Source organism: Pseudoalteromonas sp. SWXJ133, from assembly GCF_015864365.1.
Classification (GTDB): Bacteria; Pseudomonadota; Gammaproteobacteria; order Enterobacterales; family Alteromonadaceae; genus Pseudoalteromonas; species Pseudoalteromonas arctica.
The window spans coordinates 1-57671 of record NZ_JADYXJ010000017.1 but is presented as its reverse complement, the minus strand read 5'-3'; the positions used below and the strand labels follow the sequence as shown (position 1 = coordinate 57671).

Below are 57671 nucleotides of genomic sequence, written 5' to 3'. Positions count from 1 at the left end.
GGGTATATATTACGTGGGCTTTATGACAAACATGTGAAATCGAAAGTGGGATATAAAAAAACCCATTACAAATTTGCAATGGGTTTAATGTAACTCACAAATAACTTAACAAGCTATTGATGTAGTTTTTAATGCTTAAAATTTGTAGCTTATACCAATTTTAGCCTGCCAAGCGGATGACGATGAACTGATTTGCGAATAATTTCGCACATCAGCGCCATCATATGCTGTATCGATAATATAGCGTCCTTCATCATCTAAACCACCAAAGTCATAAATAGTTTGGTTTGCATAGCTTAAACGCTTTTCGATTCCCCAGTCACTGTTAAGTAAATTGGCAAAGTTATCAATCATGAAGTAAATTTCACCACTGTGGCCTTGTGCAAAACCAGGGATTTCTTGCTTGATACTTACATCCATGGTTGTTACCCAAGGCTGAGTCGCTGTGTTTTTACCAAGTATTTGGCCTCGTTCAGATATACCTGCTTTATTTAACAGCTGCTCTAACTGATTCCAATTCATTCCTGATTCACTCCAGTTTACGAGAGAATCATCAGCTCCTGTTGGAATGTAAGGTAAGTATGCGCCGTTAGTGTATAACGTACTTGTATCGCCTAAATCACTATCTTGGTACATATTCATCGTGTAGCTAAATGGACGACCTGAGCGACGTTCAAAGTAAACATTAAATTTGGTTGCGTAGCCTGAGAAAAATTCAGTATTGTAACCTAAATTAATTTTAAAACTGTGTTCCACTTCGTAAGAGCCTCGTGCAGCAAGGTCCTCGTTACGGTTAACAGTAACATTATGTTTGTAGTTACCTTCAGCTTGCGATGCTGAACCAATAGAAGATTCAGTTACGTCTTGATGTGCATAACTAAAAGAGGTAAATAAACCGTTGTCCCATTCTTTAGCAAGGCCTGTTGAGATAATAATTGAACGACCATCTTCAGATGAGTTAGTCATTACGATATCAGCATTATCAAAATTGTTGTAAATAGTTTGGTTTATAACACGCTCACCATCGGCTGCTAATCCAACTGGTTGAATTGAAGCATTGTGCCATACCGCTTCATTTTCTTTTTTATGGTAAGCGATTTCTGCTTGCCACTTAAAACCATTACCTAATAGTTCAGAGTCGAATTCATATTCAAAACCAATTTGAGTACGAATACTTGAAGGCAATTTAAAATTAGGGTCTATAAAAGCAACGCTGCCGCTGCCTTTTTCTAATGAGTTTTTAATTTCATTAGGTACCTGCGTAATATCAGCTTGGTTATTCGCGAAGTATTCGTTGATCACGCTAGAAGGAGCGGTTACCTCTGTAATACCGTCAGCTTGGAATGAGTTGTTATACCATACGTTTGGTATCCCACCTTGGAAGCGACCAATACCACCACTTATTGTAAGTGCTTCTGTAGCATAATATTTGAAGCCAATACGCGGTAAAATAATATCTAGTCCGTCAAGGTTCTCTTGATTAGTAAAGCCATAGGTATTAGCAAAGTTTTCATTAAGCGTTGGTTTGTCATCTGATGATAAGCGCTCGTAACGAATGCCAGCAGTCATTTCTAAGTCATCGCCAATGTAAAACTTATCTTCAATATAAAGCGCAAGTTGGTTACGCGTTACATCATAAGCTTTATCAGATGAATTATTAGTATAGGCATTTTTGTACTCAAAAGCGTATGGGTAGTTACCATTTTCATCTTTTTTCGAATCTTTAGCTTCAAAACTTACCATGCGGTTTTCAAAATCATCTAAGCTTTTAAACTGCCACGACCCTAATGAATCTTCGGCAAATAGGTTATAAAGTTTTAATGACTCGTACTGCGCACCAAAGTTAATTTCATGCTCATCCATTAAATAGGTTGCATCAAACGTAAGCGTTAGGTTTTTAGTTTCAGATACGTTAGCGTGGCGGGTGCTGTCTGTACCAAAAGCAAATTGAGCGCCTGTACCACGACCATTTATTTCTTCTTCATAGACACTAACACTGCCTATATTTGAACGTGTATTGCTGTTTGAAGTTACGTCTTTATATGCAATGCCGACCTCAGTAGAGAAGTTGTCACTCCAATCTGAGTATAATTTAGTTGAAAAATTATTAAACTTAGTAACATAAGCGTAAGTGTTAGATCGCATAACAACAGAGTTACCACCGCTACTGCTATTGCGCTCGTCTTGATCGTCTTGCCACTGATACGTGAAATCTAGGCGATGTTCATCGCTAGCATTCCAGCTTAGTTTTACTAATAAGCTTTCGTTGGTATCTTCAGGCGCGCCGGCTAATGAATCGGTCAAGCCGTATTCATTATTTAAAATAGAAATAAAACGGTTATAGTTAGCTTTAGTAGTATTAAATTCGTTAGCCGCACCAGAGCCGTCAAAGCCGTAATCTAGGTCTTGTTCGCTTGACCATTTAGAATAGTTTACAAAATAAAACAGCTCATCTTCAAGGATAGCGCCACCTACGTTAAAACCATATCGTTTTTCTGACTGGATAGGCTCGACATCATAAAAAGAATAAGTTTTATGACCTGTTAATGGATCTAATTCATCTTCTTCACGAATACTTTTTACGTCACCAGCTATCTCAGGAGTAGATATTTCATAAAAGCCAGAGAACTTAAACTCATTTGTACCAGATTTTGTTACTGCGTTAATAGTACCGCCACCAAAGTTACCTTTAGAAGCCGAAAATGGAGATACATCAACAGAAACTTGCTCAATAGCATCAAGTGCTACAGGAGGCTGAGAAGTAGGGTAGCCACCGAAGTTCAAGCCAAAGTCGTCATTTTGACCGATGCCATCAACAGTTAAACCATTCGAGCGAGGGTTACTACCTGCAAAAGTTAGCTCGCCATTACCGTTAATACTGGCAAGTGGGTTTAAACGCGCAATATCTTTAATATCACGATTAAAGCTTGGCATATTTTCAATCGTGTCAGAGCCAAATGTACTGCTAGAGCCACCTGATTGTTGAACGATTTTATAACCAGATACTTCAATCTTTTCGATATTTCGCGGAGCAAGCTGCGAGCTTAAACGGTAAGTTTCACCAAGGTTCAAGTAGATATTTTCAACAGTGGTATCGTTAAACGTATCAGAATCGATGATAACCATGTAAGGACCACCTACACGTAAGCCATTAGCGATAAACGTACCACTTTCGTTTGTAGTTAGTTCGCTAATAGTTCCCGTTGGTTGGTGAACTACTTTGATTTTAACGTTTGCAGCACTGCCACCTGAAGGCGTTGTAATTTTACCACGCATTGCAGATGAAGTATCAGCAGCCATTGCGCTTGTAGAAACACCTAGAGCTAAAATTACCGCTCTAGTTAATTTCGAAAGGCGAAGCTTAGTCATAATGTTGATTTCCCGTGTGTAGGTTATATAAATTTAATACAGTTTATTTATCAGTCGTCATTTTCAGTGCCGTTTCTAACTCTTTTGCAGAAGGGTCAAATAAGGCATTTAGTAATCCAGCTAATCGAATACCCGCTTGTTGTAAGCGCGTTTTTATAATTGGAGTATTGTTATATATGTAGCTATAACCAATTTCGTTGTTGGTATATTTATAAATTTTTGTGGCTAAATTATGAGATTCTTCAACCCATGTCATAGGTGAGCTTTGTAAATACTGTGCAATTAACTCGCTGTTATTTGTATCAATAAATTGTGCGTACTCAGTGAACGACAAGTTTTCGTTTTCAACTAGTTTTGTATCCCAAAGGCTATGAAGATTTGTTTCTTCGTTAAAAAATGAAACCTTAATACGGTTACCACCTCTGTCTTCACCTCTACCAGCATGAAATGGTTGATGACTATCGCCTACCAAATGTACTAAAAAACGCAAACTGAACTGTTTGGCATCTAAGGTGCTATTTTTATCAGTGAGTGTTTGCATTGAATAGTGGATGCCTTCAAGAATATTACTTACAGACTCTTTATTTTTAGTGTGATCGTGATTGAAGCTGAAAGATTTTCCTGGTGCTGCATTAATATAATGCCAACGAGATGATTTCTTTTGCCAAAACTCGCCAGGGGCAGAGCGCATTTCATCAGGCCACGTTGATATTTGTGCAAGTGATTCGCCATCAAGGTAGGGTTGTATTGCCGCTTTAGTTGTTTCACTTATATGAGATTCTGCAATCTTCCCGACAATACGGTGGCCATTTTGACCCCAAGCATGTGAGTCAGTGCTTGTAAATATTGCACTAATCAAAAGCGCAGAAGATATCGAGTACTTTATATTGTTATGCATTAGAACTTCCTAAATGAATGTTTCATGGCGTTGCTATAGGCTAATGCGGTCAATTGTCCTCACTTTTCGCGTTGATAGGAAGGACTCATTAAAATTCATAGTTTCTTATTCACATTACTTTTAAATCAATAGGTTATGCTTAACAGGTAAAATTACTTGTTGTAATAAGTAAGTAAAATTGTTCAAATACACTCTATCGTCTATTTTTGAGTGGCATTGCTTTGAATTTTAAGAATATCGTGTTACACAAAATGTTAATTGTTACATTTTTGTTTCTATTATTGGTCGTTACGTGGGTTTGCGGTCAAGTTAGTGTATACAACGATGATTTACATTTTCCAGTTATGATTGAAACCTCAACAGAGTGTCAAACAACTGCAACAAGTAACAAAGGGCAATTAATTGTTTTTACACAATCAAAAAAAATAGCCAAGTTATTAACAAAAAAGTTATGCTTTGACAACGTAGTGACTAAGCAATATGGCTCTGTAAAAGGGTATTGGGGATATAGAACGGCAGACAGCTTTGAGTTTGTTGGTAAAGGAATTGCTGACTTAATTTTGGCTAAAAATAATATTATGGCAGCCTTTAAAGCAGAGTCTACATATAACTACCAGCCCGTTGTTGGTTTTTCTGACTACACGGCTTTTTTTATATCTTCTAAAGAAAAACCACGGATCACCAAACAATACTTTTTAGATAAGCGCATAGGTTTACTTGATTATCCGACCAGCCGATCAGGGCATATTTTACCAAAGCAAACGTTTAAAGAGTTGGATATTAATTTAGCCAATTTAAAAATCACTTATGCTAGCTCTCATAACGAATTACGTGATTTACTCGCCGACGGAAAAGTAGATATTATTGCCTCTTTTTGGAAAGAGAGCGACGAAAAACGTTTTTCAAAAAACTATATTACGCCATTGAGTAATAATATTTCTGGAACAAGATGGTATTTAAAAATGCGGCAAAACAATACTGATTTGTTGTGTGCAGTTCAGGAAAACTTACTTGATATGTCTAAAGATCAAAGTTTGCATTACTATCAAAACGTCCAGCCATTTTGGCGCTGTGGCGCCAGCTTAGTAGGCTTAAAAGAGGAGGTTGGTGATGAGTAAGTATAAGCAATTACTTGTTATTATAAGTTTGTTTTTTATTTTATCGTCTGTCTTTTATGTTTCTGTAACTCAAAAAAGCCAGCAAGTAGCTAAACAAAAAATTACGCAGATAGAAAGGCAAATAGCACTAGATTTACCCTTACTTGATTTATCAAATGAGCTGCTTAAACACTCAGGTAATAAAGACGCGGTTAACAGCTACATTAAAACCTTAAATAGCCACATTAATACGAATGATCTTAGGGTTGTTACTATTGCACCCAAGAGCGAAATGGTAACACCTCTAAAGCCCAGCCAAATAATACGTAGTTTGAGTACAAACAGCGGGTTTGTACTAGTTGTATTTAGCGTTAAGCACACCCACTTTTCATTGAGCCATTTTATTTACTATTTTATATTTTTAGTATTAAGTGTGTTGATTAGTTTTTGGGTGAAATTTGCGTTTATTAAACAAAGCAATAAGCAGTTTAATAATGCACAGCATCAATCAATTGCAGAGCCTACGCCGCTGATACTTATTGTTAACCTTAACGATAAAACATTATCAAGTAGTTGTAATACAGAACAAAAAATGTGTTTAGCCAATAAACCATTGTGCTTTTATTTAGCACTTGTAGAGTATTGTACAAATAACGATGATGTAGCGCTTAGTCATAATAAAGATGTTCCAGGGGAACTGCTAGAACTTGCTAACAAGTATTTTTATAGGTTGATCGAACTCGGCCATACGGTTAGAAAAAGGCCTAACTTTAATAATAGCCTAGAAAAAACCCTGAGCGAAATACGTGCGGCATTAGATGAAGTACTCAGCGAGTATCCTGAAGAAAAAGAGTTATATTACCCACCTAAAGCATACGGGGAGGGTTCTCGCTCTCGTCTGCATAGTTATGGGCTGGCAAATATTAAAAAGGGCAGTATTGAAATAATAGGAAAGTAACAAGGTTACTTTCCTATTATTAGAGGCTATTTAGGAGTAAATTCAGCCGTTTTAAGAGGGCTGTTTTTTGATATAAAGTCTTGAAGTGCTTGAGCATCTGTTTCGTCTGTACTAACAAAGCCTTTTTTATTTGTAAGCGTAGGATAGCCATCGCCGCCTGATGCGTTATAGCTATTTAGACTCATACGGTACGTTTTATTTTTATTCAAAGGTTGCCCATTAATAACCACATTAACTAGCTGGCCATTTTTACGTTCAAACGATAGTTTATGATACTGCAAATAAGCACCTGCATCCGGTGGGAAGCTCGTTACTGTATTTAAATAGTCCCATAAATCACTCCCTTGCCAATCCATATAAGTAATACGATTTTTGAAAGGATGTACTTTTAAAATATCTTTATAGCTTACTTTACCTGCCTCTATTGAGCTGCGAATACCACCGCCACTTATTAATCCAAAGTCTGCATTTACTACATCCATTTGAGCTTGAATAATTACACGTGCAAGGTTTGTTTGTTGGTAACGAACTTTGTTTCTGTCACCTTCTAAGCGAGCATCTACTTCACCAATGGTACCTTCAATTTGTTTAGCGCCTTTAGCTTGGTATACCGCTAAATAAGATTCAAGTTTAGAGTCTGGTTTAATGTACTCGTTTGCTAATACTTCTTTAGTAGAGCCATCAGCTTGTACTTTATCTACATACAAATTAACAGGCATAAGTTTGTAGTCTAGTAACGTCAATTTTCCGTCTTCAAGCTTAAACTCAGCTTTACCAACATACTTACCCCATTCATGGGCTTGCATAATGTAAGTACCGTTTTGCTGGTCTGGTTTACAGGCAAGGCCAGGTTTAAAGTTATCATCATTTACATTTGTATCACTCATACACACAGGTTCTTGTGAATGACCGCCAATGATCATATCAAGCGTGTTTGCAGGAAGTGAGCGAGCAAGTGTTACATCACCGGGTGCGTTAATACCAAAGCTAGCATCAACATAATGACCCATATGAGTCAGCGCAATGGTAATGTCTGGGTTATATTTAGCTTTTATTTCTTTAGCTAGCTTTGCGGTAACGTCAACAGGGTCTTTAAACTCTAAATGCCCAATATATTGAGGATTACCAATTTTAGCTGTGTCGGTTGTTGTTAAACCAATAACAGCAATAGTTAATTCATTTTTTTTGAATATTTTGTAACTATCAAACGCATGCTCGCCTGACTCTTTTTCAAATATATTGGCTGATAGGAAAGGGAAATTCACCCATTTTTGCTGTTGCTTTAAAACATCAATAGGGTTGTCGAATTCGTGATTACCTAATGCCATTGCATCGTAACCAATCAAAGACATACCTTTAAAGTCAGGCTCTGCTTTTTGTAAATCTGACTCAGGAATGCCAGTATTAATATCACCACCAGAGAGTAGTAGTACTGCATGACCTTGCTTTTGAGCTTTATTGCGTAAAGAGTCAATTAACGTTTTGCGAGCGGCCATACCGTATTCGCCTTTTTCGTTTTGCCAAAAACGCCCGTGGTTATCGTTAGTGTGAAGTACAGTAAGATATTGAGTTGCAGGAGAGTTACTTACACTTGAGTCGGTTGTAGCCGATGTACACCCAAGTACGCTTAAAAAAACTGAAAATAAAATAATTATTCGCATAAAATACCTGTCTATTAAGGCCCACTTAATTTATTGAGTGGCTAGTTTAAACTAGTTTTATGCGAAAAAAACATACTTATTTACATTTCATCTTAATTACGGCTTGTCGCAGCAGTTTCTCTGCGCTTTAACTCTTTACTCGCATATTCAGATTTTTCATGATTTGCTGCAATCATCCACGTTAAAAAGCTGGCGGGTAGCTTTGTGTAAGCTTCGCCTCTGTGTAAACCAAAGTCACAAATAGTGTGTTGTGTGTTTGACATTATTATTACCAGTGTTTTTTATTTTGTTTGATAGTACCAAAAGTACACACAGGGGAAAGATGATTTAGCTTTAGCTGTTTTGATTTATATAACTTAAAAGAATATAGCTAAAACAGCGAAAACAATGTAATTAAAATGTTATCGATGCGGTCTGATTTGTATCAATATGCAATTTGCTCTCGATTTATTCAGTGAGTAATAATAACCTATCTTTATATTAACAAAGCATTTAAACAATTATAACAACAGGAGTTAAATATGAAGAAGCTTTTCCTTGGTTCACTATTGGCAGCTGCTAGCTTTAGTAGCACTGCAACTATCGTTGAAATGAAAACTAGCCAAGGTATTATTGTGATTAATTTATTTGATCAAGACACGCCTAAAACAGTTGAAAACTTTTTAAGTTACGTTGATGATGAGTCTTATAATCAAACCGTGATCCACCGTTCACTGAGTGACTTTGTTATTCAAGGTGGGGGTTTTACTTTTTCTGACGACTTTGATCCAATTACTACTAAGCCTGCCATTATTAATGAACCTGTATTTTCAAATGTTAAAGGTACTATTGCAATGGCGAAAGTAGATGGCGATCCTAATAGTGCCACAAGCCAATGGTTTTTTAATATTGTGGATAACAGTGTTGGCAGTGCTCAATTAGACACCCAAAATGGGGGTTTTACTGTATTTGGACAAATAACAGAGGCAAGCCAAGCCACGCTAGATAATATTGCAGCGTTAGTTCATTGTGGTGATAGACCCGTTGTAGGTATTAGTTCTGAGCAGTGTTCAAGCAGTGATGTAACAATTAGCAGCACCAATCTAGTTTCTATAGAAAGTGTAGTTGTATTGGATGACGATCCACGCTCGTCAAAAGGCTTAACGGTTACGCTTAATACGTTGATTGATGAAGAGGATACAACTACACCAATTGAATCTGATAGCAGTTCGGGTGGTAGTATGGCTTGGATTTTAGCAGGGGTTTTATTCGTATTACCGCGTTTAAAACGTACTAAATAAAATGTTGTGAGCGGCGTAACTCGCGTCGCTCATCGTTTAATTACAATGACTAAGAAAGTAGAAACGTTAATTTAAAAAGCAAGTACCCGCCAAACCATCGCAAGCCAAATTGAAAACACACAAACACAACCCAGTAAAAACACTTTAAAACGTGCGCGTACGTTGTTTTCACCTAAATGAATAACACTGTGCACAATACGTGTTGCTACAAATAAACAGGCCAGTATTGCCACAAGTGTACTGGCGCTATTTAGTTGCAGTGCAAGTAAACAACCCACGTAAAAAAGCACAGGTATTTCAAACTGATTCGAAAAATTTCTATCTGCAACCCTAACAGTATCGCCAGCTTTATCTAATTGCATTGTTTTAAAATCGCTTAAATTTAACTGTTTGTTTTTAGCTGCAGCAAAGCGCCTTTTCCCCATTATAATCATTACGATAAGTGAGAGAGTTACTTGAACGAACATTGTTAAAATTATTACTTTTTCCATTGATCTTCCTTATTTATTTGAGTTTACAATTGAGTATGAAGATGTTTTTCACAATGTGTTACACAATTAAGCGTTATTTTGTGGCATATCATTAATTTAAAATGTTAGTTTAGCTTTACTATATTGCTTTCAACTGGCGCACTCTATATTTTGCGCGATGATTTTTAATGGAAAATAAAATGAAAAAAATAATTGGTTTTAGTGCTATCGCATTAGCCGTATTAAGTGGTTGTTCTAACATATCATCTGTTTCTGTGGCGCCTCAGGCCTCTTTACTATCAGACACGTTAGTTGTTAGCCCTAACGATAACCGCGAATATAAAACACTTAAGTTGGCAAACGACATTGAAGTTATTTTAGTGTCGGATCCTGGTGCTGAAAAGTCAGCAGCGGCACTAAGTGTAGGTGTTGGTTTACTACACGACCCAATGTCGCAACAGGGTATGGCGCATTATTTAGAACACATGCTGTTTTTAGGCACCGATCGTTACCCAGACACAAAAGGGTATTCTGATTTTATGACCAAAAATGGTGGCGCGCATAATGCCTACACTTGGCTCGATATTACTAATTACATGTTTAAAATTAATAACGACGCGTTTGATGAAGGGCTAGACCGCTTTGCCGACTTTTTCAAAGCACCTAAGTTATACCCTGAATACACAGACAAAGAAAAAAATGCAGTAAACGCAGAGTGGTCAATGCGCCGCGAAATGGACTTTTTTGGTCAATTTAAACTCGCGCGTAAAATGATGGGCGATCATCCTGCTAACCGTTTTTTAATTGGTAACCTAGAAACACTTGGCGACAAAGAAGGTAGCTCACTTCATAAAGAAACAGTTGATTTTTATAATAAATATTACTCTTCAAATATTATGAAAGTAGCGCTTATTTCAAATCTATCTATTGCTGAAATGGAGCAAAAAGCGCAAAAATACTTTGCTGATATAAAAAATAAAAATATCGAAAAGCCAACAGTGACTGCAAAAGTTGATTTTGATAACGCTGGCGGAAAACGCGTGTTTTATGCACCAAATGAAGATGTAAAACAGCTACAACTTGATTTCACCATTGCTAATAATAATAGCGAATTTGCACTTAAACCAAACCGATTTGTAGCGTATTTACTAAGTAATGAAATGCCGGGTAGCCCAGCGCAACTTCTTCGCGACAAAGGGTGGGTGTCTCAGCTTTCAGCTTCAGCTGCACCAAATCAATATGGCAACTACGGTTCGTTAAATGTAAATGTAGAACTTACCGATGAAGGCATGAAAAATCGTGATGAAATAGTTGCAACTATCATGCAGTACATCGATTTAATTAAAAAAGAAGGCGTTGATAGCAAGTACTTCAACGAAATTCGTACATCACTAAATAACCAATTTAAGTTTTTAGAAAAAGGTGATGAATTTAATTATGTAAGCTCACTTACACAAAGTATGCAAGATTACCCGTTAAATCACGCCATTAATGCACCTTATTATTATGCAAAGTTTGATGCTAATGCGGTAAATAAAGTACTTGAGCAGTTAAATGCCGATACTCTTCGTATTTGGTATGTATCGCAGCAAGAAGAGACAGACTCACAACTACACTTTTACGACGGTAAATACCGCATTAGTGATATTAGCGAACAAGAGATTGCAAGCTGGAAAAAACCAAGCGAATTTAAGTTAGCACTACCGACTGTAAACAATTTATTGCCTGAAAATTTTGCAATAAAAACTCAAGCATTTAAAGAGCAAAAACACCCAGAACTTGCTTACGATAAAAATGGCGTAAAAGTATGGCGCCAAGCAAGTCAAAAATTTGCAGAGCAGCCAAAAGGGCTTGTTGAAGTTTATATAAATACTCAACCAGGGTTGAACGATATTAAAGCAGAAGTCCTTTATTCTGTTTGGGCTGATTTATATAATATTCAACAAAGTCAGTTAAGTACCGAAGCAGCAATCGCCGGTATGAGTGTAAGCCTTGCGCCGAGTAATGGTCTTGTTTTATCTATGAGTGGTTTTACAGATAAGCAAGATGTATTGCTTAAACAAGCTTTAACCGGATTAAAAGCCGATGAAACAGCACAAGCATTTAGCCAAGCTGTTGATCGCTTTAAACGTAATTTACTAAACCAACAAAAGCAGTTTCCGTATGCACAAGCATTTGGCGAGTATTCAAAACTAACGCGTACAGGTGGCTTTGATACGGATGCGCTTATTAAAGCCGCTGACTCACTGAGTGTTGCCGACTTAGCACAACTAAAAACAGCTACGTTTGCACAAAACGATTTACGCGTATTTAGTTACGGTAACTACAATCAGCAAGATATAGACGCGATTGCAGAAGAATTAAGTGCAACATTACCAAGTAACCATAAGCGCAGTGAATTTGCACGAAGCAAAGCGTGGTTGCCACAACCGGGCGAAACGCTGGTACTGCAAAAAGATATTGATGTAGCCGATGTAGCGGTGGTTGATATGACCGTTCATCCTGTTGCGGGTTACAAACAAAAAGCAGAAGCGGCTGTATTACAAAGCCACTTTAGAACAGTTGGGTTTGATAAAATGCGTACTGAGGAGCAGCTTGCATACGCAGTAGGTGCATTAGCTCGCCCAATCGAGGATTACTCAGCAATTGGTTTGTATATTCAAACACCAGTTAAAGGACCAAAAGAAATACAAGCTCGTTTTGATAAGTTTAAAAAAGAATACGCAGTTGAACTTGATAACATGAGCGAAGAGACTTTTGAGCAGCTTAAAAATTCAACCCTAGTATCGCTTAAAGAGCAGCCTAAAAATTTAAGTGACGAAATGAGCCCACTTATAAACGATTGGTACCGTGAAAACTTTACCTTTGATTCTAAGCAAAAGCTGATTGATGAAGTTGAAAAAGTAACGCTTGCAGATATAAAAGACTACTACAAGCAAACAATGCTTAATCCTAATGCGGCACGTTTAAATGTGCAATTACGTGGTACTAAGTTTATAGAAAGTGACTTTGCCGATTTACCAAATCAAACTAAAATCACAACGCTTGATGCCTATTACAATGGTATTAAACTACAAAAATAAGCTTTATTTATACAGCTAAAAATAAACCCCAATGTATTGCTACATTGGGGTTTTTATTTATTCAGCTAATTTAAGCCATTATTAAAAAGCCTATAACAGCTAATGCCGCAGCAATTAGCGTGTAAGGCAATTGTGTAACGGCATGGCTCATTAAATTACAACCAGAGCCTTGCGCTGCTAGCACTGTTGAATCTGAGTAAAAACACGCTTGGCTACCAAAAGAAGAAGCCGATAATAGCGCTCCAATGACCAGTGGTATGTTTGCATCAACCGCATTTGCCAGTGGCATAACAATCGGAATTGATACAGCAAAAATACCCCAACTCGACCCTGTTGCAAACGCTAAAATAGCCATTGAAATAAATACCACGGCTGGTAAATATGCTGCGGTCATATAAGGGCTTAAGCTGCCAATAACAAACTGAGGTAAACCAATTAAGTCGCATACGTCTTTGAATATAAACGCCGCTATAACAGTACCAATAGCGGGGATCATACTTTTAAAGCCATCAAGCATGCGCTCAATCATTTCACTTACGCTCATTAATTTTTGTAGCGCATAAAACGGGAGAGTGACCGCCATTGTTGCTAGTAAGCCTTTGTATACGTCTATTTCAAAGTAAACAGTAAATGCGATTAGTAAAATAATCGGCACTAAAAAGTTACGTAATTTACCTTTAGGGTCGGCATCTTCAAAGTTTTCTTCAGCTGCTTTTACTGCGTATTCATCTGCTGTTTGAACGTTATTGTATTGAGCTGGATCGACTTGAGCTTGCTCAATTTGCGCCATTTGTTCTGCTTTTTTCATTGGACCAATCGCAGGAATAACACCCAACACAACAAGTAAAACAACAAGCACTGCAAACCACGCGTAAAACATGTACGGAATAGCTTGAATATAAACAGCAATACCTTTGCCTTCTTCAGCAATACCGTTATCTACCAATAAGCCACTAAAAAATACCGCCCAGGTAGATAAAGGGACAAGCACACAAATTGGTGCAGCAGTTGAGTCAACAACGTAAGCAAGCATCTCACGGCTAACTTTAAATTTATCGGTAATGCGTTTCATGGTTTCACCCACAGTAAGCGCATTTAAGTAGTCATCAATAAAAATAACCACACCTAAGCAAAAGGTCATAAACAAAGATGAGCGTTTACCTTTGGTGTATTTAAGAGCTAGCTTGCCAAAAGCCGATGCGCCACCTGTACGTACTAATAGCGCGATAAGTGCACCAAAGCCACCACATACAAGTATTAGCCAGCCGATAGTTTCGTCTGTCATCACTTTTAGCGATGTACTTGCAAAGTTAGTAAGTACCTGTGCAGGGTCGGCTATAACTAAACCAACTAAAGCACCAATAAGTAAAGATAAAATAGGGCGGCGTAATACAACAGCCAATACAACCACCACTAACGGTGGTAATAAACTCAACGCAGAAGGTTCAAGCATTTAAGTATTCACAAAATTAAAAGCATGCATAAAAATTAAAAATATAATTTTTAAACTGCTTATACAAAAACAAAGAAGATGATAAATTTGTTGTTAAATCATATTCCAAGTCACTGCTTTTGTACGCGCGGGAGGGTCACTAAATGGTTATGTTAAATAGCCATTTTAATGAAACGCGTTGGCTTTGGCGCCAGACGGTGCAAGGAGTGCAAACCGCTATTGTTGTGCCTGTAAAAACATCAGCGCAAAAATAATCTGCTTTTTAATTTCAGTCAATAAATAAATGCATTAAATAACATTTATTTTAATGCTGTGATTAAAAGCTATTTTGTACTGAACTTTCACTCAGTTAAAAAACGAATCATGATGCTTAAAATAAAAAGCCTATGCTGTAAGGATAAATAGCATAGGCTTTAATTATTAATTTGAACTGTAAGTAATAAACCTAAATGTCATTATGATTTAACGGACTCATAAATCCTCTTTATCAGATATTAGGTCAGTCAAAGTTAATAGCGATAGTTAATAACTCATTTTAAAGTGAGTTTAAAAATGTTAACAATGCTAATTGTTCTGATGAAGTGATGCTTTCATAGGCAATACGCGCATTTTCAGCCTCGCCGCCATGCCACATAATTGCTTCATTTATAGAACGCGCTCGTCCATCATGTAAATAGTTAGCGTCAGGTTTACACACATCATCACCCTGATAACCGGTAGGGTTAGTAACACCACCGGTTACGCAGGCTGATAGACCAAGACCCCAAAGAGGTGCTGTTCGCCACTCTGCGCCCGTTGCATTGCCAGCGCCTAAGTTATCAGCTAAACCTTCGCCCATATCATGCAATAATAGATCACTAAACGGGCGAATAGTTTGGTTTCGTAATTCGGCTAATGGTGCAAACTCACTGGTTTTCATTGTGCTGCGATGACAACTTTCACACCCAATCTCATTAAATATGGTTTCGCCTAGAATAACATTATCGTTATCAAGGTCGCGTTGTGCACGAACACCTAACAAAGAAATATATTTAACTAAATTATTTAAATTTTCATCGGACAGCTCACTACCCAATTCATTTCCACAGGTTGTTTGATTAGGGCCACAATCAGGTGTTGGCTTTACCGATGTCATTACTCCCATGTCAGTATTTAATGCACCAGCAACTTGATGTTTAATAGACGTTGCATTGCCCTTGTAGCCAAAACGACCTAAACGCGTTTCACCAGTAAGTGGGTCTATTGATAATCGCGCTTTACCCGAAATACCATTTCCATCAAGGTCATCTTGATCTTCTCGTTCTAATATAGTTGCTTCGCTGACAGCCCCAAGCAAACCTAAACCGACTAACTGAGGTGCTAATCGAGCAGAAAAACGTGCGGGTCTACCACTAGAAAATTCATAATTAGGAGAGCGCAGACCATTATTTTCAGTCCATGAGGCAATTGTGACTGTACCTTCACCTAATGCAGAGTTAATACCAATATTACTAGGCTGTAATACATAGCCTCTCAAAGGATCTGGTTGAGAATCTGCATCAGCGATTGCAAATACCCACTTATCTAAAGGAACACCGGTATCAGCTACTGAAGCTCGGCCATTGCGTTCATGGCAACCAGAACAAGATGTATTAACATAATGCGTACCAGCTTTACCTACAAGCTCAGTGAAAATGCCATTTTCAACACTTTCGTCGTGCCCACCCGTGGTAAAATTAGTGTGGTGAATTCGTCGACCTTGTACAAATACTTGACCGTTTACGTTTGATAAATTGGTAGCCATTTGCATAAAGTGGTTATCAGGTTCGTTAGTGTAGTTATAAGGTAAAGTGGTACCGCCACCTAGGCGACCATTTTGGGCAATTGGATATGAATCTTCACGTTCAGAACTCTCGTCATCAAAGTTACCAACGGTTTTCCAAGGGGCTAAACCTTCACCAACAATATATAAATAAGTTGTACCGTAGTAATTCGTACGACCTTCAGGGACTGATACATCTAAAAACTGGCTCACTTCAAACTCCATACGTTGGCCAACGTCTAGAGGCATAACATTAGATGGAGACCAATTTAATGGGCGATAATCATTAATAACTAATGTATATCGATATTGATTACCGGTATCGCTTATTTTATTAAAATCATGATCATAACTACCATTATCTAATTCAATCACTCGACCGCCAAGGTTACCATGGTATTCTGCAACGGTATTTAAACCTCGATACCAAGCTCTAAATTCTTTGGCGTCTAATTTCCACTCTGTGATAAAAGTAATTTCAATTGAATCGCCGCCCTTAGCAACATAATCAACAAATTCGAATTGTGCGGTACGGTGTGTCCAATAATGCGATAAATAGTGATCGTAAGCTTGAAATTGATCCTCTTTTGCATGGCGATCCCGTCCCCTGTCTGCAAAGCGAGTAACAAGTGCATCACCACGGTCAAAAGAAATAGCATGCTCAAGTACTGTTGAATTGTTATATAACGGGACAATACTGCCTAAGTCAGCTTCTTCTTCATTATCATTAGGCTCAATTATACAACCGACTGCATCAACAACTACGTTAGTTGCTGTGTTAGGGCATAGATCTTCGGTGTCATTAACACCATCATTATCTGAATCTGTACTATCAACAACAGCATTAAAAATATAGGTACTCCAAGGTGAGTCTTTTGCTGCTCCACTCTCATCTAAATAAGTATATGAGTACTTAATAATGTCGCCATTGCTCAAGCCCGTTAGTGTTCTGGTATTACGTGAGCCATTTATAATCATGCGAGCATTATGTTGATTATCGCTGTTTAAAATATAATGTACATCAGCCCAGTCAGATGTATTTACAAAAAATGTAATACTCGTTTGTGAGCTTATTTCAATACCAAACTGTTCATTAGCAACAACATTAGTATTTGCACTTAAGGTATTAAAAATACCTTTATTTAATTGATTATTAACCGTTGCATGTACTTGTGTGATTGAACACAAAGTAATACTAATAGCACAGCCAAGCAGTGTGCTTTTTTTCATATTATTTTCCTTAAAAAATATCCAATTACTAAGGGATTAACCTCAATTTTTACTACATCTACCGCTTTTATCTTTTATAAAACAGATAATTAAACGTGATATATAAATGATTTAAAGCTGTTAAATAGTAAGTAGAGTTGCGCAGGTTTTAGGGTTTTATGGCGTTGATTTTTTACTCGCTAAAAACAAATTAAGAATTAAAGAATCATTTACCAACTGCTCAATACCTTTACTCCTTACTATTAAGTTCCTTGCTTTTCGATAATTTATGCCTTGTTATCGACACCGTTTTATTACCTCAAAATAGACCTCTAAATTAAGCGAATTGCTATTAAACTAGCATGCATTAATTACATTCGTGTATATAAATACACAACTCAAAAGAATGAATGCAAAACGCATTGTACCTAAAACGGGGTTTGCAAGGTATCGGTAAATAGTGTGGGGAATGTGTCAGGATTAGGTTTGTGTTTAAATTTAGAAGAGGTATGTATTTAATTAAAAATACTTTGATATTTGAATTCAAAAAAATAATATTAAATTTAAAGTTGGTTGCACAATTACGAATGGGGTTTTAGTGAGGTTTTAAGGTATGTTGGAAATGATATTTGAATCTATATACGGTAGTCAGGTTTAGTAAATATTAGCGAATGTTATGAAATTTTATCGATGTAATATATTTGGAATATACAGCAAATTATGAAAGGGCTCTAACATCTTTCGCGCTCGTTTTTCGCTCAGTATAGAAGACCTTCGACCTTTTTATGAGACATTATGCCTTCACATTTATAACTACAGTTACAACGAGTAACACTATAACTGTAGTTAGTGCTTTTATTTAATCACTTTGTTCTTGTACTTTTTTGTCTTTTAACGAATAAAGAAAAAATGGCACTAAAATGACCGGCAAAAAAAACAAAATAGAGAATATGCTACCCGATAATATTCCTTGTATTTTTACCATTAGGCTACCACTCAAATATAATGATAAAGGAAAAATGACCAGTCCAAATACGATGTAATAACGCGTAAACATTGTGCCTATTTTGTCTTTAGTTTTTCTTTTGGAATTTGTTAAGGCTAATCGAATACCTAAAAATGGGTAAAACATTACATTCCAAGCAATAAAGATACCTAAGCCGAAAGGAAGATCCTTTGTAAGTATAAGCAGATGAGCAAGGATGAAGTAGGTTGCAAATACAATGAACAAACCACCTAAGTACTGAAAAAAAACCATTAACTTCAAGCGTTGGTTTGTTTTTGCTAAAACCTAATATTACGTCGTAACAAATACGATAAAACATAGAAAAGCAGATAACCAACACGAGTGAGTTAATAAGCATAATACCGCTCATAAAAATTTTATGTTGTTCAAGAGAAAGTGCTCTAGATATAGTTAAATGTTGTAATTTTGAACCTATATCTCCATAGGCAAGTTCGTAAAATTGACTCAAATTACTAAAGAGATAATCGAAATTAATGCTCGTTCCGAAGTGAAAATCTTGAATTGTAAACGTAAAAGTAAAAAGGAAAGGAAGGGAGACTGTAACCCAAATAGCTAAGAGTGTTCTAAAAAAAACAGACCTTGTTAAAAACATTAACGGTATGCACCAGAAAGGGCTAGTAATAAAATATAAAGGTTCTATTAAAGGAATATCAAGAAAGAAAAACTTTGCAGCAATAAAAAAGCTATATGCAGCGGCCAATAAAACAAGCCCGCCAACCCCAGCACTAATCATCTTCCTTTGACTTACAACATGAGCTCGTTCATCATTTCCCATTTGCATTAATTCTAAGTCGGTATAAGCGACCTCAACTTCTTTCATTTATAATTCCGTTTTAAGTTATTGAAAAAAGGCAACTTACATGCTTTTAAAATAATAATATATTATGAAGGGATTCATTTTTATTAATTTTAATGACCCCTCATTCTTCTTTTTTAGCTAACTAACAAGTGCTTCTTTAGTGGAAAGCAATGAATAAGATCAAAACTAAAGTCTTGCTTGTTCTATTTCTTTAGCGACATTTAGGTTGATGTTTAGCCATATTTTTTCAAGTGCCGAAACTAAACCGTCATAACCATCATCATCAATAGGTACTACGTTTGAAAAGTTATGAATACTAATTAAACGTCGCCCGGTTTCTGGGTGAGTGTAATATAAGCGCCAAAGCCCCGAGATATCAGCATTACCTTTTAGGTCACCATTAAAATGGTGTATTTCATATTCAAGTTCATAAAATGTTTGTTGATCGAGTTCAGTAATGACCGGTAAGCCCTTTATTACCATCCAATTTGGCATAGCATTAAAAAGAGTTTGCTGGGCTGTTGCAGTGAGCATTACATCCGGCGATTCGCCCCACAAGTTGTAATTAGCAGCATGTATTTGGTTGCTATCTATTTTCATAGCAATACCTAAATTATTTAAAGCACCTCTAAGTACAACTGTTTGTATTCTTAATTGTGCGTCTGTGTCTGTCACATTTCGAGATGATGCACCAATAGGCTGCTCAAACTGATAATACTGTGTGGCAGTTTGTATCGATGAACTACAACCTGCCAATAGTAATAATAAACTTGCAGTTAAAAATAACGATTTCATTATTGCTTCCTTGGTTTTGGATCTGCTGGTAATGATTTATCAAAAATTAGCATATTAGGTTGCTCGTTTAATCCGCGAGTTAGAGGCTGTAGGCCCTCACTTAAACGTTTAAACTCTTTTAATGTTTGCTGTATTTGATGATGAAGTTCAGAACCTGCTTGGTAACTGGCCATGGTTTTATCAAATTGGCGCATAGTTACTTCAAACTGCTCCATACTTTTTGTCATCTTTTCGAAATTACGATTAAAGTCACCTGGTAAGTTTTGTGTATCTTTTTGGCTTAGTAGCTCTCGCATTTCATTAGCAAGCGCTCGGTAATCGGTAAATGTGGCTTGCATTTGTTCTAAGCTATCTTCAACTTTTAAGTTATTTACTTTATTAAGTACGTCAGAGACTTGGTCTGCTAATACGGTTATGCCGCTAGAAATACTCGGAAAAACATCATATTGCACAAGTTTACCTAGGTGCGCTTGCGGTGCATCTGGGTATATATCAAAATCAACGTACACTGCACCCGTTAATAAATTACCAGGCTTTAACGAGGCGCGCATACCACTTTCAATCCAGCCTTTTAAACTACCTTGCCAATACTCTTTAGCTGAGGCACTGTCGTGATACAAGCGTCCGTATTCTACTTTTATAAGTACTGGAACCGCCGTATTATGGTTTCTAAAGTGGGCAGGTTTACCGTCAATAATTACATTGGCAGGGGTTTCAACAACAGTACCTACACGCATACCTCTATATTCGACAGGAGCACCTGTGCGTAGCCCTCGAACTGATTGTTCAAATTCAATGAGGTAGTAATCAAAATCGTAAAAGCGCTCTTCTAGCGCTTCTTTATAGCTTTGGCTTAACGAAAAGCTATGCCCATCTTGTGCTATTTCACCCGGGGCCTGTTGTTCAGGTAAGCCAACCGAAATGCCGCCTTTTAAAAGTTTACTTAAAGAGCCCGTATTAATATTGATGCCATCGGCAGATAGGTCAATTTCAATCCCTGCGTTCACCCAAAAAATAGAGTTCATGGTGATGAGATTTTGATAAGGTTCTTTAATAAATACGCCGTACTTCATTGCCTGGTTTTCCCAATCAAAAGTGGCGGTTTCTATTTGACCTATTTTGTAATTTTTGAAAAATATACCGGTACTCACATCAAGCACTTCAGTGTTGTAACTCATTAATTTAAAACGGCCACCTTTCACATCTTTACCAATGAGGGCGGGTTCGTCTTGTAATTTAAAACGCTCTTTTAGCTCTTTACTTTCACCGGGTGAAAACTCTAAATATACACCAGACAATAGCGTACTCATTCCGCTAATACCCGTTTCATCAATGCGTGGTTTTACAACCCAAATTTTGGCATCATCAGTTAATAAGTTATTGTAGTTTTTGTCTATTTGCGCACGGGCAATAACGCTGTCTTGGGTGTCTGATAGTCGAACATGATCAATTTGACCTATTTTTACACTGCGCACTTTTATTTCAGTTTTACCTGCAATAATGCCCTCAGCTTGTGGCATTTCGATAAAAATTGTAGGGCCTTTATTAGCTTGGTATTGGTATAACATCCACATGCCCACTAACAGCGCAATTGCCGGAATGATCCAGATAGCGGAAATTTTCGGTTCTTTTGTTATTTCGGCAGTTTCGGTCATGCTTTGTTCTCTGATTTTTTGTTTTTAGGGGAATCCCACAACAAGCGTGGGTCAAAGGCATGGGCAGCCATCATTTGGCATATTACCATAACTGTAAAAAATACAATGCCTAATCCTGGTGTTACTGACATTAAATTACCCAGTTGAACTAAGGCAACTAAAATAGCAACCACGAATACATCTATCATCGACCATTTTCCAATAAATTCAGTCAGTTGATAAATTCGCGTGTAACTTTTTGTATGTCTATTGGCAGGCCTTGTTACCATAAAGCATAAAAAGCTCAGTACAAATGCTTTAGCGAGTGGGACAACAACACTGGCTAAAAATATAATCGTTGCAATAGGGTACGAGCCACTTTTCCATAGCGTGATTACACCGCCAATTAAAGTCGAGGGCGATTCGTCTCCTAAGCTGGTGGTGTGCATAATTGGTAAAATGTTCGCTGGAATATAGCAAACAACAGAGGTTATTAGCCAAGCTGCCGCTTTTTGCACGCTGTAAGGATTTCTAACGTGTGTTTTTGTATGACAACGCTGGCAAATATTACCGGTACATAGTTGATGGCACACATGGCAGGCTTTAATATTTTCATCTATTGCACGTTTAGCATGCTCTGCGCCTTCGAGTACTTTTACAGGCTTTATTTGAGCCCATAAGCGTGGGCGATTTAAGTGAACAAGCGCGGCTATGTATAAAATAACAAACCCCACATAAGCCCAAAAACTCGTGCCAAAGCTAATATCAGCCAGCGACATGATTTTAACCATACTAACAAGTACGCCAATTAAAAATATTTCCGACATAATCCAGGGCTCTAACGCAAGGGTGAACTTTAGTAGTCGCCTTGCTATGCCCTCTGGTAATGTTTTTAAAAGCCCAAGATGCAAAGGAATTAAAATAAGAAGCAAACCCATAGGCAGAGCAATAATGCTCAAATCAATAAATAAGCCAAGCAGTTCACTATCGTAATTAAATAAAATTCGAGCCGCGTCGGGCAGAGTAATAGTTTGAGTAATACCACTACTGCTAAAAGAAATAAAAGGGTAAAACATACTGCTCAGCAGCATTAATAGTGCGCTAAAGCTTAGTGCAACTATACGACTATCGTGATTAACATCGGCTTCGCAAAGTTTATGGTGGCATTGTGGGCATATCGCCATTTGTTTTGCGATTATGCGAGGTATATCTATGATCAGATCGCAGCAGGGGCATACAGTTTGCAATTTAATACCAAGCATGAAGAATATTTCTCCAATTTTGCAATATTTAATGCATTAATACAACGCGAACAACTAATAAGCATTTAATGGCTAAACAATTTAATATTGTTTGGCCATACTTTTAGTCAAATAACGCCACTGTTTGACGTGTAAGCGCTATTAGCTCACCCGACTGCGACCATATACAGCCATCTTCTAAACCGTAACCATCTTTTGAATGATGAGTGATTGCTTCAAAGCCAAGCCATTCTCCAGGAGTTAAATTTGGCTCTTGTACAAACTCTAAATACCACGACATACTACTTGCCGGCGCAGGTTGTTTGAACATTTGTAAAAGTGTTGGCGGCCATGCATCGGTAAGTGCAATCACATGGGCTTCAGTTATTTGCTCGGGTGTATGTTTAAACCGCATCCAGCCACCTAAGTGAGAAGTTTCTGCACTACTAAATGGCATAGCACCTTGTTGGGGGCATAAATCAACATGTTGGAAAAATTCAGGCATCTGACCTTTTATAAAAGGTAATGTATGGCGCTTATCTACTGGCTTTAAACCCAAAGATTTTGAAACAGGTACATTAATACCTGACTCTCTACTTTTAGCAAAACACGCTTGTACAATTACGCACACTTGTTCATTTTGAATCGCTTTGGCGAGTACCTGTGTGCTACTTTTACCTTGGCGTAGTATTTCAACCGACAACGAAAAAGGAGTATCGGCAAGTAAAGGCCCTACAAAATTAGTACTGAGTGAAAGTAAGCGACGATCACCCGTTACCTTGCCTCTGATTGCTTGATATAACAGCGCAGCCGAAAGCCCACCAAAAGCAGTTCTGCCTTGGCACCAGTTTTCTGGGAATTGCATTGTGTTAGTTGATTGTTCGGTATTGTCTAAATTTCCAATTTTTGAAGCTTGGAGAAGTAATTGTTCAAAATGCATAGAAGATGTCCTTTTATAGTGCGATTTAATAAATTTATAACACAATCAAACTGGTCAGACTAGTAATTAAAAGCGACTCCTGCGGCGTAAAAATCACCATTCCTTACAATTATTAGGGTTATTTTGTAAATAAATCATAAAAAATGAATTTTTTTTCATTTTTACAGTTGAAATAAGTTTGGCGCATCCCTATTTACTATGTCATCGAACGTATTAACGAATATTGAAGTTGGAGAAGTTTCATGGGTAAAATTATTGGAATCGATTTAGGTACTACAAACTCTTGTGTTGCAGTACTTGATGGTGGCAAAGCACGTGTTATTGAAAATGCGGAAGGCGATCGCACAACCCCGTCTATTATTGCTTATACGCAAGACGGTGAAACATTAGTAGGTCAATCTGCTAAACGTCAAGCGGTTACTAACCCGACAAACACATTATTTGCAATTAAGCGTTTAATTGGTCGTCGTTTTGAAGACGAAGAAGTACAACGCGATATCGGCATCATGCCGTTTAAAATTGTTAAAGCCGACAATGGTGATGCATGGGTAGAAGCGGGCGGCGAAAAACGCGCTGCACCACAAATTTCTGCTGAAGTACTGAAAAAAATGAAGAAAACAGCTGAAGACTTCTTAGGTGAAGAAGTAACTGAAGCCGTAATCACAGTACCTGCATACTTTAACGATTCACAACGTCAAGCTACGAAAGATGCTGGTCGTATTGCGGGTCTTGAAGTTAAACGTATTATCAATGAGCCAACTGCTGCGGCACTTGCTTACGGTATGGATAAAAACCGTGGCGAAAACGTAGTTGCAGTATATGACTTAGGTGGCGGTACTTTCGATTTATCAATCATTGAGATTGATGAAGTTGAAGGCGAGCACACTTTTGAAGTACTTGCTACAAACGGCGACACTCACTTAGGTGGTGAAGATTTCGATAACCGCGTAATCAACTACTTAGTAGCTGAATTCAAGAAAGATCAAGGCTTAGACCTTAAAAATGATCCACTTGCAATGCAACGTGTTAAAGAAGCTGCTGAAAAAGCAAAAATTGAACTTTCATCTGCACAGTCTACAGAAGTAAACCTTCCGTATGTAACTGCTGATGCATCGGGTCCTAAGCACATGAACGTGAAACTAACACGTGCTAAGCTTGAGTCACTAGTTGAAGATTTAGTAACTAAAACAATTGAGCCACTTAAACGTGCACTTGCTGATGCTGATTTATCAGTAAGCGACATCAACGACATTATTCTTGTTGGTGGTCAAACACGTATGCCTTTAGTACAAAAAATCGTTGCAGAGTTCTTCGGTAAAGAGCCTCGTAAAGATGTTAACCCTGATGAAGCAGTAGCCGTAGGCGCAGCGATTCAAGGTGGTGTACTTGCTGGTGATGTTAAAGATGTACTATTACTAGACGTTTCTCCATTATCTCTAGGTATTGAGACAATGGGTTCAGTAATGACTGCATTGATTGAGAAAAACACAACGATTCCTACTAAGAAATCGCAAACGTTCTCAACAGCTGAAGATAATCAATCTGCTGTAACAATCCATGTACTTCAAGGTGAGCGTAAACGTTCAAGCGACAATAAATCTCTAGGTCAATTTAACCTAGAAGGTATTCGTCCAGCACAACGTGGTACACCACAAATCGAAGTAACATTTGATGTTGATGCCGATGGTATCTTACATGTATCTGCGAAAGATAAAGATACAGGTAAAGAGCAAAAAATTACGATTCAAGCATCTTCAGGCTTAAGCGATGACGAAATTGAAGCGATGGTTCGTGATGCAGAAGCACATGCTGAAGACGATAAAAAGTTTGAAGAACTTGTAGCTGCTCGTAACCAAGCTGACGCTTTAGTTCACGGTACACGTAAGCAAGTAGAAGAAGCTGGCGATGCATTACCAAACGAAGACAAAGAAGCAATTGAAGCTGCTGTTGTAGATTTAGAAGCTGCAATTAAGAGCGACAATAAAGAAGAGATTGAAGCTAAAACTCAAGCTCTTGCTGAAAAGTCTCAAAAACTGATGGAAATTGCTCAAGCGAAAGCACAGCAAGGTTCAGCAGACGCAGGCGAGCAACAGTCAACTAAGCAAGATGATGACGTTGTTGATGCAGAGTTCGAAGAAGTGAAAGACGACAAGTAATTGTTGCTAACGCTTCTCGCTAACCAAAAGTACTTAACTCAGTTAGGCGCTTAGGTTAGGATGAACAATTGAGGCGCGCGAGCAATAGCTTGTCGCGCCTTTTGCATGTATTCAAGGTTTAAAAATTCAATGATAAATCGATGCGATTTATCGATTTATCCTGCAGCTTACGCTGCAAACAGAAAAGAGTAGTGTGATAGATATGTCAAAACGCGATTATTACGAAGTCCTCGGCGTAAGCAAAGATGCGAGTGAGCGAGACATAAAAAAAGCGTATAAACGCTTAGCGATGAAATATCATCCAGATCGTACCGCAGGCGATAAAGATCTCGAAATAAAATTTAAAGAAGTTAAAGAAGCGTACGAAATACTAACCGATGATCAAAAACGTCAAATGTATGACCAACATGGTCACGCAGCCTTCGAGCAAGGTGGCGGTGGTGGTCACGGTGGTTTTGGTGGCGGACATGGCGACTTTGGTGATGTATTTGGCGATGTATTTGGCGATATTTTTGGTGGCGGCGGTGGTCGACGTCAATCTCGTCAACAACGTGGATCTGATTTACGTTACAACATGGACTTAAGCTTAGAAGAAGCTGTTCGTGGTAAAGAAGTTGAAATTAAAGTACCTACATGGGTTGGTTGTGAGCCATGTGATGGCAGTGGTGCTAAAGCGGGTTCTAAGCCTAAAACATGTACTACATGTCATGGTGCTGGCCAGGTGCAAATGCGCCAAGGTTTCTTTGCTGTTCAGCAAACGTGTCCAACGTGTCAGGGACAAGGTCAAATTATTTCAGACCCTTGTAACAGTTGTCATGGACAAGGCCGCGTAGAAAAAACTAAAACGCTTTCAGTTAAAATTCCAGCGGGCGTAGATACAGGCGACCGTATTCGCTTAACGGGTGAAGGCGAAGCCGGAATGCATGGCGCGCCGTCGGGCGACTTGTACGTGCAAGTATCGGTTCGTGAACATGAAATATTTGTACGTGAAGCGAATAATTTATATTGTGAAGTACCAATTAGCTTTACTACCGCAGGCCTTGGTGGCGAAATTCAGGTTCCAACACTTGATGGTCGTGCAAAACTTAAAATACCGTCTGAAACTCAAACGGGCAAAATGTTCCGTATGCGTGGCAAAGGTGTTAAGTCTGTACGCAGTGGTGCACAAGGCGATCTAATTTGTAAAGTGGTAATCGAAACGCCAGTTAATCTTAACGAGCGTCAACGTGAACTACTTCAAGAGTTAGATGAAAGCATGGGCACAGATAGCTCTAAAAACCGTCCTAAAGAGCAAGGCTTTTTTGACGGTGTTAAAAAGTTTTTTGATGATTTAACTAAATAAATTTAAATTATTATGAACCCAAAAACGACGCTTTTAGCGTCGTTTTTTTTGCTTTAAACTTAATTTTTGTTACTGTGAATAAAAAAGATGAAACAGCATGACACCAGCAATAGATCTACTTAAAAAGCAAAAAAAAACCTTTGAAGTACTCAGTTATGAGCACGATAAGAGTAATAGCCACTACGGGCTTGAAGCCGTTGAAAAGTTAAATTTAGACAGTGCACAAGTATTTAAAACCTTAGTACTTGAAACACATGAAGGGCAACTGATTGTTGCTGTTACGCCTGTATCTCAACAAGTTAATTTAAAACAGTTAGCTAAACTATGTGGTGCTAAAAAAGTAATTATGGCTGCCCCACAAAAAGTACAAGTTAGTACTGGTTATATTTTAGGAGGGGTGAGTCCGCTTGGACAAAAAAAACGTCTAGCTACGTTTATTCATAGCAGTGCTTCTCTCTTTGACACTATTTATGTGAGCGCCGGAAAAAGAGGCTTAGAAATAGCACTCTCGCCAACTGATTTAGCCTTATTGACCAATGCAAAATTTGGCGATTTATAAATTTTATTTTTATAATTACCTTCTATACAAAAAATTAATTCAAGTTAAGGCATTTGCTCAATATCCTATTTATAACTACATTGGGAGTATCTTTATACCGTGAGTGTTTATTCACAACGGTATTACACATTTTGTATACGGCTGTTTGTATGAACCTTTTAGATGTTGATTACTTTGCGGTACTAGTCGCTGCACTATCTTCTTTTATGCTTGGCGGTATATGGTATTCAAAAGCTCTCTTTAAAAATGCATGGCTAGAAAGTATTGGCTTAACTGATCTGGATTTACAATCGGCTAACCCTAAGTTGATATTTGGTGGCAGTTTTTTTTTAGTTTTTATAGCGGCTTTAATGCTATCTCTTTTTTTAGGTAAGGATGCAAGCGTAGGTGAAAGTATAGGAACCGGCTTTGTGATCGGCTTTTTTTGGATCAGTAGTTCATTTGGATTGAGTTATATATTTGAGCAACGCCCTCTAAAGCTTTTTTTAATTAACGGGGGGTACCATATTTTACAATTTTCGTTGATGGGGCTCATTTTAGGGGTATGGCCGTAAGATTTAAATAATCAGCAAATCCAAATTTGATCCTTATCTACGAGTAGAGTAGTTTTATATAATCCCATTATACAATTTGGTAAAGAAACTAATGAAAATATTAGTTGTTGATGATATGCCACTCATGCGACACGTATTAATTAATATGCTTAGAAAACTAGAGTATAGCAATATCGTTGAAGCAACTGATGGATTGCAAGCTTTGGTATTTCTGCGCAACCAGCATTTCGATTTGGTTATTACTGACCTTCATATGCCAAAAATGGATGGAGTTAGTTTACTTACTAACATTCGAAAAGATAAAGAACTCGCTGATATTCCCGTTTTAATGGTTACTTGTGAAGACAGTACAGATAAAGTTAAGCAAGTTATTGCAGCTAAAGTATCAGGATTTATAGTCAAACCTTTTAATATGAATGTATTGTCATCTCAGTTAAATCGCTTCTTTTTTAAAGATTAGGATGTGTTTATTTTATAAAGGTTATATGTAATGGGCCTTTATAGATTAAGTCTGCCGTATCTAAATTCTAAGTCAGAGGTGGTAACCTTTACCCATCTAAACTGATATAATTGCTAATTACTCTTTATATAATACCGCAGGACGTAATGGCAAAACCCAACAAAAAAGGCCCTACTAAAACGGTTGATATTTTTTGCTCTGCTTGTAAAGCCTCTTTATTTAAATATCGAAAAGGGGGAAAAGGAACATTAATTAAGTGCTTTAAAGAGCGTATTAGCCAAGACTTTACAACAGAGGCTTGTATTTGCCCTAACTGTAGCCGGCCATTTGCCCGAGAAGCGATTATTCGCGGTGCGCCTGCCTATAAAATAATTGGTGGTAAAGTAACCTTTAAATAAGCTGTGTGAAGTAATACCAACCCACAATAATACTTAATTAAGCGAATTAGTATAAAGGCTTTTGTATGCGGACATATGGCCTTGTTAGAATTTACCATATTGATAGAATCGCCCGGTTTGCTGTTTCAATGAATGAAAAAATACCCTCCCCATGGATCGGGCCAGTTTTTTGGGTTATTTAAAAATGCATAAAGGATAGTTTCGTGATAGCACTCTTATTTGACATCATAGGTATGACAGGCACTTTTTTAGTAGTTGGTTCATTTTTTTTGTTGCAACTAGGTAAAACGTCTCCAGCCAGCCTAACGTATAATATGATGAATTTAACAGGGGCGATTTTATTGTTAATTAGCCTTTGCTATAACTTTAATTTAGCGAGCTTTGTGATTGAAATATTTTGGATAGCCGCGTCATTAATCGGTTTATACAAATACCTAAAAAACAGATCAACTTTAGCTACAAATTAATAACGTATTAGTTTTGTTCTACATTTTAAACACTGCAAACATAACTGTTTGCGGTGTTTTTTGCTTTTAGGATTAAATTTAGTTTACAAGGGTAATTAAATGCTTTTGTTAACAAAAATTTTATATCGCTGGATCATATAAGTCGTTACACTACCGGCCTTAAATTCTTTAGGCTATTTTCGGGCAGGCCATGTTTTCGTTTTCTAAAAGAATAATTGCAGTAGGTTTATTATTGATATTAATTTTAGTTGTAACATTCTGGGTAGGCCGTGCTCATGATATTGATAAAGCAACTGTGCAAGCACAGGGTCAAGTCACTCAATTAAATAATTATATTGATACTGAGTTAGTTCGTTTTTCTGCTATCCCACAACTGCTTACTTATAATCAGTTAATGATTGATTTTGTAAGTGGTGAGCACCAACACTACAACGCTATTAATAATTATTTAGCCGACATCCAACAGGCAAGTGGGTCCTCTGATATATTCGTACTTAATACGCAAGGTGAAGTAACCGCAAGTAGCAATTGGCAAGTCGATAACACCTTCTTAGGTAGTAACTTTGCATTTAGACCTTATTTTAAACGTGCTTTTGCAGGCGAAAAAGTGGCATATTTTGCCTTAGGTATGCGTTCAAAAGAGCGAGGGATTTACTTTTCACAAGCTATCTACCATGAAAAGAAAGCCGTAGGTGTTGTGGTTTTAAAGGTGAATGTGAGTAAATTTGAAAATGATAGAGAGCTTTTAAACACATCAATGGCGAGTCATTTTTACTTGCAGCTTGCTGATGACGTTATTGCTATGTCGGATGTGCAAGCCTGGCGTTTAAATAGTTTTCGTAAGTTTGATATAACACAGCGCCGTAACATCAAATTACGTAGAGCGTATTTAGATCACCAACCTACTTATATTGAGCAATTTCAATATACTAGTGAAGGTGTAACGCATTATAAAATAGACAATAAGCTGTATGTTAGCGCAGCCAAACCATTGCGTTATTTTAGCGCAAATATGTATGTGCTTGTTGATGTAACCTCTGTAAATCCGGCTCAATTACCTCGGTTATTTTGGGCAAGCATCATTTACGGTTTAGTAACTATTATAGGATATAGCTTACTGGCTCGTTTTGCTGGCTATAAAAAACTTTTATATTCAAGACATAGCCTTGAGGCAAAAGTAATTGAGCGAACTCAAGAGCTTGAAAAAGCACAAGTAGCGTTAGTGCAATCTGCTAAGCTGGCCACAATAGGGCAGCTAAGTGCAGGAATCAACCACGAAATAAACCAGCCGCTCAGTGCTATTAATACTTATTTAGCTTCGGCAAAGCGTTTATTAGCTAAAGGAAATACTTCAGCACTTGGTGAAAGCTTAGTAGTGATTGAGGGATTAGTTAATCGAGTGCACCAAATTGTAGGTCAGTTAAAGCATTTTAGTAAACCTTCAAAAATGCAGCTCAGACCTTACCCTCTTGCAGGGCTTGTTAATAACGCATTAATGATTTCTAGCGCGCAGTTAAAGCAAGATAACGTACAAGTAGAGCCACCTCAGTTTGATGAAACAGTCGTTGTGTGGGTCGATTCGCTTAAATTTGAACAAGTACTCGTTAATTTAATTACTAATGCTAGCCAAGCTATGAATGGCGCAATTATTCGTAACTTAAGTTTTCAGCTGGAGTGTTTTGAAGAGCGAGTAAAACTGTCGATTTTAGATACTGGCTCTGGTATTGAGCAACATGCATTTGGTAATTTATTTGAACCTTTTTATAGTACTAAATCAAGTAAAGGTTTAGGCCTTGGTTTATCTATATCAAAACAAATAATAGATTCGTTTAATGGTTGTTTGAGCGCGCACAATCGAGTTGAAGGCGGGGCTGAATTTATAATTAGCCTCTCTAACAGGCAGGAAAATAAAGATGATTGATAGCTCCCCATGTAATCACATAATAGTCATTGATGATGAAGCAATGATCAGAGACTCTTTAAAGCAATTGCTCACTCTCGAAGGATACGCCGTTGAGTGCTTTAATGACGCAAGTACCGCTCTTAGCAAACTCAATAGGCGCTTTGCTGGAGTTGTGCTGAGCGATATAAATATGCCGAACATGGATGGCTTAACGCTTTTAGAGCAAATAACGGCTTTTGATAGTGAGCTCCCTGTAATATTTTTAACTGGTTACGCTGATGTATCGATAGCAGTTAAAGCGATGCAATTAGGTGCGTATGATTTATTTGAAAAACCAGTTAACGAACATCTTCTTGATTGCATAGCACGAGCGTGCGACAAACGAAGCCTTGTTATGGAGAACCGCGCATTAAAAGTGGCTGTACAGAAAACCTCAGCCCCAGGTGTACGCATACTAGGTGACACACCTAAAATGCAACACATGATGCACTTATTAAACACAATTATAGATACCCCAACCGATGTAATGATTGAAGGTGAAACTGGCACAGGTAAAGAACTTGTAGCGCGGTATCTACACGATCAGAGTAATCGCTCTAGCTGTAATTTTGTTGCTATTAATTGTGGCGCAGTACCAGAGCAGTTAATAGAAAGCGAATTGTTTGGTGCAGCAAGTGGTGCCTATACAGGGGCTACTCAAAGTCGAAAAGGTAAGTTTGAATATGCACAAGGTGGTACGGTCTTTTTAGATGAAATAGAAAGCACTCCAATGGCACTGCAAATTAAGTTATTACGCGTATTAGAAGAGCGAAAAGTAACACCTGTAGGCGATAACAAAGCAATTGATTTAGACATCAGAATTGTTGCAGCTACAAAAGTAGACTTACTTGCGTTAGTTGAAAAGGGTGATTTTAGAGCTGATTTATACTACAGACTTAGTTTGGTTAACGTTAATATTCCGCCATTACGAGAGCGAAAAGCTGACATATTACTTTTGTTTAAACACTTTAGCTCTATTGCTGCAACTCGCTATCATAAGCCGCCGGCGGCAGTAAATTACGAAATACAACAGCGGTTAGTTGCCTATGACTGGCCGGGCAATGTGAGAGAGCTAAGAAATCAAGCAGAGCGAGCTGTATTACTTGGTGCCGAACTTGCCTTTGCTGAAGTTAAAACACAACAATTAGGTGGCTTATCTCCCGATTTAAGTTTATCTGAAAAAGTCTCTTTTTATGAGCAGTCACTTATTGAGTACGCGCTTGAGCAAAACCACGGCAGTATTAAAAATACCATGGAAACACTGCAAATTGCTCGTAAAACACTTTACGATAAAATGAGTAAATACAATCTTAATAGAGATATGTTTACTGACTAAATGTGTGGGTTTGGTGACAAGACCCACTTTCTTATGTGTGGTAATTCACACGTTTTTATTTAAATCAAACGATTTGCTTTAGTAAGTTATTGAAATATATTGCTTTTATAAACTTGGCAGTAAAGTTGCGTTATAAGCGCTACAACAAGTAGATTCTAATAATTAGGGCACACGATGACAAAAACTACACACACCTGTATTTTATTTCTATCCTATGGTTGCTTAGCTACATTTTCACACACATCTTTTGCTGCAGAGTACGCTGTATACGGTAAAGCTGAAGTACAAATTGCCAGTACTGATACGGGCATAATGCGTTATGCCGAAGAGGGTACTCAAATTGAAGCGCCATACTCGCGTATTGGTATTAAGGGCGATCATAAACTTAACGAATATTTAAGTGCTGTTTTTAAATATGAGGTACAAGTTAAAGGTTTTGAAGAAGATGATACGCAAGAACCTTTCACAGCACGTAATACTTACTTAGGTTTAAAAGGCGCGTTTGGTGAAGTTGTTGTAGGTCGTAACGACACTCGTTTTAAATATTCTGAAGGTAAACTCGATAACTTTAACGAAACTCAAGCCGATATGGCACAGGTTATAGCAGGCCAAGATCGCCTCGGTGATACTATAACTTACACCTCAAACTATTGGCATAATACGCAGTTTTCATTTACCTACGCTCCTAAAGACGATAATAAAGATAATGAAGCAGGTTTTGCTGCTACGCTTATTTATGGTGATCGTAATTTAAAAAGTACTTCATATTACTTATCGTTAAGCCATGTTGATTCACTTAATAATATTACTGCAAGTAGAATTGCCGGTGTTTATAAGTTCGAACAATTACAACTTGGTGCGCTGTACCAGCATTCAGAATCAGTAGATGGCAGTAAGTCGGGCAATGGTTACGTATTAAGTGCCAGTTATACACTTGATAAGTGGGTGCCAAAAATTCAATTTGCAAAGGATGACTCAACTCTTCGTCAAGCATCTGAGGCAACGCAATGGAGTACAGGCCTTGATTATGTATTTGATAAGCAAACTACAGCTTATCTTTTATATACCGATCTTAATTTAGAAGAACAAGACGACAGCAGTGTTGCGCTTGGTCTTAAATATAAATTTTAGGAAAAGTAATGACTCAACAAATTTTAAAAAACAATTCTCCTAAAAAACAGAGTATGCAATGGTTTTGGCTATTACTGGGCCCAAGCGTTATGTTGCTTACCTGTCTAGTAAACCCACCTGAGGGTATGTCGGTTGCTGCATTTAAAACAGCAGGCTTAGCATTTTGGATGGCATCGTGGTGGGTAAGTGAAGTAGTGCCAATTCCAGCAACAGCTTTGCTTCCTTTGGTAATATCACCACTTGCTGATATAGAAGCCATAAAAAGTGTGGCTGCACCGTATGCGCACCCGCTAATATTTTTATTTTTAGGCGGATTTTTAATCTCTATCGCTATGGAGCGATGGGGGTTACATAAACGTATAGCGCTTAGCACCATGTTATATGCGGGTAAAAAGCCAAGTTTGCAAATTTTAGCAATGATGCTTGTAACTGCATTTTTGTCGATGTGGATGTCTAATACCGCAACAGCCGTAATGATGCTACCTATTGCACTTTCAATTACCAATTTGGTTAAGCAATCAGACCCAAGTAATGAAGGGTTTGGCAAAGCATTGCTACTATCAATTGCTTATGGTGCAAGCATTGGTGGTATTGCTACTTTAATTGGTACACCGCCTAATGCATTAATGGCTGCATACCTATCTGACAGTTACCAAATTGAAATAGGCTTTGCTCAGTGGATGATTGTAGGCGTACCACTGTCTTTAAGTATGCTTATTATTAGTTGGGTTTGGCTTACCAAATTTGCGTATAAAGTAGATGCTAATGTTAAAAACGATCAAAAAATTGATACAAAAGCGGTGTTTTCAACGCAGCTAAAAAGCCTAGGTATAATGCAACGTGCCGAAAAAGGCGTGTTATTTGTGTTTGTTTTAGCAGCACTGTGTTGGATATTTAGACCTATACTTGGCGACATAACAGGGCTTAAAATTTCTGATACGGGTATTGCGATTGCCGCTGCATTATTACTATTTGTTTTGCCTGCAAACAAAGGCAGTGACGAACGTATTCTTGATTGGGAAAGCGCAGCTAAAGTGCCGTGGGGCGTTTTATTATTATTTGGTGGCGGGCTTACACTTGCATCTCAAATTAAGTCATCAGGGCTTGCTGAATTTATTGCTCACCTAATTGAAGGCGCTAGTGCCATTCCACTTGTTATGAGTGTACTTGTTGTTGTGGCATTAATTACATTTTTAACTGAGATCACTAGCAATACAGCGACTGCAGCTGGCTTTCTTCCTTTGTTAGGACCCGTTGCAGAGTCTATAACAGGTTCGCCTTTAGTTTGGGTTATTCCTGCAGCTATAGCGTGTAGTTGTGCGTTCATGATGCCGGTAGCGACACCACCAAACGCTATTGTGTTTGGCTCAGGGCAAATTCAAATGCGCGACATGATAAGAGCCGGCTTTGTGCTAAATATTGTCGCCATTGTATTAATTACGCTAGTGACAATGACTATCGCAGCGCAAGTATTTGGCTTTTAAAACTGTACTAAATTAGTTCCAACCAACCTATATCAGAGTAGTTTTGTTTAAAGTTATAACTTAAAGCAAAGCTACTCTTTATATCCAATCTATTTCAGTTAAATTCACGCCATTAGTGTTCAAAAGAGTTGCTTAGGGTAGATTTACCCTTAAAAACTCAAGTTATATATTACGCTTTCAAGCAAATTAGTGTTATTGCTCGAAAAACAGAACAAGGTTATAGTCTGCGGTAACTTTAAAAATTGAGTAATCTATTTTGAGCACCGACACATCACAGGCAATGCCTTTAATTCCTCAATTTGATGAATTGCAAAAAAGCTTTCTCGAAACACCTTACTTGCCAATTGATAAACGTCTCGTTTTATTAAAAAAACTCCGTGTACGTATTGTTGAACTTGAGCAAGAGCTAGTGGATGCTGCTTCAAAAGACTTTGGTTACAGAACCGCTTTCGATACTCTACTTGGCGATATATTACCTACGGTTCAAACACTCGCGCACATTATCAAAAAGCTACCAAAATGGGCAAAGCCAAGTAATCGCTCTGTGGGTTTAAGCTTGTGGCCTTCAAAAGTAAGTGTTAATTACCAACCTAAAGGTGTGGTTGGTATTATTGCACCGTGGAATTACCCTATTCAGTTAGCGTTAGTACCTGTGCTTACCGCCATAGCTGCTGGTAATAGAGTTATGCTCAAATTAAGCGAGTTTACACCTCACACAAACGCCGTTATCGAAAAAATATTTAAAGACGACATGCAAGCGCATTGCAAAATAATACAAGGCGGTAGCGACGTAGCCGCGCAGTTTTCATCACTGCCATTTGCTCATTTATTATTTACGGGGTCATCGGCCGTTGGTAAATTAGTAATGGCGTCAGCGAGTCGTAATTTAACGCCGGTAACGCTTGAGCTCGGTGGTAAATCGCCAGTTATTATTACGCAAAATGCCGATATTAAAAAAGCGGCACAAGCTTTACTGTTTGGAAAAATGGCCAACGCAGGGCAAATATGTGTAGCACCCGATTACGTATTTGTACCCAAAGCGCTTGAGCATCAGCTGGTTCAGCAATTATGTGAGCTGTATAAAAAGCATTTTAAAGACGGTGTTGAAGGTAAAAACTTAACTTCTATTATTAGCGATGCACACTATAAACGTTTAGCAACCTACTTAGAGCAAGCCCAAGAGCTTGGCGCAAACATTATTAAGCCACTTGAGCAAAACCAGCAAGATGAGCAAAAACATCGTATGGGGCTGCACTTAGTGACTCAAGTTACTGACGAAATGCAGCTTATGCAAGATGAGCTATTTGGCCCAATACTACCAATAATGAGTTATGACAAGCTCGACAGCGCAATTGACTATATTAAAGCCCATCACCACCCGTTAGCGCTTTATATTTTAGGGCAAGATAAGCACGCTCAAGAATATATTATGAAGCAAACAATCAGTGGCACTGTGGCGATAAACGATACGTTAGTGCAAGTAACTGCTGACGATGCCCCTTTCGGTGGTGTAGGGCATTCAGGAATGGGGCATTATCATAGCATAGAAGGGTTTTTAACGTTTAGCCATGCTAAAAACACGTTAGTATCGGGCTCGTTTAATCCTCGTATTGTTATGCTGCTAAAACAAAGCAAACTTCTTATTAAGCTACTAAAGTGGCTTTACATAAAATAAGAGTATGTTGATTTTGTAAAGTTGAATAGATTTTGAACCTGCTAAATCAAGATATTAAAAAGGCTGAATTACGTTATGTAATTCAGCCTTTTTAGATTAGTTTCAAACTAAGGTTAAGGTCTTAAACTCTTAAGAGTCTTAAACTTTAAAATAAGCGACCTTCGCCAGCATAAGTACCCACTTGTATTTTTGCATAAATGGCATCGGCTTTTTCTTTAGCTTCTTCAATTTCTTTAGGCAGCATTTTACGCTCATCAAGTTTGCGGCTATGACTCGCTTGCATATTGCCGTTGTACTCAGCGATAGTATTCCAAATGTATGACTTTACTAAATCTTTTGGCATACCTAGCCCTTCAAAATACATGAGGGCTAAATTGAATTGTGCTAAAGAGTAATTGTTTGCAGCTGCTTTTTCGTACCAGTTGCGTGCCGCTTCATAATCTCGCGTAACGCCCACGCCATTGGAATACATTACACCTAAATTAAACTGAGCCGCAGGCAGGTTTTTATTGGCTGCTTTTTCAAATAAGGTAACAGCCATTTGGTGATCAAGCTTTACGCCTTTACCTTCGTCGTATAAAACAGCTAACGCAAACATTGAATCCGGATGGTTCTTTTTAACGCCTTGTTGATAAAGCGCAGCTGCCTTGCGGTAATCGCGTGTTACACCGTATCCACCTTCGTATAATTTAGCTAGTTCGTAAATTCCTGGCGCAAAACCTTTATCGGCAAGGTATTGAAATTCTTTTAGGGCGACTGCAAATTCACCTTCGTTAGCTGCTCTTATGCCATCTTCTAATGTTGCATGAGCGAAAGGGCTGGCAAGTAAAACGCCAGCAAGAACGAGTGCTTTCAAATTAAACTGTGACATATTAATGTCTCCAATTAGTAATAGTTACGATAGGTTTTAGGGCCAGTATATCTTGCCGCGATTAAATAGCGCCTAAATAGAACAAGTTTTAATCCCGACAGGTAAACAGACTTTAGTTAAATGCTAAATTATTAAATTTTTGCACTATTTGCGCATTTTAAACGTTTAATACTCAATGCATTTAAGTAGAGACTAAATCGGTTATTATAAATAGATGCAAAAAAGGGTGTCTACTGTTATGTTTTACGCCAGCTTTAGCGCAAACGCAAGGCGATACCTTATCAGATCGTGCGTATAAAATGTAAATAACAGCGCGGTGGACTTTTAAGGTAAGTAAACGAGTTTAAGAAGTGTAAGATACAGATTTTATAGAAAATTTAAAGAAATAAAAAAAGCCCGTTAGGGCTTTTTTGAGTCATATTAACCGTCACTAATATGAGCAATGTAGCAAGTAAATATGATATTTGATGTTATTACTTGGGTCGAGTAAGTAATAACACGAAGCGGCACGCTCTTCTTTTAATGTGTCAGCATCCTTGCTGAATATTCTTCCGTAGGCACTGAGGTCGTTACACTGTGTTTGTGCGAACGATTATCAGTTAGATCTAAATGCAAGTCAATACTTAAATGATAATTATTATCAAATGAGTTTTGAGCTTCGCCACAATATAAATAATAGAGAAAGTTATGCTTAATAATTTCAAAGCAAAAAAACTAAAACAGATATGCCTTGCTGTAAGTATGTTGTTTTTATGTAGTTGTTCGGCATCTTTTACTTACAATAATTTGAGTTGGCTTTCATCGTTTTGGGTTGACGATTATGTTGATTTAAATAAAAAGCAAAATACACAGCTAAAAAACATAATTACAACAACACAAAATTGGCACCGAACTACCCAGTTACCCGCCTACAGACAAGACATACAAAATATAAAAGTATTGTTTAACCAAACATTGGAGGCTAAACAATTAAAAACACAGGTTGTGCTTGCAAAACAACATTGGCAGAACCTACTTGGATACGCAAAGCTGCCTTTAGCTGAGCTTGGGGCAACCTTATCAAGTGAGCAAAGAGGTGAGCTTTTAAACAATATCCAAATAAAAATTAACGACGAACGCGAAGAGTTTAACGAACAAACCCCGCTTGAGCGAAAAAGTGAGCGTTTAGAAGAGCAATTTGAATACTACGAGCAGTGGATAGGCAAGCTTAATAAACAACAAAAAGCGCTGATTAAATCGACTAATGAGCAACATCAAGACTCAGGAGCGCTGTGGTTAGAGTACAAGCAAAACCGTTTGAATGCAGCCAAACAGGTATTTACAAATGCTGAAATTACAAAAAAAGAATTTATAAATCAGTTAAGTACGGTTATTGAAGAGCGCGAACTTTATATGAGCAACGCGCTATTGAAAAGCAATGAAGTAAACTTAAATTTATATATAAATTTACTCTACAAATTAAACCTAACTCTAAATGATAAACAACGCCAAAGTGTTAATGATCAATTTGATGAGTTAATTGAGACCTTAAACGATATAATAGAAAACTAAATTGTGCGTGAATTATTAAGTTTTAAATTAGCTGTTTAGGCTGGTTTGTTTTTAAACGCAAAAAATGCTTTTTAAAGGGCAATATATGGTTACAGATTTGAAAAGTATCTTAAACACTTGGCATCTCAATAGGGACAACCAAGAATGGGTTTTAGCTACTTTGTACAAAATTGAAGGCTCTAGCTACAGAAAACTAGGGGCTATGATGCTTATTTCGAGCCTAGGCGAGCGCTTGGGGATGCTTTCGGGTGGCTGTTTAGAAGCTGACATACAGCGCCACGCTAAACAAGTAATGAGTACTTTAACCAGTAAAACCATCAGTTATGATGCTACCGACGAAGACGATTTAACATTTCAACTTGGCATTGGTTGTGGGGGCATAGTACACATTTTATTGCAGCCCATCCACAAGGCTAATGACTATTTACAGTTAGAGCTTGTATCTAAAGCACTTAATGAGAATAAACCAGGGCGATACCTTCAACAAGTAAGCCCCATTTTGCCAGCCGGTAGTGGTGTATTTACGCAAAATGATGAGTTACATGGTTTATCAATGAACCGCAAAGCGCAGTTGGTAGAATTACAAGGCGCTACGTGCTTGCAAACTTCTATTTATCCGCCTCCTCATTTATTAATAGTGGGTGGTGGGGCCGATGCAGTTCCGGTTTATACATTTGCCAAACAACTTGGTTGGAGTGTAACTGTATGGGATACACGTGCTGCCAATGCAAAAAGGCAATATTTTAAAAATGCTGATGCTATTTTGCGCATCACACCGAGTGAGTTAAAAGAATATTGCATAACTAATAAAGTAGATGCTGCTATTTTAATGGCTCACAGCGTTGAGCTCGACGCGAATACGTTGGCTCAATTTAAAGATGTTCCGTTTAAATACATAGGGTTATTGGGTCCTAAGCACAGACGTGAACAAGTTTTAGAGCACGCAAATACGCGTGTTTCACAAATAAAGTCTCCTGTTTTTGGGCCTGTCGGTTTAAATTTAGGCGGCGACTCGCCAGAGAGTATTGCACTATCGCTGATCAGTGAAATACATGCAGTGCTGTGTGACAAAAACGCCCAATCGCTAAGCCATTGGGGGCAAGAGGCGTGCTAATTGCAAAAGTTGTTTTAGCCGCAGGTCAATCATCTCGCTTTAACGGCTGTAAATTAACGGCTGATATCGGGTTTGGCAAAACAATGATTGAGCATGCAGTAAATACACTTCAAGCACTTGATGACACGCCGGTGTATGTAGTTACCGGGGCATGGCATAAAGAAGTATCACAAGCACTGGCAGGTTATAAAAACATAGAGCTCATTGAGAACAAGCAATGGAGCCAAGGTTTAGGTAATTCAATCGCGATAGCTTCTCAAACAGTGTTTAAAAATAAGTCCTTTGATGGGGTTTTATTTATGCTCGCGGATCAGGTTGAGCTAAAAGTAGCGCACTTAAGTGAGCTAGTTACTGGTTTTACACGTAATCCATCGCGCTGGTGCGCAAACTATGGTGAGCGTTTAGGCGTACCCGCTATATTCCCAGCAGTTGATTTATCTCAGCTTACAAGCTTAACTTCAGATAGAGGTGCACAGCAATTACTGCGCTCCAGCAGTGAGGTCGTCAATACAATTAGTTTACATAGTGCGAGTTTAGACATAGATACTCAAAAGCAGCTAAGTAATTTTATAGCTAAAAATGAGTGAAAAAGTAGTAGTAGGGCGAAATAAGTTTTAGCTGCGCTAACGCTTTAGTGCAGTGGTTATGGTATTTAGCTGTTAATGTAGCTGATGCGGTAACTATATGTGTTATGGATTAGTAGTTACAACAATCTTAACTGTTATAACCTGCGTTTAAATTAAATAATTTAAACGCAGGTTATAAAGCTTAATCAAGGGGCAAGCTATGGTGACGTTTACAATTAATGGCAAGGTGGTTGAATCACACGCAAGTGAAGATACACCATTGTTATGGGTTATTCGTGATGAAATTGGATTAAAAGGTACGAAGTTTGGTTGCGGTATTGCAATGTGTGGTGCGTGTACGGTGCATTTAGATGGGCAAGCAACTCGCTCATGTGTTTTACCAATTGGCGCAATTGCAGGAAAAAACATTACCACAATTGAAGGGCTTAATAACGAACACCCACTTCAAAAAGCATGGGTTGAAGAGCAAGTACCACAGTGCGGTTACTGTCAGTCGGGGCAAATAATGCAAGCTGCTACATTACTGGCAGCTAATCCAAGTCCTTCAGATGAAGAAATAGTAAGCCATATGAATGGTAACTACTGTCGCTGTATGGCTTATAAACGTATTAAAACTGCTATTCAACGCGCTGCAGATGAGTCACAAAGTGTAGTAAATATATTTGATCCAAATGCACAAGACGCTTAACTGGAGCCGATAATGAAAAAATTATTTCAAAAAAATAGCGAAACCGTTAATTTAAATCGTCGCTCGTTTATGATTGGCACTGCTAGCGCAGGTTTAGTCATGGCGTTTGCCCCTGCGTTATTTTCGGGTTCGGTCAGTGCAAAAGAATCAATTGCGCAACAGGCTTTCTCACCAACCATTTGGTGGACTATGAGCACCAACGGCGCCGTAGAAGTGAGTATTGCAAAAGCTGAAATGGGTCAACATATTGGTACTGCTCTTGCGCGTATTGTGGCTGATGAGCTTGAATGTGATTGGGATAAAGTATCAATTACCTACGTAGATACCCATGAAAAATGGGGCTTTATGGTAACGGGAGGTTCGTGGTCTGTATTTCAAAGCTTTAAGCCATTATCTCAAGCCGGTGCTGCGGGTCGAATTGCATTAATAGAAGCTGGAGCTAAAATGCTCGGCGTGCCTGCAGACAAATGTCGTGCTGAAAAGGGCTATATTATTGCAGGCGAAAAATCGGTTAGTTACGCTGACATAGTTAAAAAAGGCGAGTTTAATCGTACATTTACCAGCGATGAAGTTGCAAACCTTCCACTAAAACCTGCTAATAAACGTCATTTAACTGGGCTTAAACAAGACTTTAAAGCGCTTGATATACCAGCCAAAACAAATGGCACCGCAGTATATGGGATAGATGTAGAAGTTGAAGGCATGCTGTACGCGCGACCAGTAATACCGCCAACCCGTTATGGCAGTACAGTAACAAACGTTGACGATAGTGCAGCAAAAGCTATTAAAGGTTACAAAGGCTATGAAATTTTAAATGACCCTAGTAACACAGTGCAAGGCTGGGTTGTTGTATTAGCTGATAGTTACCCAAGTGCCATTAAAGCAGTAGATGCTTTAAAGGTGAGTTACAAAAAGGGTGAGTCAGCAAATATATCTGAAGCTGATATTCAAAAAGAAGGTAAGCGATTATGCGAGCAACGCGACTCGGGTACTTTATTTGTTGATCAAGGCGATATAAAGAAAACCCAAGCAGACGCCAGTGAGTCGTTAGAATCAATGTATACCACAGCGACAGCGAGTCATTATCAGCTAGAGCCATTAAATGCGGTTGCAGAATTTAAAGACGGAAATTGGATTATTCATACTGGTAACCAATGGCAGTCACTTACGTTACCTGCGCTTGCTAAAGCACTCGAAATAGAACAAAACAAAGTAATTATTCGTCCTTACTATTTAGGTGGTGGTTTTGGTCGTCGATTATTTGGTGATTGGACTGTACCTGCAGCTCTAACTGCAAAAGCAGTAGGTAAACCAGTAAAACTGGTATTTACACGAGCAGACGATAGTTTATTCGATCAGTCTCGTTCTGCATCTGCTGCAAAAATGACGGCGTCGTTTGATAAAAACGGTACTTTTACTGGTTTAGAGCATGCATTTGCTGCAGGTTGGCCTACTAAAGCAATGGCACCAGGGTTTTTATCACCGGGTGTGGATGGTAAAGGTAAATTTGATGCATTTTCGGCATCGGGCGCTGATCATTGGTACAGCATGAGCAGTCATCGTGCACGTGCTATTAATAACGAAGTTGCACAAAGCACCTTTACTCCTGGTTGGTTACGTTCAGTAGGGCCTGGCTGGATTGCATGGAGCCTTGAGTCGTTTATTGATGAAATTGCCCATAAGCAAGGCAAAGATCCAGTTCAATTTAGAATTGAAATGTTAGACGGTAAAGGCAAGCAAGCGGGTAAAGCACCTGAGAGCGTTGGTGGAGCACTGCGCTTACGTAATGTGCTTAAAACGGTGTCTGATAAAGTAGCTTCTGTTAAATTAGCTAAAGATGAGGGCATTGGTTTTTCTGTAAGCTCAGGGCAAGAACGTACCATGCCAGCATGGCTTGCAACCGCAGCGCATGTTCACGCTAACCGTGATAGTGGTAAAATAACGCTTAAAAAGCTCTATGTTGTTGTAGATGCGGGCTTAATAGTTCACCCTGATGGCGCACTGGCGCAAATTGAAGGGTCGTTACTATGGGGCAGCAGCCTTGCATTGCATGAATCAAATACGTATAAAGATGGACAGGTATCAGCGACTAACTTTAATACTTACTTACCGCTAAGAATGCAAGATGTGCCAGATATTGACATTGAATTTTTACAAAGTGATGAGTTTCCAGTTGGTTTAGGCGAACCTGGCGTTATAGGGGTCGCTCCTGCTATTGGTAATGCTGTGTTTAATGCAGTAGGCGTGCGTTTACGTGACCTACCAATGAAGCCAAGCGAACTTAAAAAAGGCTTAGAAGCGTAAAACAAAAATAACTAAAGGGGGTATGCTTTAAGCTGCCCCTTTTAGTTATTAAATATATTTATGTAATTATTATTTATGTATCAATAAGTAGCGTTGTTTATACCAATTTGCTTAATTAAATGATTAAGTATTATTGCAAATTGGTATTAGGTTGTTATTACTTGTTGATATTAGTTAAGGTTTATTTATGCTAATCGACCCAACAGGGCGAGAGTTTAGTTACTTACGTTTGTCTATTACTGATGTATGTAATTTTAAGTGTGTTTATTGTTTACCAGATGGTTATCAGGGCGGTCATGACCGTGGCTTTCTCACAATTGATGAAATTAGCAACACGCTTAAAGCGTTTGCACACCATGGTATCGAAAAAGTAAGGATCACTGGCGGAGAGCCAACTCTTCGTAAAGACTTTATAGATGTTGTTCGCGCGGCAAAAGATGTCGCGGGCATAAAAAAAATTGCAATGACTACGAATGGTTTTTCCCTTCATAAGAATATTCATGACTGGGTAGATGCAGGCTTAAACGCCATTAATGTAAGTATTGATAGCTTAGATTCACGCATGTTTAACACCATTACTGGGCATGACAAATTTACCTCAGTAATGAAAGGTATTGATACTGCGCTTGAAACGGGTATTGATTCGGTAAAAATAAACAGCGTGCTGATGAAGCAATACAACGCAAAAGAGTTTGATACATTTTTAAATTGGGTTAAACACCGTCCCGTTACCATCCGCTTTATAGAATTGATGCAAACAAACGACAACAAAGCCTTTTTTGATGCTAACCATGTTTCTGGGCAAGTTTTAAAAACTCAGTTATTACAAACGGGTTGGCAGCAAGTTGCGCGTAGTGCATCAGCAGGTCCTGCTCAAGAGTTTGCCCACCCTGATTATCAAGGCAGAATTGGTTTGATCATGCCTTACAGCAACGACTTTTGTAGTACCTGTAATCGATTAAGGGTTACAGCTAAAGGAAATCTGCACTTGTGTCTGTTTTCTGAAGAGGGTATTTCGCTAAGAGAATATATGAACGACAGTTCAAACAGTGAATTAATGGCATTGTTATCTCGTTATATTAAGACCAAAAAACCAACTCACCTTTTACACCAAGGTAATACGGGTATCACTACTAATTTATCCATGTTAGGTGGCTAGTTGTTAAAGCCACTTAGTGATACTAAATCACCAAACGTGTCTCTAAAATACGCTATATCATCCTAAAGAATCAAATAACAGGTTGTGTTTACATGCTCTATACCAACAAGGCTTGTTAAATTATATTTTCACGTTAAACTTACTTTTTATATTTTATCAAGTGATTAGAATGGATATTGCGGCACTTAACAGCACTAAATCATTAAGGAAGAGCGTTCTTAGATGGATGTGTCTTTGTTTTGGTTTTTTATCGCTAGTATTTGCGAGTGTTAATTTAACCGTAAATAACTTTCCATTACTTGGCTATATCGAAATATGTTTTTCCGTTTATTGTATATTTACTTATATTTCAGTTACACGCCGTCCACTACAGTTTTGGCAATCCTTAATAATGTGCGCACTGGTAACGTTAATCATTATTTTAGGTACATACTTAACATCGCCACGTAATGGTGTGTTTGTATGGTCGTTTGCATTACCTATTTTGTACTACCTGTTGTTAGGTAAACAATACGGTGTAATTTTCTCTGCAAATTTATTAGTTATCCAAGTGCTTATTTTAGGGAGTAAGTCTACTCATGCCCCCTTTGAAACTTTTAACTTATCCCTTAATTTAATCTGTGCTTATTTTAGTATTTGGGCGATTTCTCATGTTTTTGAAGGAAGCCGCTCGCATTTTTCAAAGCGCCTTAAAAATTTAGCGTTACTTGATCCATTAACGGGTGCAGGTAACCGCCTTTCAATGAACCACTACTTTGAAGTAGAACTAAAAGATAAGTCGCAGTTATATTTGTTTTTACTCGATTTAGACTTTTTTAAACAGGTAAATGATGAGCATGGCCATGGTGTCGGTGACCAAGTACTTATCGAAGTGGCCACTTTACTAAGAGTTGTGCTTGGTAGAGGGTATGTATTTAGAGTAGGTGGTGAAGAGTTTGCTTTATTTAGCTCTTTTGCAAATGAAGAGGCTGCACTTAATACCGCTGAACAAATAAGAGCACGTTTTGAAAATACCACATTTGACATTGACGGCCTTGCAATTAATGTTACAACCAGTATTGGTGTTGCAAAATTTAAAAGTACTAATTCATTGGAAAGCTTTGTAAACCAAGCAGATAAACAGTTATACAAAGCAAAACAATTTGGTCGCAATAAAGTGTATTGTAAGTTTAAAAAAGAACACGACGATGAGACGGTAGTTGCTTAAGCAGGGTTACTTAATACATTTGCTCAAAATTGGGGATCCCGTTTTCCCAAATCGGTTTATCTTTTCCTAAATGCTCGCGCACAGCATCAAAAAACAACCGGGTCCTCACTGGTAAATCTCGGTGCGGATATACGGCATACATCGCACTAAACTCCATCAGTTTTACATCGGTCAATAAAGGCACTAGCTTACCTTGTATTATTTCATCACCAATAATAAATGCAGGGGCGACAAAGTAAGTTGTACCCGATAATGTTTTCATTAACAATGACTCGGCATCATTAGCACGAAACACACTTTTTATTTTTTGCTCGCAGCGTTCACCCTTACTATCGTAGTAATCTATGGTTTCTACTCGAATAGAATTACTGGCATAGCTTGCTGCTGGTAATTGCGCTAACTCTTCGATTGTCTTTGGCATACCGTAAGTTTCAATAAACTGCGGTGCAGCTAAAATTAATAATCGGTTACGCGCTATTTTACGTGCAATAAGTGACGAATCTTTAGGCTCACCTACACGAAAAGCCAAATCAAATCCTTCAGAGACTATATCTACTAATCTATCGTCTAAACGCAGTTCAACTTCTACTTGAGGAAAGCGTTTTTGAAAATCATTAAGTACAGGTTGTAAATAACGACGACCAATCAATGTTGATGACGTGATTTTTAACACCCCGCGTGGCTCTAAATGGTAGTTTTCAGCCATGCGTACTGTTTCGCCGAGCAACTCTCTAAGCTCAGCGGCTTTTTTGATCATTTCGGCGCCCGCCGCTGTGAGCGAAAACGAACGCGTTGTGCGGTTAAGTAACCTAACGCCTAACTCATCCTCTAAACGGCTAATTTGTTTAGATATAACAGAGCGATCTATGTTGCGTAATTCTGCAGCTTTTGCAAAAGAGCCTTGCTCAACCACTTCAAGTAACATTAAAAGTCGACTTGTTGTATCCATTATTACACCTTAACTAATTCATTGATGCCATTTTGGCATTAATGAATTTAAAAATCTATGGTTTTTAAACACGGGTTAAATCCGTATTATGCGAGGCTAATCAACAATGGAGCGTCTTCATGAACAAACATCTAATTGCTGCTGCACTTACTGCGGCATCTTTAACACTAGCAGGTTGTGCCGATGAGAGCACAGCTCAATCAGCACCTGCACAGCAACTTCAACCAATTGATGTAGCACAGGTGCTTGTTAAACCAGTACAAAGCTGGCACACATATACAACTCGTTTAGAGTCTCCACAAGAAGTTGCTTTAATGCCGCGTGTATCGGGAATCATCGATAGCATTGAATTTAAAGAAGGCGATGTGGTTAAAGAAGGCGATGTTTTATTTCAATTAGATGCTCGTCCATTTGCTGCTGTGGTTGCTAGTTTAAAAGCGCAAATCAACAGCGCACAAGCTGCCTTAGAGCAAGCTAAAAGTGAAGACAAACGAGCGGTACGATTATTAGACCGTAAAGCAATTTCTACTGAGCAAGCACAAGCGCGTACTTCAACACTACGCCAACGCGAAGCACAGCTTTCTGCACTTCAAGCACAACTTACTTCAGCAGAGCTTGATTTAGAGTTTACGTCAGTAGTATCACCAATTGATGGCATTATTTCTCGCGCAAATATTACCAAAGGTAATAACATACTTGCGGGTCAAAGCGTATTAACGTCAATTGTTTCAAACCAAGCTATGTACGCTTATTTTGATGTTGATGAACGCACATGGAATCAATCTTTTAATGATGTTACTGCTGCGAGTCAGCAAACTGTTGTAATGCAAAAAGTGGGTCAAAGCGATTTTGCATACAAAGGCTACATTAACTTTATTGATAACCAAATTAATTCATCAACAGGTACATTACGTGTACGTGCAGTATTTAATGAAGACAGCAACCAGTTACGCGCAGGCTCGTTTGCACGTATAAAGCTTGCTGCAAATTCTATTAGCGACGCGATTATTATCCCAGAACGTGCAATTGGTACCGACTTAAAAAATCGTTTTGTATTAACGGTTGGCGAAAACAACGTACTTGAATACAAACTTATCACTACAGGTGAGCGTTACGGTGCCTTACGTGCGGTTACATCGGGCCTTAACGAAGGTGATGTTATTGCTGTAAATGGCCCAGCTCGCGTAGGCCCTGGTATGCCAATCTCTCCGCAAACAGTAACAATTGATACAAGTGGTGTGGCATTTACATTGTTAAATGACAACGCACAACTTGTGGCTAAGCAATAAGGTTTATTGATGAAATTCTCGCATTTCTTTATACAGCGTCCAATATTTGCGGCCATGCTGTCATTGGTTATTTTAATTGCTGGTGGTATATCACTATTCCAACTACCAGTAAGTGAATACCCAGAAGTAGTTCCTCCAACCGTGGTTGTAACCGCTAACTACCCGGGTGCTAACCCGACCGTTATTGCGCAAACAGTGGCAACACCGTTGGAGCAAGAAATTAACGGCACTGAAAACATGTTATATATGTTTTCGCAAGGTACCAGTGATGGCCGCATGACACTAACGGTAACCTTTGCATTAGGTACCGATTTAGACCGTGCTCAAGTACAAGTACAAAACCGTGTAAACAGTGCGCTTCCGCGTTTGCCAGAAGAAGTACAACGTTTAGGTGTTGTGGCTGAAAAGTCATCACCAGATTTAACCATGGTAGTGCATTTATATTCACCTGAAAAAACGCACGACACAGCGTACTTATCTAACTATGCCGATTTAAACATTAAAGATGAAATTGCACGTTTACCGGGTGTAGGTGATATTCGCATGTTTGGTGCCGGCAAATACTCAATGCGAGTATGGCTAAACCCAGATGCACTTGCTGCACGCGAATTAACAGCAACAGATGTAGTAACAGCACTTCGCTCGCAAAACCAGCAAGTTGCTGCAGGTAGCTTAGGCGCGCAACCAATTTCAAACGACAGTCAATTTCAAATATTGTTAAACGTTAAAGGTCGTTTAAACAGTATTGAAGAATTTGAACAAGTTATTATTAAAGTAGGCGACGAGGGTCAGTTAACGCGTTTATCTGATATAGCCCGTGTTGATTTAGGTCAAGACACTTACTCACTTCGAGCAGAGCTTGATAATCAACCAGCACTTGCAATGCCAATATTTCAACGCCCTGGTTCTAACGCTATTGAGCTATCTGATCAAGTACGCGAAACAATGGCGCGCTTATCTAAAGATTTTCCTACCGGTGTTGAATACGACATTGTGTACGATCCAACGGTATTTGTTCGCGGCTCAATTGACGCGGTAATTGCCACTTTGCTTGAAGCAATTGTATTGGTAGTTATTGTTGTTATTGTATTTTTACAAACATGGCGTGCATCAATTATTCCGCTAATTGCTGTGCCTATTTCACTTATTGGTACGTTTGCCGTAATGCAGTGGTTAGGTGTCTCAATTAATACCTTATCGTTGTTTGGCTTAGTATTGGCCATAGGTATTGTTGTAGATGATGCGATTGTAGTTGTTGAAAACGTAGAGCGTAATATCGAAAAAGGCTTATCGCCACTTGAAGCAACCCGCGTTGCAATGAGTGAAGTAACAGGCCCTATTATTGCCATTGCGCTAGTACTAAGTGCTGTATTTATTCCTACTGCGTTTATTACCGGTTTATCAGGTCAATTTTATAAGCAATTTGCACTTACAATTACTATTTCGACTATTATCTCAGCGTTTAACTCATTAACGTTATCGCCTGCGCTTGCTGCATTGTTATTAAAATCGCACGATGCAAAACCAGATGCGTTCACGCGTTTACTTAATAAATTGTTTGGTCGTTGGTTATTTAAACCATTTAACCGCGTATTTAATCGTGGTGCTAAAGGTTACGAAAAACTGGTACAAAAACTAATTCGTATGACCGTTGTTGTTATGGTGGCTTACATAGCACTTGTTGGTGGCACAATTAAGTTATTTGATACCGTACCGGGTGGCTTTATTCCACAGCAAGATAAACAGTATTTAGTGGCTATTGCGCAGTTACCTGATGCATCAAGCCTTGATCGTACTGAAGATGTGCTTTCTCAAATGCAGCAAATTGCATTAGAAGTACCAGGCGTTGCACATACAGTTGCTTTTCCTGGCTTATCAGTGAACGGTTTTACTAATAGCCCTAACAGCGGCATTGTATTTACACCACTTGAAAGCTTTGACAAACGTACCGACCCAAGCCAATCAGCGATGGCGATTGCTGCCGAGTTGAATAAACGTTTTGCTGCCATTGATGAAGCATTTGTAGCGGTATTTCCACCGCCGCCAATTCAAGGTTTAGGCACTACCGGCGGTTTTAAACTGCAAATAGAAGACAGAGCAAATAAAGGATTTGAAGCCTTATTTAATAGTCTGCAAGCTGTTATCGGTAAAGCGCAACAAGACCCAGCATTAATGGGCTTGTACTCAAGCTTCCGTATTCAAGTTCCACAAATGGATATTGATATTGACCGTGAGCAAGCGCTAATTCAAGGTATTCCACTTGATGAAGTATTTAACGCACTGCAAATTTACTTAGGCTCTGTGTACGTAAATGACTTTAATATGTTTGGCCGTACCTACCAAGTAAATGCACAGGCTGATGCTGACTACCGCTTAGACCCTGATCAAATACTTAATCTAAAAGTACGTAACCGCTCAGGAAATATGGTGCCACTAGGCTCTGTATTAACAGTAACACCAACAATTGGTCCTGACCGTGTTATGCATTACAACGGTTACCCAAGTGCAGAACTAAATGGTAGCCCAGCGCCAGGTTATAGCTCTGACCAAGCACAAGTTGCTATTGAAAAAGTACTCGCAGACACACTACCAACAGGTATTGAGTATGAGTGGACTGAAGTAACGTACCAACAAGTACTTGCCGGTAACACCATGGTTTATGTATTCCCGTTAGTTGTATTACTTGTATTTATGGTACTTGCAGCGCAGTACGAGAGCTTACGTTTACCACTGGCAATTATATTAATTGTACCAATGACTATTTTCTCAGCCTTATTAGGTGTGTGGTTTGTCGGCTCTGACAACAACATATTCACCCAAATAGCGTTAATAGTACTGGTCGCGTTGGCTTCTAAAAATGCGATATTGATGGTTGAGTTTGCAAAAGATAGACACGACTCAGGCTTATCGCACTTAGAGGCAATACTTGAGGCATGTCGTATGCGCTTGCGCCCAATATTAATGACCTCAATTGCATTTACAGCAGGTGTTGTACCGTTAGTTCTTGCTACCGGTGCGGGCGCCGAAATGCGACACGCAATGGGTAACGCAGTATTCTCAGGGATGATAGGTGTAACCGTGTTTGGCCTATTGTTTACGCCGGTATTTTATATGTTAGTGACTAACAAAAAAGAGAAAGCGCAGGAGAATACTCATGACTAAATTAATGCAAAAAAGACTTAAAACAAGTCTGACCGCCAGTGCAGTATTAGTTGCTGCGTTTTTAGCAGGATGTGCGAGTAAAATAGACACCATGAGCGAGCAAAAAGCCGTTAACGAATTTGTTGCTAAAGCTAATATTGCTAGTAACGTTAGCGTTGCTGATGAGACAAACTGGTGGAAAAAGCTTAATTCTGATCAACTAAATGAGCTTGTTACTGGTGCGCTTGCAAATAACTATAATTTGCAAACAAGCCAGTTAACACTTAAAAGTGCATTAGCGCGATTAGGAGAGCAAAAAGCCCAATACCTGCCGCAAGGTGGCGTAAATGTTGGCGCAGCTCGAAGCGATGCACCAAGCGTGTTTGACCGCCAATCAAGTGCAAACGTTGCACTTGATTGGCAACTAGATTTATTTGGTCGCATAACGGCGTTGGTCGATGCTGCAAATGCATCAGCCATGAGCCAAGCAGAGCAAGTACGTTTACTGCAAATTGAAGTTGTTTCGTCAGTCGTTAAAGGCTTTGTAAGTTATCAAGGTAATGTTGAAAAACAACACATTGTTACGCTACAAATTGAAGCGCTTGAGCAAAGTATTGACGTACTACAAGCTCGTGTTGACGAAGGTGTAGCAAACGAGCTTGATTTAAACCGTACGATGGCGCAGCTTAGGCAGCAACAAGCATTAATGCCTGCTATTGAGTATGCAAAATACAGCGATTTATCTGCGCTTGCAGTACTAAGCGGTAAGCTAGCGCAAAATATTGCTATTGAAAACGAGCAAGGCGTGCTTGAACGTGACTTTAGCGTAGCACTAAAAAACGCTAATAATGCCATTGCCTTGCGTCCTGATATTAGCCGCGCGCTGTTTGATTTTAGCCAAGCAAATAGTTTAAGTGTTGCAGCTAGCAAAGCGTTATTACCCGATATTAGCTTATCTGCATTTGCAGGGGTTGTGAGTATAGATAGCACAGGCTTAAAAAATACCGACCAACAGTGGCAAGTAGCGCCGCAATTGCAATGGTCGTTATTAAGCTACCCAGCATTATTAGCACAGCGCGACGCGCAACAGTTTTTAAGTGAAGCTGCGTACAGCGATTATCAACAAGTAGTATTAACTGCACTAAGTGAAAGTGAACTTTCACTGCAATTGTTGGTCAATCAAGCACAGCAAAAACGCTTTGCCGATGAACGTTATGACTTTGCTAATAAAGCATTTTTACAAGCACAAGCAATGTACGAAGAAGGTCAAATTCCTTACCTTGAGTTGTTAGATGCGCGCCAGGATGTTTTAATAGCACAAGAAAATGCTGTTGAAACAACAATTTCTTCACTGCTTGCCAAAGTAAATGCTTACCAGTCATTTAATGGGCAATGGAGTTATGCGTTAAACGACACTAATAAGTAGAGTTATATTGATGCCAAATACTGAAAATTTACATGAATACATTATCCCGCAAACTATGCGCGCTATTGTACTGCCAGAACCAAATGAAGCAATTGACTTAGCGGATGCTGAGCTGCCTGTTCCTATTTGTGCAGATAACGAGCTGCTTGTAAAAGTAGAGTACGTTGGTTTAAATCCAGTTGATGGTCAATTTGCTAAAACAGGCTTTTGTAAATGGCAGTATCCACACATTTTAGGCTTAGATGCCGTAGGTGTTGTGGTTAAAGCTAATAAAGGTGTGTTTCCAAATGTTGGCCAGCGCGTTATGTGGCATGCCAACATTGGTGAGCAAGGTGCTTTGAGCGAATACACCAAGGTACCTAACTTTGCAGTGTCGGTTGTGCCAAGCGGTTTAAACCCGGCCATTGCAGCAACACTTCCATGCGCCGGTATGGCAGCACTTATTAGTTTAGATAAAATAGGCATTAGTGAAGGCGATACTATTTTTATTGAAGGCGGAGCCGGAGCGGTAGGGCAGTTTGCTATTCAATATGCAAAACAGCGCGGTGCAGACGTATTTACCACAGCATCAAAGCGTAATCATAAGTTGGTTAAGCAGTTAGGCGCTGATGTGGTTTTTGACTATAGCGATAAAAAGCTATGCGAAAAAATCCGCAGAGAACTTGGCCCACAAGGCTTTGATGCGGTTATTGATACGATTGGTGGTGAGTGTACTCAGCGTAATATTGAGTTAATGCGTTTTTGCGGACGTATTGCCTGCTTAAATCCGCTCCCTTGTTTTGATCAAGACTTAATGTATCACCGAGCGCCTAATATTAGCGTAGTATCAATTGGTGGAGCATGGCTTGCTAATAGTTTATGTGCACAACAACGTTTGAGTTTTATGGGCAACCTGTTACTTGAAGGCGCTGTTAGTGGCGACATTAAACACCCAGAAATAACGCCCGTAGATTTTAGTGCTGACTCAGTATCGCAAGCGCTTAATAAACAACTTGCTGGTGGTTTTACCGGCAAGCAAGTTGTTAAAGTTGCTAAGTGAAGCGCTTATACAATTTGATTTAAATTTAGGTAGTTTTAGCTAGATTAACTAATAATGTAGCCTCTACAAATTGAATAAAAACGTAGCCTATTTGTGCTGCGTTTTTTTATGCCCATAAAAAAATAGATACAGCGCTAGAGCTTTTGCTGTTTTATTCATCATTTTAATCAAAATACTTTTTTTCAGCGTACAACTGTAAGCCTTTGTGTTTCAACAGTTTACGTTCAGGTAAAGAAAATAAATTGAAAAAACTGTTAATTAATTGAATAGAGCAATTGATCTAAACGATTTTTTATGACGTAATGTAGGTATTATTTAGCTGGTCGGATGAGTTCAATCATGAGTTTACGTACAAAACTAAAAAAAGTATTACCAAGTATTTCTATCACAGAACAAGAAGCGCTAGACGCGGGTGATGTATGGCTTGAAGGTTCTATCTACCAAGGTAAACCTGATTTCAGTGCACTTCGCGACGTACCTGCTGCTACATTAAGCGCAGACGAGCAAGCATTCTTAGACGGTCCAGTAAAAGAGTTATTGGGCATGATTGACGATTCAGTGATTCAAAACGGCATTCATTTACCAAATGACATCTTAGAATTTTTGAAAAAAGAGCGTTTTTTCTCGCTTATCATTCCTAAGTCGTTTGGTGGTTTAGAGTTTAGCCCTTATGCAAACTCTACTATTGTTGGCACAATTGCGACTAAAAGCTCAGCAGTTGCGGTAACCGTCATGGTTCCTAACTCGTTAGGCCCAGGTGAATTATTACTTCACTTTGGTACGCAAGAGCAACAAGCACATTATTTACCACGTCTAGCAAATGGTACAGACATTCCATGTTTTGCATTAACAAGCCCAGAAGCGGGTTCTGATGCAGGTGGCATTCCAGACATTGGTACAGTTACTAAAGGCATGTATAACGGCGAAGAAGTACTTGGCCTTGAAATCACATGGGACAAGCGCTACATAACGCTTGCACCTATTGCTACCGTACTTGGTTTAGCTTTTAAAGTAATGGACCCTGATGGTTTATTAGGTGGTAAAGAAAGCTTAGGTATTACCTGTGCACTTATTCCTAAAGAGCACCCAGGTGTAGAGCTTGGTAATCGCCACGACCCAATGGGTATTCGTTTTTACAACGGTACTACACGTGGTAACAAAGTATTCGTACCAATGGATTTTGTTATTGGTGGACAGAAAAACATCGGCCGTGGTTGGCAAATGCTGGTTAGCTGTTTAGGTGCTGGCCGTGGTATTTCATTACCTGCGCTAGGTGTTAGTACAGCACAAGTTGCATTTAAATCAGCATCTGAATACGCAGCAGTGCGTGAACAGTTTGGTTTAGCCATTGGCCAGTTTGAAGGTATTCAAGAAAAACTAGCCGACATTGCAGGTAAAACATACCTACAAGAAGCAATGCGCGTACTTACAACTGAAGGTTTAGGCATGGGCTTAAAACCATCAGTAGTAACTGCAATCGCTAAATACCACATGACAGAGCTTGGTCGCGACGTGCTTGATTCAGCAATGGATATTCAAGCGGGTAAAGCGATTCAAAACGGTCCACAAAATACATTAGCAAGTGGTTATGTTGCTCAGCCGATTGCCATTACGGTAGAAGGCGCGAATATTCTTACACGTAACCTAATGATCTTTGGTCAAGGTGTTATGCGTTGTCACCCATATTTACAATCTATGGTTGAGTCAATTCACAGCGAAGACAAAGGCGCAGACAAAGAATTTAACGGTATTTTACGTAAAACAATTGGCTACAGCACAGCAAACAGCTTACGTGCTTTCCGCTTAGGTGTTTTACCATTTACAGCAAGTGCTAATTCTGAATTACCAGAAGTACGCGACTACGAAAAAGCAGTACATAAATTATCTGCAAAACTTGCAGTGTACGCAGACTTTTCGTTACTTGTACTTGGCGGTAAGTTAAAACAAGCAGAAATGCTATCGGCACGTTTAGGCGATGTAATGAGCTTCTTATATGCAGCTATGGCATCAATTAAATACTACGAGCAAAAAGTATCAAGTAGTGACCGTGAGCAAGCAGCACCTTATTTCCATTACGCGACTCGTTTTGCACTACAAAGTGCTGAAGAAGCATTGCATAAGTTTTTAGATAACTTCCCTGCAAGTGGTACACGTAAGTTTATTCGTTTTATTACAATGAACTACTCAACTAAAATGCCAAAAATTAGTGACGATTTAATCCGCGAACTAGCTAAGCAAGCTCAGCTAGATACCGCATTTAAAGCGCAAATCACGCATTTAGTTAAACCAGTAGTGGGCGATGGCCATCATATTAATGAGCAAGCTTACAAAGCTAAAATGGCATCACTTGGCGAACTGGCTAAAGTTAAAAAAGCATTACGTGCTAAAGTAATTAAACCAGGTATACGCTTTAACATCACGCTTGATAACGCACTAGCGGCAAACGTAATCACGCAAGCTGAACACGTTCAGTTAATTGATTACAACATCAAACGTGAAAAAGCGATTCGTGTAGATGAGTTCGATTTTGATATGAACCTACTAGACGATAACGCACAGCCGATTAATCCGCTTAAAAGCGTAGTTAATCAGTAAGTTAAAGTAATAAAATTCAATGATGCAAAGCGCCCGCAGTATCGGCGCTTTTATTTTTGAGTAAAAAATTAGTGTGGAGCCCCGCTTGTGTAAAAACAAGCGGGGCTTTTTTGTGTTTTTTTAAAGTCGAAATTGATAGCTGTATTGATTCGTAAGCGAGTATGTATGCCTAGAGGATTAAAAAGGGACGCTTATAATCTTGAAAAAGGGCTAACAACCCCGTTAGCACCTTGCTGCAGTACATGGGTATATATTTGCGTAGTACGCACATCACTGTGACCTAGCTGTGTTTGTACTGTGCGGATATCAGCGCCGCTTTGCAGCAAATGCGTAGCGAAAGAGTGACGCAAAGTATGTGGCGTAACGTGTTTGTTAATATGTGCATCAAAAGCGGCTTTTTTAACAGCGCGTTGTAATTGCTTTTCATCGATATGATGGCGCCTTAATTGCTTACTCTCGGGATCAAGACTTAATTTATGTGATGAAAATAAATATTGCCATCCCAGCTGCTTATTATGGTTTGGATATTTTT

The 57671-nt window shown here is 38.6% G+C and carries 43 protein-coding genes; 28 read left to right on the top strand and 15 right to left on the bottom strand.

Annotated features, from left to right (window positions below; all coding sequences use genetic code 11):
• Positions 1-135: 135 nt before the first annotated feature.
• Both I6F40_RS13105 and I6F40_RS13100 read right to left on the bottom strand, forming a co-directional pair.
• Complete coding sequence (locus I6F40_RS13105; RefSeq protein ID WP_166377171.1) at positions 136-3369, bottom strand: TonB-dependent receptor; 3234 nt, start codon at positions 3367-3369, stop codon at positions 136-138.
• 43 nt (positions 3370-3412) lie between these two features.
• Positions 3413-4267 carry a S1/P1 nuclease gene (locus I6F40_RS13100; protein WP_197193045.1) on the bottom strand — a complete coding sequence of 285 codons (855 nt, stop codon included), beginning with the start codon at positions 4265-4267 and terminating at the stop codon, positions 3413-3415.
• A gap of 251 nt (positions 4268-4518) precedes the next feature.
• Between I6F40_RS13100 and I6F40_RS13095 the strand changes: the two genes are divergently transcribed.
• Both I6F40_RS13095 and I6F40_RS13090 read left to right on the top strand, forming a co-directional pair.
• Entirely contained in the window at positions 4519-5385 is an 867-nt protein-coding gene (locus I6F40_RS13095; protein WP_197193046.1) for a hypothetical protein, read from the top strand.
• A complete protein-coding gene (locus I6F40_RS13090; RefSeq protein WP_166377177.1) occupies positions 5378-6322 on the top strand; it encodes a hypothetical protein in 945 nt (314 codons plus the stop codon). The genes I6F40_RS13095 and I6F40_RS13090 overlap by 8 nt, the downstream gene beginning before the upstream one ends.
• Before the next feature lie 26 nt (positions 6323-6348).
• On the opposite strand, the gene ushA is transcribed toward I6F40_RS13090, so the two are convergent.
• Together ushA and I6F40_RS13080 are read right to left on the bottom strand one after the other, a co-directional pair.
• Positions 6349-7983, bottom strand: a complete 1635-nt coding sequence (gene ushA / locus I6F40_RS13085) for a bifunctional UDP-sugar hydrolase/5'-nucleotidase UshA (protein ID WP_166377179.1) — start codon at positions 7981-7983, stop codon at positions 6349-6351.
• Positions 7984-8075: 92 nt separating this feature from the next.
• Positions 8076-8246, bottom strand: a complete 171-nt coding sequence (locus I6F40_RS13080; RefSeq protein ID WP_010553952.1) for a hypothetical protein — start codon at positions 8244-8246, stop codon at positions 8076-8078.
• A gap of 258 nt (positions 8247-8504) precedes the next feature.
• Here I6F40_RS13080 and I6F40_RS13075 point away from each other — a divergent pair, with 258 nt between their 5' ends.
• Positions 8505-9263, top strand: coding sequence for a peptidylprolyl isomerase (locus tag I6F40_RS13075; protein ID WP_166377181.1), 759 nt, complete (start codon positions 8505-8507; stop codon positions 9261-9263).
• Positions 9264-9334: 71 nt separating this feature from the next.
• On the opposite strand, the gene I6F40_RS13070 is transcribed toward I6F40_RS13075, so the two are convergent.
• A complete protein-coding gene (locus I6F40_RS13070) occupies positions 9335-9754 on the bottom strand; it encodes an MAPEG family protein (RefSeq protein ID WP_166377183.1) in 420 nt (139 codons plus the stop codon).
• Between the two features lie 179 nt (positions 9755-9933).
• Here I6F40_RS13070 and I6F40_RS13065 point away from each other — a divergent pair, with 179 nt between their 5' ends.
• Positions 9934-12816, top strand: coding sequence for an insulinase family protein (locus I6F40_RS13065; RefSeq protein WP_166377185.1), 2883 nt, complete (start codon positions 9934-9936; stop codon positions 12814-12816).
• 70 nt (positions 12817-12886) lie between these two features.
• Here the strand turns inward: I6F40_RS13065 and I6F40_RS13060 are convergent, their stop codons facing one another.
• From I6F40_RS13060 to I6F40_RS13030, 7 genes are all read right to left on the bottom strand, one after another.
• Positions 12887-14269 carry a Na+/H+ antiporter NhaC family protein gene (locus I6F40_RS13060; RefSeq protein WP_024591807.1) on the bottom strand — a complete coding sequence of 461 codons (1383 nt, stop codon included), beginning with the start codon at positions 14267-14269 and terminating at the stop codon, positions 12887-12889.
• Positions 14270-14804: 535 nt separating this feature from the next.
• Entirely contained in the window at positions 14805-17300 is a 2496-nt protein-coding gene (locus tag I6F40_RS13055) for a di-heme oxidoredictase family protein (protein WP_231609366.1), read from the bottom strand.
• A 1052-nt stretch (positions 17301-18352) separates the two neighbouring features.
• A complete protein-coding gene (locus tag I6F40_RS13050; protein WP_166377187.1) occupies positions 18353-19126 on the bottom strand; it encodes a hypothetical protein in 774 nt (257 codons plus the stop codon).
• A gap of 165 nt (positions 19127-19291) precedes the next feature.
• Positions 19292-19900: a PqiC family protein gene (locus tag I6F40_RS13045; protein ID WP_166377189.1), complete on the bottom strand. Its 609-nt coding sequence runs from the start codon at positions 19898-19900 to the stop codon at positions 19292-19294.
• Positions 19900-21555 carry an intermembrane transport protein PqiB gene (gene pqiB / locus I6F40_RS13040; protein WP_197193044.1) on the bottom strand — a complete coding sequence of 552 codons (1656 nt, stop codon included), beginning with the start codon at positions 21553-21555 and terminating at the stop codon, positions 19900-19902. Before pqiB ends, I6F40_RS13045 begins: the two co-directional genes overlap by 1 nt.
• Positions 21552-22718 (bottom strand): paraquat-inducible protein A, encoded by a 1167-nt coding sequence (locus I6F40_RS13035; RefSeq protein WP_231609365.1) that lies wholly within the window; start codon positions 22716-22718, stop codon positions 21552-21554. Before I6F40_RS13035 ends, pqiB begins: the two co-directional genes overlap by 4 nt.
• Before the next feature lie 181 nt (positions 22719-22899).
• Positions 22900-23715 (bottom strand): thioesterase family protein, encoded by an 816-nt coding sequence (locus tag I6F40_RS13030; RefSeq protein ID WP_166377191.1) that lies wholly within the window; start codon positions 23713-23715, stop codon positions 22900-22902.
• A 242-nt stretch (positions 23716-23957) separates the two neighbouring features.
• On the opposite strand from I6F40_RS13030, the gene dnaK reads away from it, so the two are divergent.
• The 12 genes from dnaK to I6F40_RS12975 all read left to right on the top strand — a co-directional run bounded on the left by dnaK (position 23958) and on the right by I6F40_RS12975 (position 37219).
• The gene (gene dnaK / locus I6F40_RS13025; RefSeq protein WP_024591803.1) at positions 23958-25871 is read left to right on the top strand and encodes a molecular chaperone DnaK; all 1914 of its coding nucleotides are present in this window, start codon (positions 23958-23960) and stop codon (positions 25869-25871) included.
• 202 nt (positions 25872-26073) lie between these two features.
• Positions 26074-27213, top strand: coding sequence for a molecular chaperone DnaJ (gene dnaJ / locus I6F40_RS13020; protein ID WP_010553942.1), 1140 nt, complete (start codon positions 26074-26076; stop codon positions 27211-27213).
• Between the two features lie 97 nt (positions 27214-27310).
• Positions 27311-27772, top strand: a complete 462-nt coding sequence (ybaK, locus tag I6F40_RS13015) for a Cys-tRNA(Pro) deacylase (RefSeq protein WP_166377193.1) — start codon at positions 27311-27313, stop codon at positions 27770-27772.
• Positions 27773-27921: 149 nt separating this feature from the next.
• Complete coding sequence (locus I6F40_RS13010; RefSeq protein WP_166377195.1) at positions 27922-28326, top strand: DUF1761 domain-containing protein; 405 nt, start codon at positions 27922-27924, stop codon at positions 28324-28326.
• A 91-nt stretch (positions 28327-28417) separates the two neighbouring features.
• A complete protein-coding gene (locus tag I6F40_RS13005) occupies positions 28418-28786 on the top strand; it encodes a response regulator (protein WP_010553939.1) in 369 nt (122 codons plus the stop codon).
• A 146-nt stretch (positions 28787-28932) separates the two neighbouring features.
• Positions 28933-29184: a hypothetical protein gene (locus I6F40_RS13000; RefSeq protein ID WP_165729466.1), complete on the top strand. Its 252-nt coding sequence runs from the start codon at positions 28933-28935 to the stop codon at positions 29182-29184.
• Positions 29185-29387: 203 nt separating this feature from the next.
• Complete coding sequence (locus tag I6F40_RS19730) at positions 29388-29651, top strand: CBU_0592 family membrane protein (protein ID WP_166420050.1); 264 nt, start codon at positions 29388-29390, stop codon at positions 29649-29651.
• A gap of 190 nt (positions 29652-29841) precedes the next feature.
• Positions 29842-31572 carry an ATP-binding protein gene (locus I6F40_RS12995; protein WP_197193043.1) on the top strand — a complete coding sequence of 577 codons (1731 nt, stop codon included), beginning with the start codon at positions 29842-29844 and terminating at the stop codon, positions 31570-31572.
• Positions 31565-32929, top strand: a complete 1365-nt coding sequence (locus I6F40_RS12990; RefSeq protein ID WP_166377199.1) for a sigma-54-dependent transcriptional regulator — start codon at positions 31565-31567, stop codon at positions 32927-32929. Before I6F40_RS12995 ends, I6F40_RS12990 begins: the two co-directional genes overlap by 8 nt.
• Positions 32930-33103: 174 nt before the next feature.
• Positions 33104-34060, top strand: coding sequence for a porin (locus tag I6F40_RS12985; RefSeq protein ID WP_166377201.1), 957 nt, complete (start codon positions 33104-33106; stop codon positions 34058-34060).
• A gap of 8 nt (positions 34061-34068) precedes the next feature.
• The gene (locus I6F40_RS12980) at positions 34069-35544 is read left to right on the top strand and encodes an SLC13 family permease (RefSeq protein ID WP_024593159.1); all 1476 of its coding nucleotides are present in this window, start codon (positions 34069-34071) and stop codon (positions 35542-35544) included.
• A gap of 256 nt (positions 35545-35800) precedes the next feature.
• Positions 35801-37219 carry a coniferyl aldehyde dehydrogenase gene (locus I6F40_RS12975; protein ID WP_197193042.1) on the top strand — a complete coding sequence of 473 codons (1419 nt, stop codon included), beginning with the start codon at positions 35801-35803 and terminating at the stop codon, positions 37217-37219.
• A gap of 145 nt (positions 37220-37364) precedes the next feature.
• Here I6F40_RS12975 and I6F40_RS12970 read toward each other — a convergent pair whose 3' ends face one another.
• Positions 37365-38090: a tetratricopeptide repeat protein gene (locus I6F40_RS12970; RefSeq protein ID WP_166377203.1), complete on the bottom strand. Its 726-nt coding sequence runs from the start codon at positions 38088-38090 to the stop codon at positions 37365-37367.
• A 687-nt stretch (positions 38091-38777) separates the two neighbouring features.
• Here I6F40_RS12970 and I6F40_RS12965 point away from each other — a divergent pair.
• From I6F40_RS12965 to I6F40_RS12935, 7 genes are all read left to right on the top strand, one after another.
• Entirely contained in the window at positions 38778-39641 is an 864-nt protein-coding gene (locus I6F40_RS12965) for a DUF6279 family lipoprotein (protein WP_166377205.1), read from the top strand.
• Positions 39642-39726: 85 nt separating this feature from the next.
• The gene (locus I6F40_RS12960) at positions 39727-40755 is read left to right on the top strand and encodes an XdhC family protein (protein ID WP_166377207.1); all 1029 of its coding nucleotides are present in this window, start codon (positions 39727-39729) and stop codon (positions 40753-40755) included.
• Positions 40749-41342 carry a nucleotidyltransferase family protein gene (locus I6F40_RS12955; RefSeq protein WP_010553929.1) on the top strand — a complete coding sequence of 198 codons (594 nt, stop codon included), beginning with the start codon at positions 40749-40751 and terminating at the stop codon, positions 41340-41342. The genes I6F40_RS12960 and I6F40_RS12955 overlap by 7 nt, the downstream gene beginning before the upstream one ends.
• A gap of 199 nt (positions 41343-41541) precedes the next feature.
• Positions 41542-42030, top strand: coding sequence for a (2Fe-2S)-binding protein (locus tag I6F40_RS12950; RefSeq protein ID WP_007582016.1), 489 nt, complete (start codon positions 41542-41544; stop codon positions 42028-42030).
• Positions 42031-42042: 12 nt separating this feature from the next.
• A complete protein-coding gene (locus I6F40_RS12945; RefSeq protein WP_166377209.1) occupies positions 42043-44334 on the top strand; it encodes a xanthine dehydrogenase family protein molybdopterin-binding subunit in 2292 nt (763 codons plus the stop codon).
• Between the two features lie 187 nt (positions 44335-44521).
• The gene (gene moaA, locus I6F40_RS12940; protein WP_007582018.1) at positions 44522-45493 is read left to right on the top strand and encodes a GTP 3',8-cyclase MoaA; all 972 of its coding nucleotides are present in this window, start codon (positions 44522-44524) and stop codon (positions 45491-45493) included.
• A 169-nt stretch (positions 45494-45662) separates the two neighbouring features.
• Positions 45663-46700, top strand: coding sequence for a GGDEF domain-containing protein (locus I6F40_RS12935; RefSeq protein ID WP_166377210.1), 1038 nt, complete (start codon positions 45663-45665; stop codon positions 46698-46700).
• Between the two features lie 10 nt (positions 46701-46710).
• Here I6F40_RS12935 and I6F40_RS12930 read toward each other — a convergent pair whose 3' ends face one another.
• Positions 46711-47649: a LysR family transcriptional regulator gene (locus I6F40_RS12930; protein WP_166377213.1), complete on the bottom strand. Its 939-nt coding sequence runs from the start codon at positions 47647-47649 to the stop codon at positions 46711-46713.
• A gap of 119 nt (positions 47650-47768) precedes the next feature.
• Here I6F40_RS12930 and I6F40_RS12925 point away from each other — a divergent pair, with 119 nt between their 5' ends.
• The 5 genes from I6F40_RS12925 (at position 47769) to I6F40_RS12905 (ending at position 57139) form a co-directional block, all read left to right on the top strand.
• Positions 47769-48938, top strand: a complete 1170-nt coding sequence (locus I6F40_RS12925; protein WP_165740179.1) for an efflux RND transporter periplasmic adaptor subunit — start codon at positions 47769-47771, stop codon at positions 48936-48938.
• A gap of 9 nt (positions 48939-48947) precedes the next feature.
• On the top strand, positions 48948-52100 hold the full coding sequence (locus tag I6F40_RS12920; RefSeq protein WP_165729477.1) for an efflux RND transporter permease subunit: 3153 nt from the start codon (positions 48948-48950) through the stop codon (positions 52098-52100).
• Positions 52093-53505: a TolC family protein gene (locus I6F40_RS12915; protein WP_101217022.1), complete on the top strand. Its 1413-nt coding sequence runs from the start codon at positions 52093-52095 to the stop codon at positions 53503-53505. Before I6F40_RS12920 ends, I6F40_RS12915 begins: the two co-directional genes overlap by 8 nt.
• Before the next feature lie 10 nt (positions 53506-53515).
• A complete protein-coding gene (locus tag I6F40_RS12910; RefSeq protein ID WP_024608449.1) occupies positions 53516-54544 on the top strand; it encodes a zinc-binding dehydrogenase in 1029 nt (342 codons plus the stop codon).
• A gap of 339 nt (positions 54545-54883) precedes the next feature.
• Positions 54884-57139 (top strand): acyl-CoA dehydrogenase, encoded by a 2256-nt coding sequence (locus tag I6F40_RS12905; protein ID WP_165740175.1) that lies wholly within the window; start codon positions 54884-54886, stop codon positions 57137-57139.
• Between the two features lie 191 nt (positions 57140-57330).
• On the opposite strand, the gene I6F40_RS12900 is transcribed toward I6F40_RS12905, so the two are convergent.
• A partial coding sequence (locus I6F40_RS12900; protein WP_197193041.1) for a tyrosine-type recombinase/integrase occupies positions 57331-57671 on the bottom strand: 341 nt, incomplete at its 5' end.

Coding starts and splice junctions, on each gene's coding strand:
- I6F40_RS13105 (WP_166377171.1), bottom strand. CDS start 3,369: ATGACTAAGCTTCGCCTTTCGAAATTAACTAGAGCGGTAATTTTAGCT.
- I6F40_RS13100 (WP_197193045.1), bottom strand. CDS start 4,267: ATGCATAACAATATAAAGTACTCGATATCTTCTGCGCTTTTGATTAGT.
- I6F40_RS13095 (WP_197193046.1), top strand. CDS start 4,519: ATGTTAATTGTTACATTTTTGTTTCTATTATTGGTCGTTACGTGGGTT.
- I6F40_RS13090 (WP_166377177.1), top strand. CDS start 5,378: ATGAGTAAGTATAAGCAATTACTTGTTATTATAAGTTTGTTTTTTATT.
- ushA (WP_166377179.1), bottom strand. CDS start 7,983: ATGCGAATAATTATTTTATTTTCAGTTTTTTTAAGCGTACTTGGGTGT.
- I6F40_RS13080 (WP_010553952.1), bottom strand. CDS start 8,246: ATGTCAAACACACAACACACTATTTGTGACTTTGGTTTACACAGAGGC.
- I6F40_RS13075 (WP_166377181.1), top strand. CDS start 8,505: ATGAAGAAGCTTTTCCTTGGTTCACTATTGGCAGCTGCTAGCTTTAGT.
- I6F40_RS13070 (WP_166377183.1), bottom strand. CDS start 9,754: ATGGAAAAAGTAATAATTTTAACAATGTTCGTTCAAGTAACTCTCTCA.
- I6F40_RS13065 (WP_166377185.1), top strand. CDS start 9,934: ATGAAAAAAATAATTGGTTTTAGTGCTATCGCATTAGCCGTATTAAGT.
- I6F40_RS13060 (WP_024591807.1), bottom strand. CDS start 14,269: ATGCTTGAACCTTCTGCGTTGAGTTTATTACCACCGTTAGTGGTGGTT.
- I6F40_RS13055 (WP_231609366.1), bottom strand. CDS start 17,300: ATGAAAAAAAGCACACTGCTTGGCTGTGCTATTAGTATTACTTTGTGT.
- I6F40_RS13050 (WP_166377187.1), bottom strand. CDS start 19,126: ATGAAAGAAGTTGAGGTCGCTTATACCGACTTAGAATTAATGCAAATG.
- I6F40_RS13045 (WP_166377189.1), bottom strand. CDS start 19,900: ATGAAATCGTTATTTTTAACTGCAAGTTTATTATTACTATTGGCAGGT.
- pqiB (WP_197193044.1), bottom strand. CDS start 21,555: ATGACCGAAACTGCCGAAATAACAAAAGAACCGAAAATTTCCGCTATC.
- I6F40_RS13035 (WP_231609365.1), bottom strand. CDS start 22,718: ATGGCGATATGCCCACAATGCCACCATAAACTTTGCGAAGCCGATGTT.
- I6F40_RS13030 (WP_166377191.1), bottom strand. CDS start 23,715: ATGCATTTTGAACAATTACTTCTCCAAGCTTCAAAAATTGGAAATTTA.
- dnaK (WP_024591803.1), top strand. CDS start 23,958: ATGGGTAAAATTATTGGAATCGATTTAGGTACTACAAACTCTTGTGTT.
- dnaJ (WP_010553942.1), top strand. CDS start 26,074: ATGTCAAAACGCGATTATTACGAAGTCCTCGGCGTAAGCAAAGATGCG.
- ybaK (WP_166377193.1), top strand. CDS start 27,311: ATGACACCAGCAATAGATCTACTTAAAAAGCAAAAAAAAACCTTTGAA.
- I6F40_RS13010 (WP_166377195.1), top strand. CDS start 27,922: ATGAACCTTTTAGATGTTGATTACTTTGCGGTACTAGTCGCTGCACTA.
- I6F40_RS13005 (WP_010553939.1), top strand. CDS start 28,418: ATGAAAATATTAGTTGTTGATGATATGCCACTCATGCGACACGTATTA.
- I6F40_RS13000 (WP_165729466.1), top strand. CDS start 28,933: ATGGCAAAACCCAACAAAAAAGGCCCTACTAAAACGGTTGATATTTTT.
- I6F40_RS12995 (WP_197193043.1), top strand. CDS start 29,842: ATGTTTTCGTTTTCTAAAAGAATAATTGCAGTAGGTTTATTATTGATA.
- I6F40_RS12990 (WP_166377199.1), top strand. CDS start 31,565: ATGATTGATAGCTCCCCATGTAATCACATAATAGTCATTGATGATGAA.
- I6F40_RS12985 (WP_166377201.1), top strand. CDS start 33,104: ATGACAAAAACTACACACACCTGTATTTTATTTCTATCCTATGGTTGC.
- I6F40_RS12980 (WP_024593159.1), top strand. CDS start 34,069: ATGACTCAACAAATTTTAAAAAACAATTCTCCTAAAAAACAGAGTATG.
- I6F40_RS12970 (WP_166377203.1), bottom strand. CDS start 38,090: ATGTCACAGTTTAATTTGAAAGCACTCGTTCTTGCTGGCGTTTTACTT.
- I6F40_RS12965 (WP_166377205.1), top strand. CDS start 38,778: ATGCTTAATAATTTCAAAGCAAAAAAACTAAAACAGATATGCCTTGCT.
- I6F40_RS12960 (WP_166377207.1), top strand. CDS start 39,727: ATGGTTACAGATTTGAAAAGTATCTTAAACACTTGGCATCTCAATAGG.
- I6F40_RS12950 (WP_007582016.1), top strand. CDS start 41,542: ATGGTGACGTTTACAATTAATGGCAAGGTGGTTGAATCACACGCAAGT.
- I6F40_RS12945 (WP_166377209.1), top strand. CDS start 42,043: ATGAAAAAATTATTTCAAAAAAATAGCGAAACCGTTAATTTAAATCGT.
- moaA (WP_007582018.1), top strand. CDS start 44,522: ATGCTAATCGACCCAACAGGGCGAGAGTTTAGTTACTTACGTTTGTCT.
- I6F40_RS12935 (WP_166377210.1), top strand. CDS start 45,663: ATGGATATTGCGGCACTTAACAGCACTAAATCATTAAGGAAGAGCGTT.
- I6F40_RS12930 (WP_166377213.1), bottom strand. CDS start 47,649: ATGGATACAACAAGTCGACTTTTAATGTTACTTGAAGTGGTTGAGCAA.
- I6F40_RS12925 (WP_165740179.1), top strand. CDS start 47,769: ATGAACAAACATCTAATTGCTGCTGCACTTACTGCGGCATCTTTAACA.
- I6F40_RS12920 (WP_165729477.1), top strand. CDS start 48,948: ATGAAATTCTCGCATTTCTTTATACAGCGTCCAATATTTGCGGCCATG.
- I6F40_RS12915 (WP_101217022.1), top strand. CDS start 52,093: ATGACTAAATTAATGCAAAAAAGACTTAAAACAAGTCTGACCGCCAGT.
- I6F40_RS12910 (WP_024608449.1), top strand. CDS start 53,516: ATGCCAAATACTGAAAATTTACATGAATACATTATCCCGCAAACTATG.
- I6F40_RS12905 (WP_165740175.1), top strand. CDS start 54,884: ATGAGTTTACGTACAAAACTAAAAAAAGTATTACCAAGTATTTCTATC.